Source organism: Streptomyces gossypii, assembly GCF_025165795.1.
GTDB lineage: Bacteria > Actinomycetota > Actinomycetes > Streptomycetales > Streptomycetaceae > Streptomyces > Streptomyces gossypii.
On the sequence record NZ_JAJAGO010000023.1, the window covers coordinates 1 to 52,023 of the forward strand.

The following is a 52,023-nucleotide window of genomic DNA, read 5'->3' on the forward strand; positions in this document are numbered from 1 at the left end:
ACCCGACGCGACAGACACCATCCCACCACCACCGGACAACGCCACCAACGCCCGGCTGCGCAGAGCCACCACCCTCGCCGCGTCCGCCAACGACAGCCCACCGGCCACACACACCGCAGCGATCTCACCCTGCGAATGACCGAACACCGCAGCAGGCTCCACACCATGAGCACGCCACAACTCAGCCAACGACACCATCACCGCAAACAGAACCGGCTGCACCACATCCACCCGATCCAGCCCAGGCGCACCGGCAACACCGTGCAGCACATCGAGCAGATCCCACTCCACAAACGGAGCAAGAGCATCCGCACACTCCCGCAACCGCCCGGCAAACACCGGCGACTCCTCAGCCAGACCGACCGCCATCCCCACCCACTGCGACCCCTGCCCCGGGAAGAGCAGGACTGGCTGCCCACTCAGGGCATGGCCGCTGACGACGTGGCCACCCGGTGTCCCGCGGGAGACCGCGAGCAGCCCTTCGAGGAACGTGTGCCGATCGCGGGCGAGGACGACGCCGCGGTGTTCCTGCGGGTTCAAGGTGGTGGCCAGCGACCAGCCCAGGTCGGCCGGACTCAGCTGGGGACGATCGGCCACCCACGCGTGCAGGCGCTCCGCACGGTCGCGCAGGGCCGGTTGGCTGCCTGCGGAGACGACCCACGGCAGCAGTCGGCCGCCGGTGCCGTCGCTCGCGTTCTGGTACCAGTAGGGACGGTGTTCCCAGGGGTAGATCGGCAGGCTGACCGGTGGCCGCGGCTGGGTCACGCCACCGACGGGCAGGCCGCCGCGGACGAACAGCTCAGCCGCGCTGAGCGCCAGGCGCCGCAGCGGGTCGTCAGCCTCGATCGGCACGCCGAACTGCTCGTTCAGCGGCTGCGGCAGCTCTCCGAGCGTTGCGTCCAGGACGGCGTCCATGCCGGCGTCGGCGACCCGGTCGGCGCAGGTCCGCAGCGCGTCCGACGTCGTGGAGTCGTCCGGTCGGGAAGCGATCCGGTCGGCGAGTTCGTGGCTGCTGTCGGCGGGAGCGGCATGGTCGACGGACAGCACCGGGATGTGTACGGGCCGCAGCTGGACGTTCTGGGGGCCGACGGTGAGCAGCTGCACCGCGTCGGCGATGGTCAGTTGCCCGGCTGCCCATGCGGCGGCGACCTGCCCGCCGCCTTGTCCGACGGCGCCGTGCGGGGTGATGCCGACGGCGCTCCACAGCATGGTCGCCGCGACTTGGTGGCAGAACAGGTACGCGTCGCGGAGGTCAGTGGGTGGCTCGGCGGCGAGGTCCGGTGTGCTTCCGGTGACGGTGGCCATTGCCTCGGCGCAGGTGGCCAGTGCGCGCGCGTAGTCGGGCACGGTGGCCAGCCGCTGCCGCAGCTCCACGCCCGGCAGCTCCGGGCCGTACCACAGCGCGACCGTCTGCGGCTGGTCGCTCGCGGCCTGGCCGGTACGCACCATGGGGGACTGCTGGTCGTCGGCAGCCTGCTCCAGTGCCGCGGCGAGGTCGCCGGCGTTCGCGCCGACTGCGGCCAGCCGGTGGTCGAGCCAGGACCGGCGGTGTGCCGCGGTGAAGACGATGTCGTCGAGTTCGTGCGACGCAGCCTTGAGCCGTGCGGCCATTCGGGCGGCGGCTTGCCGCAGGGCCCCGGGCGTAGCGGCGGTGACCGGCAGGACGTAAGGAGGCGTCCGGCGCGGGGGAATCGCGGTGGTGGCGGACCTCGGTGCCTGTTCGACGAGCACGTGGGCGTTGCTGCCACTGAACCCGAATGCGCTGACCCCCGCGCGTGCGGGACGGCCCCGGTCGGGCCAGTGCTGCCGGGTCGTCGCGACGGAGACGGGGAGGCGGTCCCAGTCGATGCGGGTCGACGGCTGGTCGAGCGGATGGGGCGGGATCTCGCCGCGGTGGAGGGAGAGAATGGTTTTGAGCAGCCCAGCCGCGCCGGCTGCGGCCTCCAGGTGACCGATGTTCGCTTTTGCCGAGCCGATCAGCACGGGAGAGGTCTGCGGCCTGTCCGGCCCGAGCGCCTCGGCCAGCGCGTGCACCTCGATCGGGTCACCGAGCGGCGTTCCCGTGCCATGTGCCTCGACGTAGTCGACGTCTTGGGGCGCCCAGCCTGCCCGTTCCAGAGCCTGCCGGACGACGGCCGTCTGGGCGGCGGCATTGGGCACGGTCATCCCGCCGCTGGCGCCGTCCTGGTTGACCGCGCTGCCGCGCACCACCGCGTAGACGCGGTCGCCGTCCCGGTTCGCCGCCGCCAGTGGCTTGAGGATGAGCGCCACCGCTCCTTCACCCCGCCCGTAGCCGTCGGCGGCGTCGTCGAAGGTCTTGCAGCGTCCGTCGGGCGCGAGACCTCCGGCGGCGGTCATCGACACCGATACGGTCGGGGCGGCGATGACGTTGGCGCCTCCGATCACCGCGACCTCGCAGTCACCGTTCTCAAGGCCCTGGCATGCGAGGTGGAGCGCGGTCAGCGAGGCCGAACACGCGGTGTCCACGGCGATGCTCGGTCCGCGCAGCCCCAGGAAGTACGAGAGCCGGCCCGCGGTGGCGGCGAACGAGGTGCCGGTTCCGTAGTAGTGGTCCACCTGCCGCATGTCGCGGGTCAGCAACTGCTGGTAGTCAGCGGTGTTCAGCCCGAGGTAGACGCCGACCGGCTGGCCTTCCAGGGCGCCCGCCGGATGACCGGAGTCCTCCAGTGCCTCCCAGGCCACCTCGAGCATCAGCCGCTGCTGGGGGTCCAGTGACCGTGCCTCACGCGGCGAGACCCGGAAGAAGGCCGCGTCGAAGCCGGCGACGTCAGGCAGGTACCCGCCGCGGGTGGGAACCTCCGGATCGGCCTCGGCCCAGATCTTGTCCTTCCGGCGGTCCGCCGGCGGCTCGCCGATGGCGTCGCGGCCCTCGCTGAGCAGCGTCCAGAACTCCTCCGGCGACTCCGCGCCCGGCAGCCGGCACGCTATCCCGACCACGGCGACGCCGCCCTCGGCGGCGCCCTGATCACTGCCGGGTTCGAGCCCTCCGGCCGGGTCGGCGACGGCGGTGACATCGCCGTCCGGGTGCCCGTGGCCGTCGGACGGGAGCAGCTCGGCCAGGTGCTTGCCGAGCGCGTCGATCGTCGGGTGCTCGAAGACGACGGTCGACGGCAGGGTCAGGTCGAACTCCGCTTCCAGGCGGGTGCGCAGTTCGACGGCGGTCAGCGAATCCATGCCTTGCTCGAACAGCCCACGCCGGCGAGGCAGCGGGCGTCCGGGACCGCCGCCGAGGACCGTACGGGTCACTGCTTCCACCCGGTCCATCACAGGCGTGATCGACGGACCGGCCGGCAGGCGCGGCGGGGTCGGTTCGGATGGGGCCGACGCCGCCGGTCCGGCCCGGCGTGCCGACGGTGCGGGACTCTCCGCGGTGGCCGGCGCCGAACCGTCGACCGGCTCGGCGAGCATCTCGGCGATGACGCGTCCGTCCGCGCTCAGCAGGCTCAGGCGGGCCTGCGCCGGCACGGCGGTCTCAGCGCCGGTCTGCTGACCGCGTTCCACCCCTGGCAGCCAGTACCGGTCACCGCCCCAGGACGGTGCCGGCAGGCGCCGGTAGCGCTGCGGAGTGCCGGTGGCCTTCTCCCAGTCGACGGGAACGCCGGCGACGTGGAGCTGGGCCAGGGTCTGGTGCAGCGCCATCGCCCCGCGCTCCTCGCGGCGCAGTGTGTGGAGCACCGGTCCGGGACGCTCGGCTTGCGCCATGCCGTCCGTGAGCGGTCGCGCCAGTACCGGGCGGGCTCCGATCTCGACCAGCGCCCAGTGGTCCTCGCCCAGCAGCCGGTTGACGGCCGGCCAGAGCTGCACCGGCTCAGTGACGTTGCGTTCCCAGTAGGACGCGTCGGGGTGAGTCACGTCGGTGTCCGGATCCACCGAGGACAGCATCCGCACCGACGGCTCGGCGGGCTCCAGTCCGGTCAGCACGCTGCTCAGCCGGGGGCCGCAATCCGCCACGAGGGGGCTGTGGAACGCGTAGTCCACGTCCAGCCGCCTGGAGCGCAGTCCGCGTGCGGCGAAAGCGGACTCGGCCGCGTCGAGGGCATGGTGCGGGCCGGCCACCACGACGGTGTCCGGGCCGTTCACGGCGGCCACCACGACCGAGCCGTCCAGGTCGCTCAGGGCCTCCGTGAGCGAAGGCGGGTCCGCCTTGACGGCGAGCATGCCGCCCGCGCCGGCGGTTTCGTGCAGGATCTGCCCGCGGTGCACCACCAGGTGGACGGCGTCGGTCAGCGACAGGCTCCCGGCCACGTGCGCGGCGGCGATTTCTCCGACGCTGTGTCCGACCACCGCGGCCGGACGTACGCCCCTCTCCGCCAGCCACCGCGTCACGGCGAGCTGGACGGCGAAGATCGCGGGCTGGGCGATGTCGGTCCGGCTCAGGCGGCTGTCGTCGGTACGGCGGAGTTCGTCGACCAGGGACCAGGAGGTGTGGTCGCGGACGAGCGCGTCGCACTCCTCCAGGGTCTCCCGGATGGTGGCATCGTCGTCATACAGGTCGGCGGCCATTCCGGGCCACTGGCTGCCCTGCCCGGAGTAGACGAACACCGGTGCCGGAGTTCCCCGTGGATCCACCACTCCCGCATACGCGCCGTCAGGCAGCTCCTGCGGATCGTCCAGTGCGGCGAGCAGCGCGTCCGGCCCGGCGGCCACTGCGGCGTACCGGTGCGTCTCATGGGTGCGGCGCGTCGCCGCGGACGCGATCAGGTCGCCCAGGTGCTGCTGCTCCTCGGCAGCGCGGCCACGCAGCAGCGACACCTGTTCGGCCAGTCCCTGCTCCCCTGACGCGGAGGCGAGCAGCACCAGCGGTTGCTCCGGTGTCGGCGGGGTGAGCGGGGCGTCGTCAGCGACCGCCTCCACTATGACGTGCACGTTGGTTCCGCTGAGCCCGAAGGAGCTCACTCCGGCCCGCACGGGCCGGTCCAGTTCGCTCAGGGGCGTTCCGGTGGTGGGTACCGCGATACCGCTCTTCTCCCAGTCCACCGCCCTTGACACCTCGTCGAGGGCGGGCTGCGCCGGGACATGTGCGGCGTTGGCGATCCAGACGGCCTTCAGCAGTCCGGTGATTCCGGCCGCGGCGTCGGTGTGCCCGTAGACGGCTTTGCTGGAGCCGATCAGCACCGGCTGGTCCACGCTCCGGGCCTTGTACGCGTCGGCCAGGGCCATCAGTTCCATCTGGTCGCCCAGCGGGGTGCCCGTGCCGTGCGCCTCGACGAAGTCGACGTCGTCAGGGCCGAGACCGGCGTGTCGCAGCGCCTCCCGGTGCAGGTCGATCTGGGCCATCGCGTTGGGCGCGGTGACGCCCAGGCTGCGACCGTCCTGGTTCACCGCCCAGCCGCGGATCGTCGCGTAGATCTGGTCGCGGTCGGCGACCGCGTCGGACAACCGCTTGAGCACCACGAAGCCGCAGCCCTCACCGCGGATGACGCCGTCGGCGGCCGCGTGGAACGGCCGGCACTGTCCCGTGGGCGAGATCGCGCCGACCCGGCTCATGAACACGCTGAGCTCGGGCGCGGTCATCAGGTTGACGCCACCGGCCAGGGCGACGTCGCACTCCCCCGACCTCAGGTTCTGGCACGCCATGTTGACGGCGTACAGCGATGACGAGCACGCGGTGTCCACCGCCGCTGCCGGGCCGCGCAGGTCGAAGGCGTGGGCCAGGCGGCCGGCGGCGAAGCTGAACTCGGTGCCCGGCGCGTAGTGCGGCCCGATCCCCGCCGTGCCCAGTGTCTTGCTGTGCAGCAGGGCGTAGTCATGGGCCAGGATTCCGGTGAACACTCCGGTGCGCGTCCCGTACCAGCCTTCGACGGGGCGGCCGGAGTCGCTCATCGCCTCCCAGGCGACCTCCATGATCAGCCGCTGCTGCGGGTCCAGGGAGCCCACCTCGCGGGCGGCGATCCCGAAGTGCGCCGGCTCGAACCGGTCGATGTCTTCGAGGAACATGCCCACGTGGCTGGAGGTGGTGCCCGGCCGGGTGCCCTCGGGGTCCCAGAATTCGGGACCCCACCGGTCGGACGGCACCTCCTTCACGATGCTCCTGCCGGACCCGAGCAGCGCGCCGAACGCGTCGAGGTCGCGGACACCACCGGGGTACCGGAGTCCCACGCCGACGATGGCGATGGGCTCGGCGGGTTGTTGCGCGTTGGTCGCGTCCGCGAACATGATCTTCGTCCCTCCTAGCGCCCGACGCGACGGCCAGGTCATGTATGTGCGCTTCACCAGGTGGTGCCGTGTGTTTCGGGTGGGTTCCAGCCGTCGCCGGGCCAGGCGGGCTGGGTCAGAACGCCGGTGCGGCCGCGGGGGCGCGCAGCGTTCCGAGGTAGGGGTGCCAAAGGTGCGTGGGATCGTTCTCCACGGTGGCCACGGTCTCCTTCATGACGCGCAGCACCTCCGGCTCCGCCTCGTCGTACAGTTCGCCCTGCAGCAGCCGGACCACGTCCAGCCGGTAGCGCGGGTCCTGCACGAACGTGGTGAACAGCACGTTCAGCCGGTAGTAGACGGAGATGAACTCGTACCAGTTGCGCACGCCGTTGCGCAGGGTCGTCTCGAAGGTCTGGAACCGCTCCTGGGAGAAGTCGCCGGCCTCATGGGCGGCGATGATGTCCCGGCTGGCGAGCCGGGCGCTGGTGAGGGCGACGCTGACGCCGCTGGAGAAGATCGGGTCGACGAACCGCGCCGCGTCGCCGATCATCACGAAGCGGTCGCCCTTGATCTGCTCCATGGCGTAGCTGTAGTCCCCCTCCACCTTGAAGGGGCGGACCTGCTCGGCCTTCCGCAGCTCTTCGGCCAGCTCCGGGCGGCTGTCGACGAAGTCCCAGAAGAACTTGTCGCGGTCGGTGTTGGCCTTGGTGAACTGGTGCTTCTGCGTGACCACGCCGACACTGGTGATGGTGTCGGTGATGGGGATCTGCCACACCCACGTGTCGCTGATCGGCAGGAAGTGGACGTAGATGTAGTCGATCTTCTCCGGGTTGGAGGTCATGGCCTTGCGGTCGAGGCCCTCGAACCAGCCGTGAATGGCGTACTGGTCGAAGATCGGGTCAGGCACCTTCACCTTCAGTTGCCGCCCCAGCATGGTCTGGCGGCCGGAGGCGTCGATGAGCATCTTGGCGGTGACGTCGAACTGACCGGAGTCATTGCGACAGGTGACGGTGACCTTGTCCGGGTCGTCGAAGTCGGCCCGCAGTACCCGTGTCCCCTGGGTGACCTTGGCACCGAGGCTCTCGGCGTGGTCGAGCAGGATGACGTCGAACTTCGCGCGGTCTACGTGGTACGTGTAGTCGCGGTCGATGCCGGGCTGGCTCCGCTCGTTGAACTGGATTTCGGCGGCTCCGAACTCGTGCGCCAACTTGCTGAAGTCGTTGGTCACGATGTTGCGGGTTTCTTTCGACGTCCAGGCGGCACCGTATTTGCGGGGGAAGCCGGCCTGGTCGACCTTCTCCATGGCGCCGGTCTCCATCATCACGCGGGTCGTGGCGGGCACCAGCGACTCGCCCACGTGCTCCCGGGGGAACTGTTCGCCCTCGAAGACGGCGACGGACAGGCCCGCCTTGGCCAGGTAGGCGGCGGCGGTCGAGCCTGCCGGGCCGCCACCGATGATCACGACGTCGTGGTCGGTGCTCATGCGGACTCCGTTCCGGCGGGGGTGGCCGCCTGCTGTTGGCGCGCGAGCTCATTCACCAGCGCGGTGATGCTCTTCACGTCCTGGAAGTTGCCTGCGTTGATTTTCATGGGCGGCACCGCAACATTGAGCTCGTCGCGAATGAACATGAGCAGCAGGGCCGTATTCATCGAGTTGAGTACGCCCCACTCCAGCAGCGGCGTGGTCTCCTCCAGCTCCTGCTGTTGGTCACCGCTCAGAAACCGTTCCCGGATATAGCCGGAGATGCGCTCGGATATCTCGTCATCGGACACGTGGTGTTCCCTCCATGGATGTGAACTGGAGATGCTTCCTTACGAGCCCCACCGCTCAAGAAACAAGCTGACTGCGGCGGTTCCTATAAGAGATCGGCAGTATCCGGGTGCCGGGCTGCCGCGGCGAGGGCGGCCCGGTCGGTTTTGCCGTTCTGGGTACGCGGCAGATCCGCAACGAAATGCAGATCTTCGATGAGCATGTAACGGGGGAGCCGCTCCGCGGTATGACGCCGGAGGGCGAGCACGCCAGGTTTCCGCCCCTTGCCCGGGAGTACGAAGGCGGCAAGCCGCGCGTCCATCCCACTGCCGACGACCACCACGACCGCCTCGGCCACGTCGGGGTGGGCGGCGAGCACCGCCTCGACCTCTCCGAGTTCCACGCGGTGGCCGCGCACCTTCACCATGTGGTCGCGCCGGTCGACGTACTCGAACCCGCCCTCCGGCAGCACCTGGACGATGTCACCGGTGGCATAGGGGCCGTGGTGCGGCGGTTGCCCCCAGTACCCGAGCATCACCGTCGGGCCGTCGACGAGCAGTTCTCCCTCTTCACCCGGCCCGGCCGCCGTCCCGTCGGGACGCTGTGCCCAGACCTGATCGCCGGATACCGCGCCGCCGATGGGCAGCGGCCGGTCCCGGTCCAGATCCGCCGGGACGACTTCGTGGAAAGTGCAGACGTTCGTCTCGGTCGGACCATAGAGGTTCAGCAGCCGCGCGCTCGTCCAGCCCGCCAGTTGGCGCACCCGTTCGATCGCGAAGGGTTCGCCCGCGAACAGCACTGCCCGGAGCCCGTGCGGAGGTGTGCGCTCAAGCAGGCCACCGTCGCGCATCATCAGAGAGAGCGCAGACGGCACCGAGTACCAGATGCTGATCTGGCTCTCGTGGACGAAGTCCACGAGCTGCGTCGGGGCATAGGCCAGTTCGGAAGGGATGAGGTGGACGGATGCTCCGGCCGCGAACGCCGCGTAGAGGTCCAGGACCGAGAGGTCGAATGTCAGCGGCGCATGGTTGGCGAACCGGTCCGAGGGGGTCGGCGCCAGCTCGGTCACCACCCAGTCCACGAAGGCCCACGCGTTGCGGTGGCTGATGCTCACGCCCTTCGGCGTCCCGGTCGAGCCCGACGTGTAGAGGATGTACGCGAGGTCGTCCGGGTCTGCCGACTCGTTGATCGGGGCCGATGCCGTGCCCAGGTCCTCCGCGAGATCCAGCGCGGGGACGTCGGCCGGCAGCCGGCCGGATATCCGCGGAAGAAGCCCTGGGGTGCTGAGAAGTGCGCGGGCTCCGCAGTCGCCGACCACATCGGCCACACGTGGCGCCGGGCTCGCACCGTCTGTGGGGACGTAGGCAGCTCCCAGCCGGAGCACAGCCTGCATCGCCATCACCACATCGGGGGACTTGTCGGCCCAGATCACTACCCGGTCCCCCTTGCCGACGCCCAGCTCCCGGAGGTGACGGGCGAGGGCGTTGGCGCGCTCATCCAGGACGCCGTAGGTCAACGCGCCGGTCGGGTCGGCCACGGCGAGGCGGTGGGGATCTTTGGCGGCGACGTCGATGACGCACTGATGGAGGTTCACAGGCCGAGCTCCCGGGCGATGATGTCCCGCTGGATCTCGTTGGTCCCGGAGAAGAGCGTGCTCGGCACGCTGTCCCGCAGCTGCTGCTCGACACCGGTGGGAGACAGGTAGCCCGCGCCGCCGAAGATCTGCACCGCATCGAGGCTGTTGGCGACGGCCGCCTCGGACACCGCTACCTTCGCCAGCGCCACCGCGCTGACATGGTCGCGCCCACGGTCCATCAGCCAGCATCCCCGGTACAGCAGCAGCCGGGCGCTCTCCAGACGCTGTTTCATCACTGCTATGCGGTGCGATACGGCCTGGAAGTCCCCGATGGCGCGTCCGAACTGCTTCCGGTGCCTGGCGTGACTGATGCAGCGTTCCAGCTGGCGCTCCATCAACCCCACGTAGGAAGCGAACAGGCACGCGCGCTCCCAGCCCATCGAGTGCTGGAAGATGAGACCGCCCTGCCCCTCGTCGCCCAGTCGGTACACAGCAGGGACGCGACATCCTCGGAAGCTCACACGCGCTGCCGGGCAGCTGGTCAGTCCCATCTTCTGGAAGGGCTCTCCGACGTGGACACCGGCGAGGTGACGAGGGATCGCAAACGCCGTCAGACCGAGAAATCCTGCCTTCTGGTTGGTGACTGCGTAGGTGACGATGAGATCTGCGACTGGAGCGTTGCTTGCGAACGACTTGTCACCGTCCAGGATGTACTCGCCGTTGTCGTATCGCGCGGTGACTGCCAGCTTGCCCACATCCGAGCCTGCGTCATCCTCGGTCATCGCGTTCGATGCGATGAGACTGCCGTCGGCCATTCCGGAGAGCCATGGATCGCGCACCTCGTCAGATGCGAAGTCCCGGATCGGCACGCCACATGCCAGCAGGTGAGCGGATACCGCGAACACGAGACCGGTGTCCGGGCAGCCGCGTTGGAACGCTTCCAGGGACAAGGCGGTATCCAGGGCGGATTGACCTCCGCCACCCTGATCTGCGGGCAGGCACAAACCAGTCAGCCCGAGGGCTGCGGCGGTCTTCCATCGCTGGCGTGTGAAATATCCATCTGGGCCGTTGCTTTCACGGCCGAGCTGATCGCTACTGGCGGACAGAATGGTGTCGTACCGCTGTTGCTGCACAGCAGTCAACTCGAACTCCAACACTCCCCCTTTGCGACGGAATTCCGTCGTGCCCCGGAGATCGCCCGCAGGGCGAGAACCCGAAGCCCTGAAAGCGCACGCGCTCCACGGCATCGGCCGCACGAATTGGTTCAGCCCTGTATGCGGTCGCCTGGAGTGACATCCGGCGTCACTGTCACCCTGAGCAAGCTCCCTGCCGATGGCATCGATTCAAGACGATGTTACTGGTGATCTCTGCTGACATCGGCCGACTTTAAGTGGCTCACTTTGGCCCGTCAAGGGGGCCCGACCTGCACACGTACCGCAAGGGCGCGATCACCGTGTGGTGTCCGGAGGCGGCCCCTCCCGAGCCCCCGTTACGGCCATCCACTGGAGTCATGCCTGGTCAGAAGGGGTCGGCACCCGGAGGTCGGCGCACTGGATGCAGTCAGGGCTAGATATCATCGGCAACCGTCGCTAGCATCACCAAAACCCGGCTACTCGATGGCCGGGGGTCTGAACACGATTCGGGGGTGACAGGCTGTGTGGCGAACTTAGGCCGACCGGGCCCCGGGGCGGTACCCAGAGCGCCCAGTCGCACATCACACAACAGCTGCCACGGCGGATAAGGGCCGATGCCCGTCCGACCACCCAGCGGACGCGTCGCGTCCGTACAGACTTCATGCGGCCAGTAAGAGCCCCTAACAGAATGGGCGGTCGATCAGCTTGCGGCGTCTGGTGCGTGCGCTCGCAAGGCGGAGGATCGTCCTCGTACTGGGCGTACATGGACGACTCCGACAACGCGGCGAGCGCGCGTGCCAGGCGTCGCAAGCCGACCACCCATTCTGCTAGGGGCTCTAAGACCGGGCTGCTGTCGTGGGATCACGGCTGAGGCTTGCGGACCTTCACCTATCCACTCGGGGGTCGAACTGTGCTCGCGTCCGCTCCAATTCCACCCCTGGCATCGCACCAGGTCTTGATCTTCCTGCTGCAACTCGCGCTTCTGCTGCTCCTCGCACTGTGCCTGGGGCGCCTGGCGAACCGGATCGGCCTGCCGGCAGTGGTCGGTGAGCTGCTCGCGGGAGTGCTGCTCGGGCCATCCCTGCTGGGGCTGCTCGCCCCTGGCTTCTCGGATTGGCTGCTGCCGACCGAGGCTGGACAGATGCACCTGCTCGACGCGGTCAGCCAGTTGGCAGTGCTCCTGCTCGTCGGCATCACCGGCGTCCAGCTCGATCTTCAAGTCCTGCGGCGTCGGCGAGGGACAGCGCTCCGAGTCAGCCTCGCCGGCCTGCTCATTCCCCTGGTGCTGGGGGTACTCACGGGCTACTTCCTGATCGGCTCGCTGATCCCCAGCGGAACCGACCGGTCCGTGTTCGCCCTGTTTCTCGGTGTCGCCCTGTCTGTCAGCGCCATCCCTGTCATCGCGAAGACACTCACTGACTTGGGCCTGCTCCACCGCGATGTCGGGCAGCTCACCTTGGCCGCGGGAACCGTGGACGATGCGGTCGGCTGGTTCCTGCTGTCGATCGTGTCGGCGATGGCCACCGCGGGGCTGCACGGAGGCACCGTTGCGCTCTCGGTCCTGCACCTGGTGGGCTTCGTCACGGTGGCGTGGTTCGCCGGCCGGCCCGTCGTCCGGTTCGTCCTGCGCCTTGCCGATCGATCGCCCGAATCAGGTGCGACCATCACCACCGCGGTCGTCATCATCCTGCTGGGCGGCGCGAGCACCCAGGCTCTCGGCATGGAAGCCGTCTTCGGCGCGTTCGTCGCCGGCGTCCTGGTCGGCGCGCGCGGCACCACCAGCCTGGCCCGGCTCGCGCCACTGCGCACCATGGTGCACTGGGTGCTGGCCCCCCTGTTCTTGGCCGGCGCCGGTCTGAGGATGGACCTCACCGCGCTGCGGCACGGGGATGTGCTCGCTGGCGCGATCGTGGTGCTGCTCATCGCTGTCCTCGGCAAGTTCGCCGGCGCATACGTCGGCGCTCGTGCCAGCCGGCTCACCAGATGGGAAGGGCTGGCGCTGGGGGCGGGAATGAACGCTCGTGGCGTCGTGCAGATGGTGGTCGCCGCAGTCGGTCTGCGCCTCGGCGTGCTCGATACCGCGACATACACCATCGTCCTGTTCGTCGCCATCACGACCTCGATGATGGCCCCTCCCATGCTGCGCATGGCCATGGCGCGGGTCGAATACAGCGCCGAAGAGCAACTGCGCAAGGCAGAGCACGACGAGGCCTGGTCGACGACGACAGCCACCGAGTCACCCGATCGATGACGCGACGCACCTGATGGACACCTGCCGCACACACCCCGCCTCAGGAGGCTTGACCGGGCGATGATTCACGCAACATTCATCGGCCGCACGACTGCGAGCCGCCAAATGAAACCCGAGGTGTCGGGACTGGAGCTGGTGTGGTCCGGACACGTCCCGTCGTACGCTGCCGAAGCGTCCCGCTACGAGCACTGGCTGGACGCGGGGGAGCGTCACCAGCTTGGCACACTGCGGCGGGCCGGCGACCGGGACCGCTACAGAGTCGGACATGTGGCGCTGCGGCAGCTTCTCGCAGAACACCTCAGCGGTGACCCCGCGGCAGTGACGATCCGGCGTCTGCCGTGTTTCGCCTGCGGGGGTCCACACGGACGGCCCATGATTCCCGATGACCCCGTGCACTTCTCACTTTCCCACGCCGAAGACCAGGTCCTCATCGCTCTCGCCACAGTGCCCGTGGGCATAGACGTCGAGCAGATACCCGGGCCCACCGTGGTGACGGAGATCTCCGGAGCCCTGCACCCGGCGGAGCGGGACGCGCTGGCGGGCATGCCCGGTGCACAGCGCCCGATGTCGTTCACCCGATGCTGGACGCGCAAGGAAGCCTTACTGAAGGCAACCGGGACCGGGCTGAATACCGACCTGTCCACCGTCTACTCGGGCGCAGGGCGTACCCCTGCACAGCCTGACGGATGGTCGGTCGCGGATCTGCCGGCGGCAGCCGGCTACGCAGCGGCGTGTGCGGTGCGTCGGCAATGATGTGCGCCTCAAGGCGCCGTTGACGACATGCGCGGCGTCGCACGCCACGCGCGGGCCTCCTACCCGGCGGTCGGAACCTCGGCGTCGTGTTTCGGGCACAACGGCACCGAGTTTCCGGTGGTGGCCAACAGCGTTTCCGCCGAGGCCAGCATGTCCAGCAACTCCGGGTGGGCTAGGGAGTAGAACATCTGCCGGCCTTCCGGACGCGCCACCACCAAGTTGCAGTCACGCAGGCACGCCAGATGCGCCGACACCGTGGACTGGGCCATGCCCAGCACGGTGGTCAGGTCGACAACCCGAGCCTCACCAGCGGCGAGCCGCTGCACTATCGACAGGCGGGTCGGATCCGACAGGCCGTGGAACAGCGTTGCTGCGGGGGTCAACTCACCCCGCGTCCGGGCCGCGAACTCACCAACCGTCACCATACGTCGATAGTAGCCCTCGCTGTCTTTTCGTCGGACCAAGCGGTGGTCACGACGCTCCCAAGGACCTCACCCGCGGTGCGCACCCCCCCTGTGGACCTCCTTCAGCGGCTCACCCGCCCCTGTCCTCGCGGGGTCAGTCCGACCGGGCCGCGCTGCCGCCCGAGGACTCCCAGCCCGCCACCGCGAGCGCCCGGTAGGCGGCGTACGCGGCGGCCGGATCCTCCTCGCCCGCCCACGGCTGCGCGCCGACATAGCCGTCCACCACCTGCAGGGCGTCCATCGCCTCGGCGTACCGTTCCGCGCGCACCAGGAAGCACACCAGCAGGTGCAGCACGTGCGGACGTACCGGATGGTCGTCGTCCACCTGGTCGACGGCGAACTCAGCGGCCTCGATTGCCGTTTCGATCTCCGCGCTCTGGTAGAGCCCGCGCACCACGTTCACCTCGGGCAGGTGGTCGAGGACCGCGAACAGCGGCAGCGCGGCGAGCAGTGTGCCCTCCGGCGCGTGCGCGGCGGCCGTACGGGCGAAGGCGTCGGCCTCCTCCTTGGAGCCGCTCCACTTCGCCGACCAGTACGGCAGCGCCGTCAGGTGCGCGCCCATGTGGTGCGGGGCGCGGCGGCTCACCTCGGACCACAGGGCCTCGAAGTCGGCCTTGCGGTAGCCCAGCGCGCGGGCGATGTGCAGCTCGGTGAGATAGGGGGTGGGGTCGGCCGGGACCAGGCCGGCCGCGTCGCGGCAGACGCCGCGTGCCTCCTCCAGGATGATGCGCCGGTCCTCCGAGCTGGGGTCGGCGAGCGCCTGCCAGACCAGGAACTGGGCGTAGACCTGGGCGCCGCCGGGGTCGCCGGGGCGCTCGGCGCGCCAGGCGCGCAGCCAGCGCGCGTCCGGGAGCGGGGCGCCGGAGCCCGGCTCCGGGGCGGCGGCCTTGCGGAACGAGATGCCGGAGGTGAAGGGCCCCTGGTCGGCGGCGCCCGCCGTGTCCGCCGGGACGGCGGGGTCGGCAGGGACCGCGGGGTCGGCCCCGGGGTCGGCCGGGTGGGCGCCGAACCGGCGCTTGCGTCCGCCCCGCTGCTCCTGCTCCTCCTGCCGCTCGCGCTGCTGCCGCCGTGCCTCCGCCAGCTCCAGGGCCGCCGCACCGGCGATCGACTGGACGCGCTGCCAGCGCAGCTCCCACTCGTCCCCGGTCAGCGCGAGCAGCCGGGCGACGGGCTCCCAGTCGCCGGAGCTCTGGGTCTCCTCCAGCGCGTCGACGAGCTGCTGATCGGGCCCGGGCAGCCGTACGTCGAGCTGGTCCACCGGCACGAATCCGTGGGCGGCGGCCGGCGAGGCCGCACGGATCATGCCGCCCTCCCCCTCCCTCCGCAGCCTCCGGCGGCGCAGCGCCGGGGCCACCAGGACGCCGAAGACGGCGGTGAGTGCGATCAGCAGGAGCAGAGCTTCCATGGCTTCGGGTCTCTCCGGGACGGGGTCGGCAGGCTGTGGGCCCGGCGGTGGTCAGACTTCAGGGGCGGGGCGCTCGGCGGGCTCTCGGGTGCGTGAAACGGCTGAATCAGCTGAGACAGCTGAAACCGCTGAGACGGATCGCTCGCGCACACCCCTCTCCACCGTACGGCCGATTACGGTGGCGGCATGAATGACCAGAACTTCGAGACCCTCGCGATTCACGCCGGGCAGGCGGCCGACCCCGCCACTGGGGCGGTTGTACCTCCGATCTACCAGGTGTCCACCTACAAGCAGGACGGCGTCGGCGCCTTGCGCGGCGGCTACGAGTACAGCCGCTCGGCGAACCCGACGCGCAGCGCGCTGGAGGAGAACCTCGCCGCGCTGGAGGGCGGCAGCCGCGGGCTGGCCTTCGCCTCCGGGCTGGCGGCGGAGGACTGCCTGCTGCGCACCCTGCTGCGGCCGGGCGACCACGTGGTGATCCCCAATGACGCCTACGGCGGCACCTTCCGGCTCTTCTCCAAGGTCGTGGAGCAGTGGGGGGTGGAATGGTCGGTGGCGGACACCTCCGACCCGGCTTCGGTGCGCGCCGCGCTGCGCGAGCGCACGAGGGCGATCTGGGTGGAGACCCCGTCCAATCCGCTGCTGGGCATCAGCGACATCGCCGTCCTCGCGGACGTCGCCCACACGGCCGGGGTGCGGCTGGTCGTCGACAACACCTTCGCCAGCCCGTACCTCCAGCAGCCGCTCGCACTGGGCGCCGACGTGGTGGTGCACTCCACCACCAAGTACATGGGCGGCCACTCGGACGTCATCGGCGGCGCTCTGGTGACCGCGGACACGGAGCTGGGAGACCAGCTGGCCTTCCACCAGAACGCGATGGGCGCCATCGCCGGTCCCTTCGACGCCTGGCTGGTCCAGCGCGGCATCAAGACCCTCGCCGTACGGATGGACCGGCACAGCGCGAACGCGGCCCGGATCGCGGAGCTGCTCACCGGGCACCCGGCGGTCACCCAGGTCTACTACCCGGGGCTGCCCGAGCACCCCGGGCACGAGACGGCGGCCAAGCAGATGCGGTCCTTCGGCGGGATGGTCTCCTTCCAGGTGGCGGGCGGCGAGGAGGCGGCGGTCCGGGTGTGCAACCGGGCTCAGCTGTTCACGCTCGGCGAGTCGCTGGGCGGCGTCGAGTCACTGATCGAGCACCCGGGCCGGATGACGCACGCCTCGGCGGCGGGCTCGGCCCTGGAGGTGCCGGCCGATCTGATCCGGCTCTCGGTCGGCATCGAATCCGTCGACGACCTGCTCACCGACCTCACCACCGCGCTGAGCTGACCCCGGCACAAGGGCCTGTCCGGTTCCTCCCGCATCCCGCGGCAGGGACCGGACGGCGGAGGGCTCACCACCCTTCGAGCGGTGGCGTGGTCGCGGGTGGGGCGATCCAGGGCTCCACCGCGACGGCCCAGGCGGCGAAGGCGACGGCGGCGAGGAACGCGAGCGTCCAGAGCACCGTACGCAGCGCGTGGCGGCGGCGCCGAAGGCGGCCGCCACGGAACGCCGCCCGGGTGCCGAGGTCCGGCGGGATGGGCACGGTGGCGGTGTCCAGCATCTTGCGGACTTCTTCCTGCTTGCGGTCCGGGAAGCTCATCGCACGCCCTCCGCACTCCGCGCGCCCGACGCGCCGCTGCCCGCCGTCTCACGCCTGCCCGGCACGCCGCCCGCACCGCCGCCGCCCGCACCGCCGCCCGACGCCACCGTGCCCGCCCGCTCGCCGCGGGGCGGCTGGGACCGCATCGTGGCGGCCGCGCGGACGCAGAGCGCCCGCACCCGCTCCACCGGCAGTCCCAGCGCCGCGGCCGTCTGCTCCTCGGCGACCCCTTCATAGAGCCGCAGCACCAGCACCAGCCGCTCCTGCGGCGGAAGGCGGTCCAGCAGGCCGCCGCGCGGGCGGCGGTAACGCCACCCGCTGTGGGCGAAGCAGGCGGCCAGATCCTGCCGGGTGCGGTCGTACGGATCCTCGCCGCGCAGCCGCTCCCAGGCCGCATACGTACGGGAGAGCGAGGCGACGAGCAGCCGCTCGGCGGCTGGTGCGGCGCCGAAGGGCTCGCCTGTCAGCAGCGTGGCGGCGTGCAGCAGCCGCCCGCCCGCGCCCGCGACGAACGCGTCGAACTCGCGGGCATGGCGCCGTTCCTGTGCTGCCTGCCGCTCTCCCACCGCACGCCTCCCTGCTCCATGGGACGGCAGGCGCGCTGATCAAATCAAGAGGCGGGTGTGATCCCGCCTGCGTTCTGCACGCCGTACAGCGCCACGTTGAAGCGCGTGAGCAGGGCGCAGAAGACGGTGCGCTCCTCCTCCGACCATCCGTCGGTGAGCATTTCCATCAGCTCGCGCCGCGAGGAGCGGACCTGTTCCAGCCGGGAGGCGCCGCGCGGAGAGAGCTGGAGGACGACCGCACGGCCGTCCTCGGGGTGTGAGGTGCGTTTGACCAGCCCCGAGTCCACCAGAGGTGCGACCTGCCGGGTGACGGTGGAGGAGTCGATCCCCATTCCGGCGGCGAGCGCCTTGACGCCCATCGGGCCTTCCAGGTCGAGTCTGTTGAGCAGCAGATACGCGGCGCGGTCCATGGAGTTCCGGGCCTGGCCGACGCCGCCGAGGCGGGTCTGCTCCGCACGCCGCGCGAAGACGGCTACCTGATGCTGCATCGCCTCCAGGACGGCGGGGCCGGTGACGTCCGCGGCGGGCACGGGAGGCTGGTTGGAGTGGAGATCGGAGTTGAGTTCTGTCGTCATGTCCGGGTGCGTGGGCATGGCCGGGATGCTCGCTTCTTTGGGAAGGTCCAACTACGTACGACCGAAGTGTGGTGGACAGGTTACGCGCCCCAGGCACGGCCGCGTACCGTCCTGCGGGAACCAGCCGTTCCCGGCACCGCCGCCGTGCCGCTTCGCGCAGCCGCTCCGTGCGCCGCCCGGCGCTCAGAGCCTCTCACGCGGCGGGCTGCGAGACTGGCGGCATGGCTGACCGTACTGCCGAGGACCGCACCCCCAACCTCCCCGTCTCTGTCGACGACATCCGCAGCGCCCAGAAGACGCTGTCCGGCGTTGCCCGGATGACCGCCCTGGAGGGGAGCCGCCACCTGACCGGTCTCATCGGCTCCCCCGTCCACTTCAAGTGCGAGAACCTGCAACGCACCGGTTCGTTCAAGCTGCGGGGCGCGTATGTGCGCATCGCGGGCCTCTCCCCCGAGGAACGCGCCCGGGGCGTGGTCGCGGCGAGCGCCGGGAACCACGCGCAGGGCGTCGCCCTGGCCGCCTCGCTGCTCGGCGTGCGCGCCACCGTGTTCATGCCGGTCGGAGCCCCGCTGCCGAAGGTCGCCGCGACCCGGCACTACGGCGCCGAGGTGCGGCTGCACGGCCAGGTCGTCGACGAGACGCTGGCCGCCGCGCAGACGTACGCGGACGAGACCGGAGCCGTCTTCATCCATCCCTTCGACCATGCGGATGTGGTGGCGGGGCAGGGCACGGTGGGGCTGGAGATCCTGGAGCAGTGTCCGGAGGTGCGGACGATCGTCGTCGGGATCGGCGGCGGAGGCCTGGCGGCCGGTATCGCCGTGGCGGTCAAGCAACTGCGGCCGGACGTACGGGTCGTCGGCGTCCAGGCCTCCGGTGCCGCCGCCTATCCGCCCTCACTGGCGGCGGGGCGGCCGGTCGCCCTGGATTCGGTGTCGACGATGGCCGACGGCATCAAGGTGGGCCGTCCCGGTGAGATCCCGTTCCGTATCGTCGGCGCACTGGTGGACGAGGTGCGGACGGTCTCCGAGGACGCGCTCTCCAGCGCGTTGCTGCTCTGCCTGGAACGGGCCAAAATGGTCGTGGAGCCTGCGGGTGCCAGCCCGGTGGCGGCGCTGCTGGCAGACCCCGGCGCCTTCGAGGGGCCGGTGGTGGCGGTGCTGTCGGGCGGGAACGTCGACCCGCTCGTACTCCAGCAGACCCTGCGGCACGGCATGTCGGCGGCGGGCCGCTATCTGTCCCTGCGGCTGCGGCTGACCGACCGGCCCGGCGCGCTGGCGGCCCTGCTGGGCGAGCTGTCCGCGGCCGACGCCAACGTCCTGGACGTGAGCCATGTACGGACCGACCCCCGGCTCGGACTGGACGAGGCAGAAGTGGAGCTGCACTTGGAGACGAAGGGGCCGGAGCACTGCGTCGAGGTCGCGGCGGGCCTGCGCTCGGCGGGCTACACGGTGACGGGCTGACCAAGCGGAACGGAAGCGCGGCGCGCGGCGCATCCCCCACGCGCCAGCCCCGCTCTGCATGACGCGATACATCGCATCATGCAGAGCGGGGCTGTCCGGCAACCCCGACGACATGCACAAGGGCGCCCTGATCGGTCTGGCCGTGCGCACGCCCGACGCAGCCACCTCCGGGGGCGTTCAACCGCCGGCGAGGGACGGCTGGTCGCTCATCACCTGCAGGCTTTCGTCCTGGACACCCGCTGCCACATCACGGGTCGGGCGGTAGGGAGCCAGCGCCGGGTTCTGCCGACCGCTGGTGATCTCTTCGGCGGCGAGCCGGCCGAGGACGGGGGCGAGGTTCACCCCGCTGTGTGTCACGACGGTGTACAGACCGGCGGTCTCGGGGCTCGTACCCACGAGAGGGAGCCCGTCGACCGGTACTGGGCGGACACCGAGGCGGGCCCCCGCCAGCCGCGCCGTACGGAGCGCCGGCAGGATCTCCTGTCCCCGGCGGTGCAGCTCGCCCTCAAGACCGAGGTCCCCGCCGGGTTCGGCGCCGGACGGCAGCATGGCGTCGACCGGCCAGGAAATCGAGCAGATGCGGGAGCCGGGCGCGGGGCGCAGGTCCACCCCGGGGGTGGCGAGGATCGCGTGCAGACCGGGTTCGGGTACCGGGGTGCTCTCCCCGACCAGTCCGGGGATCTCGGTCAGCGGCAGGGACGTGCCCGCGAGCCGGGCGATCCGGTCGGCGTCGGCCCCGGCACAGTTCACCACCCAGTCGGCCTCCCAGCGGCGGGCGCCCGTCTCGACGCCGACGACACGGTCGCCGCTGCGGATCAGGCCGGTCGCCTTGAGGCCGTAGCGGATGTCGGCGCCCAAGAGGGCGGCGTGATCGAGAAGGCGACGGACGAACTGCGGCGCGTCGTACCACGCCGAGCGGTCGTGTACGACCAACTCCTCGGCGGCACAGGCACCCGGGTCCGCGGTCGGTGCAAGCTCGGCCAGGTCGGTGGGATCGGCGAAGCGGCAGGGGTGCCCCCAGGACTGGAGCCGGACCGCCCGCTCCCGGATCGCCCGCTGCTCCAGCTCGGTGTGGCCCCACTGGACCAAGGGCATCGGGTGCCGCCAGGTGGGCCCTCCCAGCTCCTCGCCGAGCGCGATGTGCTCGTTGGCGCTGCGCCGGTTCAACTCGTAATAGGAGTGCGGGGTCTTCAGATGGGTGACGTCGATGGAGAAGGTCGCGCTGGACGTACCGGCAGCCGGGCCGCCGGCCTCGATCACGGTGACCCCGGCCCCCGCGACGGCCAGATGGTAGGCGACGGAGGCGCCCAGCACGCCGGCACCGAGAACAATTACACGGGACATGTTGACTGGCTCCTAGGGGTACGCAGGGCGACGGCGCGGTCGGGCGCGGGTCACAGGACTTTGCTGAGGAACGCCTGGGTGCGCTCGTGCCGAGGTGCGGCCAGTACGGCGCGGGGGTCCCCCGACTCGACGACGACTCCGCCGTCCATGAAGACGAACGAGTCGCCGACCTCTCGGGCGAAGCCCATCTCGTGGGTGACGACGATCATCGTCATACCGGCCTCGGCGAGCCCGCGCATGACGTCGAGCACCTCGCCTACGAGTTCCGGGTCGAGGGCCGAGGTGGGTTCGTCGAAGAGCATGAGCTCGGGCTGCATGGCCAGGGCGCGCGCGATCGCGACTCGCTGCTGCTGTCCCCCGGACAGCTGGGAGGGGTAGCTGTCCGCCTTGTCCGCCAGCCCCACCCGGTCGAGCAACTGCCGGGCCTGTTCGCGGACTTCCCCCTTGGGCCGCTTCTTGACCTGAACCGGGGCCTCCATGACGTTCTGCAAGGCCGTCATGTGCGGAAAGAGGTTGAAACGCTGGAAGACCATGCCGATGCCGCGGCGCTGCCGGGCGATCTCCTTGTCCCTCATCTCGTGGATCCTGCCGCCGCGTTCCGCGTAGCCGATCAGCTGGTCCCCTACGTACAGCCGGCCCGCGTTGATGGTCTCCAAGTGGTTGATGCACCGCAGAAAGGTCGACTTGCCCGAGCCCGAGGGGCCGACCAGGCACATCACTTCGCCCGGCGCGACCGTGAGGTCGATGCCTTTGAGCACCTCGACGTGTCCGTAGCTCTTGTGCACGCCCTCGGCCCTGACGACCGACTCGGCTGTCTTCATGACGGTCGCTCCTGCTCTACGGCTTTCTCAGCTTTCGCGGGGATGGCTTTCCGTAGCCGCTGCAGCATGGTGGGCGGCAGGTTGCGGCTGGTACCGCGCTCGAACCTGCGCTCGAGGTAGTACTGGCCCACGTTCAGCACCGAGGTCGCCACGAGGTACCAGACGCAGGCGACGGTGAGCAGGGGGACCTGCTGGAAATTGCGGGAGTAGATGCCCTGGATGGAGGTGAGCAGCTCGGGAACGGCGATTGCGAAGACCAGCGAGGTGGTCTTGAGCATCGAGATCACCTGGTTGCCCGTCGGCGGGATGATCATGCGCAGGGCCTGCGGGAGCACGATCCGCCGCAGTGTCTGACGCCGGGTCATCCCCAGTGCCTGTGCCGCTTCGGGCTGTCCCTCGTCCACGGAGGTGATGCCGGCTCGGACGATCTCGGCCATGTACGCGGCCTCGTGCAGTCCGAGGCCGAGAACCGCGGCGGTCAGCTGGGTGATCAGCGCGTTGGTCTCGAACTCGACGAACGTGGGCCCCCAGGGTATCCCCAGCCCGATCGTCGGGATCACGGCCGAGAGGAAGTACCAGAACAGCAGTTGGACCAGGAGCGGGGTCCCGCGGAACACCCAGATGTACAGCGCGCCGAGGCGAGACAGCAGCGGGTTGGGCGACATCCGCATGATGGCCAGTACGATCCCGCCCACAATGCCGACGCTCATGGCGAGCGCTGTGAGCAGCAGTGTGGTGCGCAACCCTTCCAGGACCGCCGGGGCGAAGAGATACTCCCCGACCGTCTCCCACTGCATACGCGGGTTGGCCGCCCAGCCCTGGATCAGGAAGACCAGCAGGAAGACGAGGACCGCGGAGGCGCACCAGCGGCCGGGGCGGCGCAGCGGCACGGCCTGGATCTGCTCGGGGGCCGGGCCCGTCCTCCCCGGCTTGTGGACTCCCGGTCCGCGGGTGGCCAGTGAGGACTCCCCGGTCATCCCTTGCCGCCGTTCACCGCGGCCCGGTCGAGCGCGCCGGACTCGATCTTCCACTTCTTGAGGATCTTCCCGTACGCTCCGTTGTCGATCAGCTGCTGCACGGCCTGCTGTACGGCCTTGACCAGGGGCTTGTCCTTGTCCTCCTTGCTGACCAGGATCCCGTACGGAAGGAAGCGGTAGGGCTTGCCGACCTGCTTCATCTGCCCATTCGACTTCTCGCTCTGGTAGGCGACGGTGGGCGTGCCGCCGACGAAGGCGTCGGCCCGGCCGGTGGACAGGGCCTGGAAGCACCCCACCGAATTGGGGAACACCAGCACCTTCACAGCGGGTTTGCCCGCATCAGCGCACTTCTTGTCCTGCTGCTCGACGTCGTCCACCTGAGCGGTGCCCTTCTCGACGGCCACCGACCTGCCGCACAGGTCGCCCAACGAGTCCACCTTCTTGGCATACTTCTGATCGACGAGGATCGAGCTGCTCGTCCTGAAGTAGTCGACGAAGGTGACGTGCTCCTGGCGCTCGGGCTTGTCCAGCATCGCCTGGATGGCCAGGTCGTAACGGCGCGACTGCACGCCTCCGATGATGCTGTCGAAGCTGGCCTTGGAGAACTTCACCTTGACGCCCAGCACCTGGCCGATGGCCTTCATCAGCTCGGGCTCCATGCCGACCAGCTTCTTGTTGTCGGAGCCGAGGAACACCAGGGGCGGATAGTCGCTTCCCGCGGCCACCTTCAGACTGCCGGACTTTTTGATCTTCTCCGGCAGCAGGTCATGCAGTTTCTGGTCCTTCTGCTGCGCCGGGGCGGCCGCCTCGGCGGTGTCCTCGGTGGTCTCCGCACCGCTGCCGCAGGCCGCCACGAGGGGAAAGAGCGCTGCCAGGGCGAGTCCGGTGACCGCGCTGCGTGTCGCTCTGCGGGCGCGTGGCACCGGGTTGCGTATGTCCATGGTAGGGATCCGTTCCGGGTCGGTCCGTCGTGTCCTGGTCGCTCAATCTGCGGCAGCGGTGAGGTCTGCACAAGATGAGAAAGAGTGAGCGTTGCCACACATTCTGTTCAGATGAGCTGAACAGGAGGATCGCGCCGCACCATGTGTTTCCTGCGGTACAGCGCGTAGTGTCGTCGTCCGCAAGGCTCCGGCCGAGGCGGACCAGAACGCCCTCTGGTGGCCATGAAGCACGGGGTGTTAAGTTCTGTTGATGCTCACTCCGACCCAGTTGCGAGCGATACGCGACGTCGTGGCGACCGGCTCGCTCAGAACCGCCGCCAAACGGCTGGGTTACACCCCGTCCGCCGTCTCGCAGCAGATCTCCTCCGTGGAGCGTGCGCTCGGCGTGCAACTCTTCGAGCGAGCCCCGCGCAGCGTGCGGCCCACCGCGGCCGGTGTCCAACTGGCCCGTCGGGCAGCGCGGTTGCTGGCGGAGCTGGAGGCCGCGGAGGACGAGATGCGCGCATTCGCCGCCGCGGAACGCGGCCGACTGCATCTGGGCAGCTTCTGGTCCGCGGGCTTCCGGCTGGTGCCGGCGGTGCTGGCCGAGTTCCTGCGTGACCGTCCGCAGTTGGACGTCCGGTATGAAGAGGGGGATCCGCACGTCACCGTGCCGGCGGTCACCGAAGGCCGCCTCGACTTGACTGTGGTGTTCGAGTACGGGGTGGTACCGCACAGTTGGCCGGATGATCTGGACATGGCGCTGATCCTGGAGGAGCCGCTGTACGTCCTGATCCCCACCGGACACCGGCTGTCCCGGAGAAAGCACATCCAGATCGGCGATCTGTCCGACGAGCGGTGGATCTCCTACCGAGAGGACACCGACGCGGCCCGCTCGCTCATCCACATCTGTGCCGAAGGCGGGTTCCGCCCCGAAGTGCTGTTCCGCACGAACGACTACAACCTGCCGTTCGAACTCGTCCGCAAGGGCCTGGGGGTCGCGATCCTCCCCCAGCTGGCGATGATCGAGTCGCATGACGTGCACGTCATCCGGCTCGCGAATCCGGCCCATGTCCGACGGGTCTTCGCCGTCCGCCGGGCAGCCGACACCAATCCCTTCCTGGATCACGCGATTGCCATGCTGCGGACCGCCGCGGATTCCATTGATCAACAGTCGCGGTCCGAACTGCCGACGGCTATCTGAGACACCATTGCCCGGCGGCCCTCGCCCCTGACCCCATGCGCGGAGATCGCGGAGATCACGCCCCGGTGCGGAGGGATTGCTCAGCGGACACCCGATGGGCGGGTGGGCGCCCGAAAGGGGCCGGGCGCGTCTCGCGCCCGGCCCCTCCGAAGTACTGCCGTCGACTGCCGTGAGCCCGCGCCCCAAGGCGCGAGGGCTCAGCTCCGGTAGGGCTTGGTCTCCAGGACCCTCACCGATGCCATCTTGCCGTTCGGCAGCTCGTACTGGGCGTCGGCGCCGACCTTCTTGCCGTTCAGCGCGCTGCCCAGTGGCGACTGCGGCGAATATGTCTCGATGTCCGCGCTGGCGTACTCACGGGATGCGAGGAGGAAGGTCAGCGTGTCGTCCTCGTCGCCGTCGAAGGCGATCTTGACGACCATCCCCGGCTCCACGATGCCGTCGTCCGCCGGGGCTTCGCCCACCTTGGCGGTTTCGAGCAGCTGCGTCAGCTGGCGGACGCGCAGCTCCTGCTTGCCCTGCTCCTCCTTGGCCGCGTGGTACCCGCCGTTCTCCCGGAGGTCGCCCTCCTCCCGAGCCGCCTCGATCTTCTTGGCGATCTCGGTGCGTGCAGGACCCGACAGGTACTCCAGCTCGGCCTTGAGCTGGTCGTACGCCTCCTGAGTAAGCCAGGTGACGTTGTCGCTGGTCTGGGTCACAGGTCGCTCCTCGTCGGTGCTGGGATATAAAGCAACGCCCTACCCATCAGGCTGCGCCAGGATGGGCGGGCGGAAACTACGAGCCTAACAATTACGGCGGAAAAGGGAAGAAGGAACAACAGGCAGTTGCCCGCTGATCGCTTTCCGTCACTCGCGTCACTCGGTGCGGCGCAGGCGCGCCACCTGCGGGGGCGCCCTCTCCCGGGCGGGAGCCGGTGCTCAGCTCTCCGCGCCCTCGCAGCTCACCAGTTCGGCGGTGACCGCGCGCGCCGTGGTCCGTACGGTGACCACCGTGTCCACCCGGCTCTCGGCGCCGTCGATGCGGACGGCCTTGCGGCCGACCTCCCTGCCGTTCTCCTCCATGGCGCGCAAGGTGCAGACACCGTCCGCGTCCTGGTCCTTCCGGACCTCCACATGCGCCTCGACGGCCTCGTCCGAGACCACCTTGAACTTGATCAGCTCACCGCTGACGTCCGTCCCGCTGATGTAGGAGACGCCGAACCAGCCGATGATCCCGAGGAGCCCGGTGCCCAGAACCGCACCCACGATCTTCAGCCGACGGTCCGCGACCGCGTCGGCGGAGCGGCCGTAGCGGCCCGCTGGGGGCTCCTGCTGCACGAAAACCTGCCCTTTTGCTGTGGACGGAGGAGAAGAGGGGCGGGAAGGGGAATAGACGGCATGCTGCTTCGGTCACTATAGAAGCCGTCTGAAGTGACGAGATGACGAGGACCGGGTTTTGACAGTCATGACTGAACAGCTGCGACTGATGGCCGTGCACGCGCACCCCGACGACGAGTCGAGCAAGGGCGCCGCGACCATGGCGAAGTACGTGTCCGAGGGGGTGGATGTGCTGGTCGCGACCTGCACGGGTGGCGAGCGAGGCTCCATCCTCAACCCCAGACTCCAGGGCGACGCCTATATCGAGGAGCACATCCACGAAGTCCGCAAGAAGGAGATGGACGAGGCCCGCGAGATCCTGGGCGTCAAGCAGGCGTGGCTCGGCTTCGTCGACTCCGGCCTGCCGGAGGGCGACCCGCTGCCCCCGCTGCCGGAGGGCTGCTTCGCGCTCCAGGACGTCGAGGCGGCCGCCGAGCCGCTGGTGAAGCTGATCCGCGAGTTCAAGCCGCAGGTCATCACGACCTACGACGAGAACGGCGGCTATCCGCACCCCGACCACATCATGACGTACAAGATCTCGGTGGTCGCCTTCGAGGCCGCAGGCGACCCGGAGCGCTACCCGGACGCCGGGCCCGCCTGGCAGCCGCAGAAGCTCTACTACAACCAGGGCTTCAACCGGCCGCGCACGCTCGCGCTGCACGAGGGACTGCTGGAGCGGGGCATGGACTCCCCGTACGGCGAGTGGCTGGAGCGCTGGGCATCCTTCCAGAAGCACGAGCGCACGCTCACCACGTACGTACCCTGCGGTGAGTTCTTCGAGATCCGGGACAAGGCGCTGGTCGCCCACGCCACCCAGATCGACCCGGACGGGGGCTGGTTCCGGGTCCCGCTCGAGGTCCAGCGGGAGATCTGGCCGACCGAGGAGTACGAGCTGGCGAAGTCCCTCGTGGACACTTCCCTCCCCGAGGACGACCTCTTCGCGGGCATCCGCGAGAATTAACCCATGAGCCCGACACAGAACATGATCCACCTCCTTCCGCTCGCGGCGAAGGAAGTGGATGACAACAAGGTGACGCCGGGGGTCCTGGGGTTCCTCGTCTTCGCTGTCATGGGTCTCGCGGTGTGGATGCTGCTGAAGTCCATGAACACGCAGATGAAGAAGATCGACTTCGAGGAGGAGGGGGGCCCGCCTACCGGGCGCGCCTCCAGGGGCGCCCGCATCCCGGCGCCCACCGGCCCGGTCGAGGGCCCGCCCCCGGCCGGGCGGGACGGCTGACGGTCTTCGTCGGTCGATGCCTCGACCGCCCTCCGGGGCGGGAGGCTCCCCTTCCGTCGACGGATTCGTCCGTTCGGCCGGGAGGGGAATTCGGGGGTGGGGCGGCGCGTTCTGGGGTGTAACGCTCCAGGACCGCATGCGACCCCGCCCCTGACACCGCTCTGCCCTGAGCGTGCCCGCCCCTGAGCGTGTCCTGCCCCTGACCCTGCGCCTGAACCAGGAGCCCCGATGCTGTTCGGCCGCCAAGAGACCCGCCTCCCCACCCCCGACGAGGCCCTCAAGGGCCGCCCCGAGCGCGCGTACCCGGTGCCCGCCGAGCACACGGTGCTGGGCACCCCGCTGCTCGGCCCCTATCCGGAGGGCATGGAGACCGCCGACTTCGGCCTCGGCTGCTTCTGGGGAGCCGAGCGCAAGTTCTGGGAGACCGAAGGCGTCTGGACGACGCTGGCCGGATACCAGGGCGGCCACACCGAGCACCCCACCTACGAGGAGGTCTGCTCCGGCCACACGGGCCACACCGAGGCGGTGCGTGTCGTGTTCGACCCGTCGAAGGTGTCGTACGAGGCGCTGCTGAAGCTGTTCTGGGAGTCCCACAACCCCACCCAGGGCTTCCGCCAGGGAAACGACGTCGGCACGCAGTACCGCTCGGCGATCTACACCCACACCCCGGCCCAGGCCGAGGCCGCCGCGGCCTCCCGCGTCGCCTACCAGAAGGCGCTCTCCGCCGCGGGCCACGGCGACATCACCACCGAGCTGCTTCCGGCCACGGACCGACCCTTCTACCCGGCCGAGGCCTACCACCAGCAGTACCTCGACAAGCAGCCCGGCGGCTACTGCGGCATCGGCGGCACGGGCGTCTCCTGCCCCACGGGCATCGCCCCGGCGGACGGCTGAGGTCACAGACAGGGACATAACGGCGCTGGGCGGGGCTTCGCGCGCAAGTTAATCAAGCTCTCATGAACGGCCGTTGTGACTCGCGGGGACGGAATTTAGGGTTGCCGTCCATGAGGATCGCACGGAAGTTGAACAAAAAACTCGGGTCCGCGACGGGGTTCGAGGTCCGCCGGGCCGGCAGTGGACGGGTTCCGGCTCCGGCGCTCCCGAAGAAGCGGCCCGCCGAGAGTGGAGCGGCCCCCGGCAAGGGGAAGCCGCCCCAGGTCGACTTCCGCCCACCCACCGATCTCTCGGTCGACCGGCTGCTGAGGCGTCCGGTCTTCATCATGTCTCCGGTCCGCTCCGGGTCGACGCTGCTGCGGCTGCTCCTCAACGCGCACTCGGAGCTGCACTCCCCCCATGAGCTCCACTTCCGCCGCCTGGAGGTCCGCAGCGGCACCAAGCTCGCCGAGCGCTCCATGGAGCAGCTCGACCTCCACCGCGGAGACCTCGAACACCTGCTGTGGGACAGGGTGATGCACCGCGAGCTGGTCAAGTCCGGCAAGTCGTTCCTCGTGGAGAAGACGCCCAGCAACGCCTTCGCGTACCAGCGTCTCGCCGCCGCCTGGCCCGATGCCCGCTTCCTCTTCCTGCTGCGGCACCCCGCCTCCATCGCCAAGTCCTGGCACGAGGGCGACCCGGAGAAGCGCACCCCGCAGGAGGCGGAGCTCGACGCGCTCCGGTACATGCGGGCGACGGAACGGGCCCGCGAGGGCCTCACCGGGCACACCGTCCGGTACGAGGAGCTGACCGAGGACCCGGAAGCCGAACTGCGGAAGATCTGCGAGTTCCTCGGCCTCGACTTCGAGCCGCACATGCTGGACTACGGCGCCAAGAGCAGCGGTGACCTGCAGAAGGGCCTCGGTGACTGGAAGGAGAAGATCCGCAGCGGTCGCGTCCAGCCCGGCCGGGAGCTGCCACGGGCCCACGAGATCCCCGAGCCGCTGCGTGCGATCAGCGCCGCCTGGGGCTACACACGTGACGAGGGCACGGCCGAGGTCACGGCCGGCGGCGGCCCGAAGGCCCATGCGGAGATCTCCCAGGTCTGGCCGCGCGACGGCCGGATTCGGCTGGTCGGCGACCTGCACGGCGTGCCCGCCGAGCCGGGCGCGAAGCGGTGGCGGCTGCTGCTGAGCCCGCGCGGAAGGGAGGACGAGCCGCTCAGCTATGACGTGGCGCTGGACGGGTCGAGCTTCGACGTGTCGGTCCCGGTTATTGACCTGGTGCCCCAGTGGCTCCCCGTCCCCGCGCAGTGGGACATCCACCTCGCGGCTGCCACGGCGGACGGCGACGGCGGTGAGGCGCGGCTGCGCGCCGGCCGGCATCTGGACGGCGTCAAGGGCAAGAAGAACACGATGGTCTTCCCCTCCCAGGACGCCTCCGGCGAGGACGGCGCGCTCCAGGTACGGCCGTACTACACGGTCAAGGACAACCTCTCGATCGAGTGCACCGCCGGGCGCGGCGGGACGCGGTCCGCCTCATGAGAATCCGCTATCTGCTGCTGCACGCCTACGGCCGCGGCGGCACCATCCGTACGGTCTTCAACCAGGCCAACCACATGGCGGCGGCCGGCCATGACGTCGAGATCGTCAGTGTGGAGAGGCGACGGGAGGAACCGCAGTTCGGCCTCGACGACCGGGTGCGGATCACCACCCTCATCGACCTGCGCCAGGGGGCCGCCCCCGAGACCGGGCGCGGCCCCCTGGCCCGCTACCGCGCCTCGCGGCGTGCCGTGGACGTCGAGGAAGGGCCGCGCCACATACCGCCGGGTGAGTTCCTCAACGACCGGTTCAACCGGCACGTGGAGAAGACGGTCATCGGCTATCTGCGCACGGTGCGCGGCGGAGTGCTCGTCTCGACCCGGCCGGGGCTCAACATCCTCGTCTCGCTCCACGCACCTCGGGGTGTGGTCCTCGTCGCGCAGGACCACATGAACCTGGGGGTGTACACGAAGGACGTCCAGCGGGCCATCCGCAGCCACTACCGCCGTTTCCACGCGGTGGCGGTGCTCACCCACGCCGACCGCGAGGACTACGAGGCGCTTCTGCCCGGTACCCGGATCGTCCGCATACCCAACGCCGTCCACTCGATGGAGCAGCAGCCTGCGGACTACGGGAGCCGCGTCGCCGTGGCGGCGGGCAGGCTGTTCCCGCAGAAGGCGTTCGACAAACTGGTCCTCGCCTTCGCCCAGGTGGTGGAGCGGCACCCGGACTGGCAACTGCGCATCTTCGGCACCGGCGAACTCAAGGACGAACTGCGGGCGCTGATCGAGGAGCACCATCTCTACAACCACGTCTTCCTGATGGGCCACACCTCCGAGTTGGACGACGAACTGGCCAGGGGCTCCCTGTACGTGCTCAGTTCGCGCTTCGAGGGGCTGCCGATGGTCATGATCGAGGCGATGACGCACGGGCTACCCGTGGTGAGCTTCGACTGCCCCACCGGTCCGGCGGAGGTCATCACCGACGGCAAGGAGGGGCTGCTCGTCCCCCCGCGCCAGGTGGAGGGCCTCGCCGACGCGATGGCACAGCTCATGGACGACGAGGGCCTGCGGGCCGACATGGGGGCGGCGGCTCTGGCGACCTCGCACTCGTACGCGCCCGAGGTGGTCCACCCGCAGTGGGAGGCGCTCTTCGAGGAGCTGCTCACGGGCGACGCCGGCTGAAGGAGCAGGGGCGGGGCACCCGGCCCGTCGGAAACGGCGGTTTGCGATCATGGGCCGTCAGCCAGCGACGCGAGAAAGCCGACCGTGATGCCTCCTCTTCCCTCTGCTTCCCCTCTGCCCGGTGTCCCCGCCGATCCGACCGTGCTGCGTCCGATGCCCGAACAGCCCCGGGTGGTGCTGCTCAAGCCGCTGGTCACGTCGCCGCTGATCGAGGTGGGCGAGTTCTCCTACTACGACGATCCGGACGACCCGACCGCGTTCGAGACCCGCAACGTGCTGTATCACTACGGTCCCGAGCGGCTGGTCATCGGGAAGTTCTGCGCGCTGGGCCAGGGCGTGCGGTTCCTCATGAACGGCGCCAACCACCGTGCCGACGGCCCCTCGACGTTCCCCTTCCCGATCATGGGCGGCTCGTGGTCCGAGCACTTCGACCTGTTCGCGGACCTGCCCAACCGGGGTGACACCGTGGTCGGCAACGACGTGTGGTTCGGGTACCAGTCCGTGGTGATGCCCGGTGTCCGCATCGGACACGGGGCGATCATCGCCTCCCGCTCCGTGGTCATCGACGACGTCCCCGACTACGGCATCGTCGGCGGCAATCCGGCCCGCCTCATCCGTCATCGCCACAGCGCCGAGGACGTCACCCGCCTCCTGGCCCTCGCCTGGTGGGACTGGCCCCTAGAGCACCTCACCGAGCATGTCCGCACGATCATGTCCGGCACCGTCGACGCCCTGGAGGCCGCGGCCCCCACCCCACGCGGGGCCTGACGACCTGCTCCACTGGCCATCGCGCACCAGGTCGTGAGGGCTGTCCCCTAAGAGCCCCTGACAGAATGGGCGGTCGGCTTGCGACGCCTGGCACGCGCGCTCGCCGCGTTGTCGGAGTCGTCCATGTACGCCCAGTACGAGGACGATCCTCCGCCTTGCGAGCGCACGCACCAGACGCCGCAAGCTGATCGACCGCCCATTGTGTTAGGGGCTCTAAGCCCTTGGGGCGTACGGGCAAAGGGCCGGGGCGAATGGGAGGGCAGCGCTCCGGACAACCCTTTGCCGGGACCGGGTGTCCCACAGGTGTCATATCTCCTTCGGAGGGAATTCACCTGATGTTTCGTCGCACACGGCACCGCCGCGTCGTGGTCCTGGCTCCACTGCTCACCACGCTCGTCGGCGGCAGCCTGCTCGCCTCCTCTGCCGAGGCGGACGAACCGGACGGCTCGGGCGCGGGAGAACAGCCCGTGATCACCGTTTCGGTCAGCCATGACGACCTGGGCCTGCCCGTACCGAGTTCGTCACCCGGCCCCACGCATCTGAGCTGGGGAATGCAGAAGACCGGTGAGGCCACCGCACGGGACGTCGTCATCACGATGGACCTCACCGGCATCGCCGATTTCGCGACGACGGAACGCGACTGCCCGGGAGACGTGTGCACCTTCAGCCCCGGTGACGTCTCCGACCCGGACAACGCGGGAGGCATTCTCCCGCTGGAGGTCAAGCCCGGTGCCGAGCTGGGAACCTCCGGTGAACTGGCCATATCGGGCAGCTCCTCGAACGGGACGGTGCTGGACCGCACCGTGCGGGTCACCGCAGGCAGGGCCGACCTCGTGGTCAACGAGCCGGAGGACGAGAAGGGCGTCCGGCCCGGAACCACCCTCCACGACCCGGTCACCGTCGGCAACATCGGCAGTCTGGCGGCCGACGGGGTGAGTCTGCGGCTGCGCTCGACCGCCGGGCTGGAGTACGCGCAGCGCTACTCCAACTGCGTCTACGGCACGGGCGACGACGACGTGAGCTACCACCTCGTCAACGAAGCCGTCTGCCGCTTCGACACGAAGGTGGAGCCGGGTAAGCAGTACCGGCTGTCGGAACCGGTCGGCCTCGATGTCACAAACCGGGCGCTCAACGAGCTGTTCGACTACCGGGCCACACCGGCCAACGGCAGTGCGGCTCGGGCCGGCGGCAGCGAGGGCACGGGGCCGGAGCTGACCCTCGTCCCCGACGGTGCGGCCCCCGCGCAGGGTGAAGACCAGGCGATGCAGGTGATCGACGTGGACAACACCGCCGATCTGAAGGCCGGCGGCGACCGGGCAACGGGCAAGCCGGGTCAGCTGGTGAACCTCACCGCGTCACTGCGCAGCAGGGGCCCCGCCACCGTCGACGTCAACCAGGACGACAACCAGCTCGGTGTCATGGTCGACATCCCGAAGGGCACCAAGGCGGTGGGCATCCCGGAGGACTGCAGCCCCTGGTCGGAGGACGGTCCCGGCCAGCCTGCTCCGGGCAAGCCCGTTTACATCTGCTATGTGCACTCCCCGTTCGCGAAGGGGGACGTCGAGCACCTGACCTTCGGGCTGAAGATCAAGGCGGGCGCCACCGGTGTCTCCAAGGGTGAGGTGCGGGCCACCACCGTCTACGACCTGGGCCTGCCGTTCGACCACAACCCGTCGAACAACACCGCCCGGTTGAAGGTCAAGGTGAAGGGCGCGGGCTCAGCCGCACGCTGATGCGGGGCCGAGCCGGGGTTGAGGGGAACATCCCGGCCCGGCCCGCACTGCCGTACGCGCCGCCCGCCGCCGCTCATCGCAGCCGCTACGAGTCGGCCTTCGCGGCGGTCACCACCTCCAACGGCAGGTGGCAGGCCGCCGCGTGGTGCCCGCCGCCCGGCGCGGGCTCCACCTCGGGCACCACCTCGCCGCAGACCGCCTCGGCCTTCCAGCAGCGGGGATGGAAGCGGCAGCCGGCGGGCGGGTCGACCGGCGACGGCACCTCGCCGGAGAGCACGATCCGCTGCCGCCGGTCCTGCTCCCGGGTGACCTCCAGACTGGGCGCGGCGGAGAGCAGCGAGGCGGTGTACGGGTGGCGCGGTGCGGTGAAGACCTCCTCCGCCGTTCCGGACTCCACGACTCGTCCGAGGTACATCACCGCGACCCGGTCGGCCACATGCCGTACGACCGACAGGTCGTGGGAGATGAACAGGTAGGCGACGCCCAGCTCGGCCTGCAGTTCGGTGAGCAGGTTGAGTACCTGTGCCTGCACCGAGAGGTCCAGCGCGGAGACCGGTTCGTCGCACACGATCAGGTCCGGGTTGAGCGCCAGTGCCCTGGCGATGCCGATGCGCTGGCGCTGGCCGCCGGAGAACTCCTGCGGGTAGCGGCCCGCGTCGCCCGCCCGCAGGCCGACCATCTCCAGCAGCTCCGCCACCCGCTTCGCGCGTTCCCGCCGGGGCACCACGTCGCGGTGCGAGAGCCATGGCTCGCTGATCAGCTCCTCGGCGGTGAGCCGGGGGTTGAGCGAGGCGAAGGGGTCCTGGAAGACCATCTGCACCCGGCGCCGCCAGGCGGGCAGCTCCTTGCCGCGCAGGGCGAACGGGTCCACCCCGTCGAAGCGCACGGTGCCCGAGTCCGGGCGTTCCAGCATCAGCAGCACCCGGGCCAGGGTGGATTTACCGCAGCCGGACTCGCCGACCAGGCCGAGCGTCTCGCCGCGCCGTACGGTGATGTCGACTCCGCCCAGGGCGTGCAGCCGGGTGCTGCCGGAGGCGCTGCGCGGTACCCGGAAGGTCTTCTTCAGATCGCGCGCCTCCAGCAGCGGCGTCGGCTCCTCCGCCGTGTCCTCAGGCATCGGCCAGCTCCTTCCAGTAGTGGCAGGCCGAGGCTCGCCCCGGCCCGGTGGTGGTGAGCGGCGGCGGGTCGGTGGCGCAGCGTTCCCGCGCCATCGGACAGCGGGTGCGGAAGGCGCATCCCGACGGTATGGCGGCGGGCCGGGGCGGGGTGCCCTCGATGGACCGCAGCCGGGTACCCCGGGCGTGGCCGGCGGGCACCGAGTCCAGCAGGCCGCGGGTGTACGGGTGCCGTGGCGCGCCGAACACCTCGGCGATGGGGCCGGATTCGACGATGGAGCCCGCGTACATCACCGCGACCTGGTCGGCCTGTTCGGCGACGACGGCGAGGTCGTGGGTGATGAGCACCAGAGCCATCCGGGTCTCCCGGCGCAACTCGGCGAGCAGTTCCATGATCTGGGCCTGCACGGTGACGTCCAGCGCCGTCGTCGGCTCGTCGGCGATCAGTACGGACGGCTCGAGCGCGACAGCCATGGCGATCAGCAGCCGCTGCCGCAGACCGCCGGAGAACTGGTGCGGATAGGACTTCGCCCGGGCGCGGGGCTCCGGTATCCCCACCCGCTCCATCAGTTCGACGGCCTTCTCGCGGGCGGCACGGCGGGAGAGACGCTGGTGGATGCGGAAGGGTTCGGCCAGCTGCGACCCCACCGTGTACACCGGGTTGAGTGCGGTCATGGCGTCCTGGAAGACGACGGCCAGGCCGGGTCCGGCGAGCCGCCGGCGCTCTCGTGAACCGAGGCGCAGCACGTCCTGTCCGTCCAGCAGCACCTCTCCTCCGACGACTTCGGCGACGGGGTCCAGCAGCCCGGTGACGGCCTGGGCCGTCATGCTCTTGCCGCAGCCGGACTCGCCGAGGAGGGCGAGCGTCTGCCCGGAGCTGGCGGAGAAGCTGACCTCCCGCACCACCGGTACGGGACCGTCCGCGGCCCTTACCTCGACGGAGAGTCCCCTCACCTCCATCGCCACGGTGGCGGCGGTGCCGCCGCCGGGCTTGTTCAGGACGGCGTTCATCAGAATCTCCTTGCTGAGGCCGGGGGAGGAAAGGCTTCTCGCCGTGCCGGTCTGCCCGGGGTGCGCGGAGGGAGGGAGGTCATGCCTGCTCCTTTCCGCCACGGCGCCCGAGCCGCCCGCGCTTGGGCGCGGTGAGCCGCCAGCGCTGGGCCGGGTCGCCCGCGATCCTGGCCCACGCGGCGAGCAGCGTCGCGGAGACGGTGGTGAGGATGATCGCCAGGCCGGGGAAGACCGCTATCCACCAGGCGGTCTGCAGTTCCTGTCGGCCCTGGGCGACCATCAGGCCCCAGGACATGTCCGGCGGCTGGATGCCGATTCCGAGGAAGCTGAGCGAGGACTCGGTCAGCATCACGAAACAGAAGTCCACCGCGGCCACCGTGAGCAGGGTGGGCAGCACGATCGGTGCGACATGGCGCCGGATCGTCGCCCAGTCGCGGGTGCCGAACGTCCGTGCCGCGTCGACGAAGAGCCTGCTGCGCAGCTCCGCCGACTCGGCCCGCGCCGTCCGCAGGTAGATGGGAATCCGGGCGACGGCCAGCACCGCGACGATGTTGGCGACACTGGGGTCGAACACGTAGAGCACCACCACGGCCAGCAGCAGCGAGGGGAAGCTGAGGATCACGTCGGCGATCCGCATCGACACGCTCTCGCGCCAGCCCCGGTGGAAGCCCGCCCACATGCCCCACACCGAACCGATCACCAGGGACAGCAGCACCGCCGGTACGGCCACCGACATCGTCGTGCCCGCCGCGACCGCCAGCCGCGCGAGGACGCTGCGGCCCAGCGAGTCGCTGCCGAGGACGAACTCCCAGCCGTCGTCGATGCTGAACGGCCGCAGGTTCACCGCCCGCAGGTTCTGGTCCCGTGCGAGGTCGCCGAGCAGGGGCGGCGCCAGCAGGGCGCAGAGGCCGACCAGCAGCAGCACCAGGGCCGCCGCGGAGGCCATCCGGTCCTTGCGGAGGAGGGCGAGCATGCTGGTCCGGCCGGTCTTCCCGGCCGCTTCCGGCTTGGTTTGTTCGGTGGTCATGCCATCGCCCCCTGCCGGACCCGCGCGTCCAGCAGCGCGTATCCGATGTCGATGAGGATGTTCAGCGCGAAGATCGTCAGTGCGGTCAGCAGCACGGCCGCCTGGAGCACCGCGAAGTCGCGCTGGAGGATGGAGTCGATCATCAGCTTGCCGATGCCCGGCCAGCCGAAGATGGTCTCCACCACGACGGCGCCGTTGATGAGGCCGACCGTGAGGTCACCCGCGACGGTGAGTGCCGGTGCCCCGGCGTTGCGCAGCGCGTGCTTGAAGATCACCCGCTGCTCGCTCGCCCCGGTGCTGCGCGCCACTTTGATGTACGGAGCGGAGAGCGCGGAGACCATCGCGCCGCGCACCACCTGCACCAGCACGCCGAACGGCCTGATCAGCAGGGTCGCGACGGGAAGCACCCAGGCTGCGGCACCGGCGGTCCCGGAGGTCGGCAGCCAGTCCAGCTGCACCGCGAAGATCAGCACGCCCATGATCGCGAACCAGAAGTCCGGGGTGCTCGCGGCGGTCGAGGACAGGAAGCTGGCGATCCGGTCTGCCGGGGAGTTCGGCCGGTAGGCGGCGAGGCTGCCCACCACCACCGCGCCGATGACGGCCAGCAGCATGGTGAACCCGGCAAGTTGCAGCGTGGCGGGGAAGGCCCGCAGCACCGCCTCGGAGGCGGGCTGGGCGGTGCGCAGCGATTCGCCGAAGTCGAAGCGGGCGAGTTCGGCCAGGTAGTCGCCGAACTGTGCGGTCAGCGACTGGTCGAAGCCGTGCTGGGCGGAGAACGACTCCCGCATCTCCGGTGTCGCGCTGAGCGGGAGGTAGAGATTCGCCGGGTCTCCGGTGAGGCGTGCGAGGAAGAACACGCCGAGGATCACGACGAGCAGGGGTATGGCGCTGGAGACGATGCGCCGTCTCAGGAAGGTCAGCATCACCGCCTCACCCCGCCGGGTGCATCTCGGCGAGATGCATTTCGTCGTTGGAGGCCGAGTTCGGCGTGTACTCGACGTTCGGCGCCAGGGCGATGATGCCGGTCATGTGGGCCAGCACGGCGTCCCGTACGACCTTGTCGCTCTGGTGGGCGAGGGCCTCGGCGAAGGCGGTCTGCCGCTCCGGGCCGGAGGCCAGCTCGCCCCGCTGGATGAGCTTGTCCAGGGCGGCGGTGCCGTAGCTGCTCTGGGCGCCCTTGGTGCCGTAGATCTGATCCATCGTGAAGGCGGCGTCACCCGCCTGGTTGCCGTGCTGTGCCTGGAGCATCGTCGGGCCGATGTCGTCGGGGAAGGGCCGGAGCAGGTACTCCATCCAGGCGTTCACGTCCAGCATCTTGATTTTCACCTTGAGGCCCGCCTCCAGCAGTGAGTTCTGCACAACCTCCAGGGCTTCCGCGGCCTTGGGGTAGATGCCGTTGCGGCCGATGAGCGTGATCGTCTTGTCCACTGGTACGCCGTCGGCCTTGGCCTCCTCGACCAGCGACTTCGCGCGTTCCATGTCATAGGGCCAGGCCTTGACGTCCGGGTTGTAGCCGGTGACCCCGGTCGGGACGACCTGGCCGGCTGGTTCGCCGAGCCCCGCGAAGACGGAGGCGACCAGCCCTTTCTTGTCGATCGCGTAGTTGACGGCCTCGCGCACCCGGAGGTCGTCCAGCGGCTTCTGGGTGGCGTCCATCCGCAGATAGGTCGTCTCGTTGTTCGGGAACTCCACGGCGTGGTCGCCCGCGCCGTCGGCCGGGGCGAGGCCCACCGCGACGTCGGCCTCACCGCTGGAGACCATCGCCGCGCGGATGCTGCCCTCGGCGCGCCAGGAGTAGAGCGCCGCCTTGTACTCCGGGGCCTTGCCCCAGTAGCCGTCGAACCTCTCCAGCCGCAGGTTGATGCCCTGGTTCCACTTGTCGATGCGGTACGGGCCGGTGCCGACCGGTTCGCGGACCTTGCCCTTCGCGTCGGTGGTGGTCGGCACGACTTCCACGAAGGAGAGCCGCAGCGGGAGGATGGGGTCCGGTTCGGCCGTGGTGACCTTGAGCGTGGTGTCGTTCACGGCCGTCGCGCTGATCTTGGTGCCGCCGAACACATAGCCGTTGACGTTGCACTCGATGCCGGAGTTGACCGTCCGGTCGATGGAGTACGCGGCGGCCTCGGCGTCGAACGCCGTGCCGTCGTGGAAGGTGACGCCCTCGCGGAGAGTGAACTCCCAGGTCTTCGGCGCCTTCTGATCCCATTCGGTGGCGAGCTTGGGCTCCAGCTCGCCGGTCTTGGGCACGCGCTCGGTCAGCGGCTCGGTGATGTTCGAGCGGGTGACCCGGCCGGTGGCGGTCAGCGAGGCGTCGCACGGCTCCAGCGTGGGCGGCTCCTCGGGCAGCACGATCCGTACCGTGTCAGCGCCCGCGGCGGCCCCGGAGTTGGCGACCGTGCACCCGCTCGCCAGCAGTATCGCCCCCACGACGGCGAACACCGTGGCGAACACCGGAGCCTTCCGGCCCGGCGGGCCGGTGCCTTTCGGTGGGCGGAGAGGGGACTGCATCGTTCCTCCTTGCTGACGTGCGTACACGGTGGTTGCGCCGCGGACGGGCGGTCCGCGAGCGGCTGTTCAGGGCTGCGCGGGGGAACTTTCGTCCAGGGCGGCGTAGCCGCGGTCGAGGACCCGGCCCAGCTCCGCCCGGTGTTCCGGGGTGACGTCCGCCAGCGGGGGGCGGACGGAGCCCGCCGACCGGCCCTGGAGGTCGAGTCCGGCCTTGACCAGCGAGACCGCGTAGCCGTCGGTGGTGTTCCGCAGTCGCGTCAGCGGCACATAGAACTCCCGCAGCAGCGTGCGCTGGGTGTCGTCGTCGCCGCTCTCGACGGCGTCGAAGAAGGCACGGGCGATCCTCGGCGCGAAGGCGAGCGTGGCCGAGGAGTAGGCGCGGGCCCCGACCGCCGCGTAGGCGCGTGCGAAGGTCTCCGCCGTCGGCATGCCGTTGAGCAGCGGCAGGTCGCCGCCGGTCGCGGTCTGGATGCGCTGGAGCAGCTCGATGTCGCCGTGCCCGTCCTTGAAGGCCACGATCTGTTCGAGTTCGGCGAGTTCGGCCACCGCCTCGGGGGTGAAGATCGCGGTCGAGCGCTGGTACGGGACCAGCGGCAGCTCGGTGGCCGCCGCTATCTGCCGGTAGTGCGCGACCAGGCCGGCGGGCGGGCCGACTTGGAGATAGGGCGGCAGTACGAGCGCGCCGTCGGCTCCGGCGCTCTCGGCGGAGCGGGCGAACTCGACCGCGACCCTCGTGCCACCGCCGATTCCGGCGAAGACGCGGACCTGGCCCGCCACGTGGGAGACGGCGGCGCCGACGACCTCGCGGTGCTCGGCAAGGGTCAGCGAGGCGAACTCGCCCGTCCCGCAGGCGACGAACACGGCCGTCGGCTGGACTTCCAGCATCTCGGTCAGATGGCGCCGGAAGCGTGGCAGGTCCAGCTCTCCGTCCTCGCCGAAGGGAGTCACGGGGAAGCCGAGCAGTCCGTTGAGAGAGTCCGTCGGCCTGGGTTGTGCGAGCACCGGAAAGCCCCTTGTCTATGTATGAAGACGACGTCTAACGTGGTAGACGGGAGTAAAGTCTCGTCCAGCCGATGCGTCAAGAGATGTTTCAAGAGACGTTTAGAGACGGGGCACGTGATGGGGAGGAAAAACGGGTGACGGAGACGGGCACACCCCAGGAGGCGGGGCGGGTACGCAGTGTGAAGTCCGCAGAGCGGACCATCGCGCTGCTGGAGTATCTGAGCGCGGCGGAATCCGCCCGCTCACTACGGGACGTCACCAGTGACATGGCCATCCCGCGGGCGAGTGCGTACGCACTGCTGATGACGCTCGTCCGGACGGGCTGGGTGGAGCCCGACGAGACCGGATCCGGTTTCCGACTGGGCATCAGAGCGCTGCGGGCGGGGGCCTCTTACGTCGAGCACGACGACGTGGTGCGGCGCGCGCAGCCGGTGATGAACGACTTGTCCGACAAGCTCGGTGAGACGATCCACCTGGCCCGCCTCGACGGCCACGAGATCGTCTACCTCGCGACGTGCCCCTCCCGGCACTCACTGGCTGTAGTCTCCAAACCAGGCCGCAGACTGCCCTGCTGGGCCACCGGTCTCGGCAAGGCGATACTCGCGCAACGCCCTTGGCCGGAGGTCGACGCGCTGCTGCCGGAAACCCTCGCGGCGCGCACCGAAAGGACAATCACCGACCGGGCGCGGCTCAAGGAGGAGCTGGTCGAGGTCGCCCAGCGGGGGAACGCGGTCGACGAGCAGGAATCCACCCTCGGTCTGCGCTGCTTCGCCCTCCCGCTGCGCTTCGGCAGCGCGGGCACGGTGAGCGAGGCGCTGAGCTGCTCGATCCCCCTCGTCCGCCTCGACCCGGCCCGGGAGCAGATGATCCTCGACGCGCTACGGCACGCCCGCGACCGCATCGTCGGCTGACGGCGAGCGGCGGCCCGCACCGTCCCTCCCGGCCGCCGCGCGGCCGGGAGGGACGGTGCAGAGCCGCATACGCGTCGCGTCAGCGCGTCGGTGGCCCCGTGGAGTCGGGCTCCATGCCCAGCGGGGCAAGACGACCGCTTCGCAGTTCGCGGAAGCCCGGCACTGCGGCCAGCGTCAGCAGCCCGTCCCAGAGCCGCCCGGCCGCCTCCCCCACCGGGGCCGGAGAGACGACCGGCCCGAAGAAGGCCGCCCGGCCGCCCGCCAACCGGCCTGCCGGGCCGTCGAAGGCGATCACAGGAGTGCCCAGGCCGGGCCCGACCAGCGCGACGGCTTCCGCATGCGAAGCCCGCATCGCGTCGTCGTACGCCTCGTCACCCCAAAACTCCGCCAACGCGGGCGGCATCCCCAGCACATCCAACGCATCCTGCACGGCGGTCCACTGGCCGCGCTCGTGCATCCTCACGCCCAGCTCGGTGAAGAACCGGCCCAGCATGTCCACGCCGTACTGCTCCGCAACCGCCGTGCACACCCGCACCGGGCCCCACAGATACTCCGTCCACTCCCCCTCCGGGTCCTCCGGGTTCACCTCCAGCCCCTCATTGAGCACCTGAAGACTCATCACCCGCCAGCGCACCGACACCGGACGCACCCGGGTCACCTCCACCAGCCACCGCGAGGTGATCCAGGTGTAGGGACAGACCGGGTCGAACCAGAAGTCCGCACTGGTCGTCTCCGTCGAGCTCAACTCGGCCGCTCCGCGATTGCCAGGAAACGGCGGGACATCAGCGGGATCTGGTGCTCCAGCTGCTGCCGGAGCGAGGCGACCACCGCGTCGGCGGCCTCCGGTCCCTCCTCCTCGGCCAGTTCGTCGCGCCGCGCGATCAGGCCCCGGCTGATCGCCTCGATGCGCTCCCGCCAGTCCCGCGTCTCCTCGTAGGCGTGCACGACGAAGCCCGCCTGCTCCAGCAGGGGCCGGTGGTCGGGGACCTGCGGCGGGCGGTCCTCGGGGGTGCGGTGGTAGTCCCAGCTGGTGAAGACGAACCGGCCGCCCGGCGCCAGGGTACGGAAGATCTCTTCGCACGCCTGCTGCTTGTCGAGGGCGAAGGTGAAGGCGTCCACGCTCATCACGGCGCCGGCCGCGCCGTCGGGCAGCCCGGTGTCGGCGAACTCCCCGCGCCGGAAGACCGCCCGGCCGCTGTCCGCGGCGCCGCCACCGTCCGCCTCGCCCTCCGGGCCATCCCCCGCCGGGCCATCCCCCGCCGGGATGCGCGCGGCAGCCCGGCGGGCCTCCTCCAGCGCCACCTCGGAGATGTCCAGCCCCAGCAGCCGCGCGCCCGTACGGACCGCGAGGACCAGCCCGGGACCGCCACGCCCGCAGCCGAGATCCAGCAGCAGCTCACCCGGGCCGACCCTCAGCTCCGCCGCGAAACGGGCGAGTTCGGTCTCGGAGACGTAGCTGTACGGGTCGGCCTGCCCGGCGTGGTCCTCGCCGAAAACCTCCCGCCACACCTGCCTGCGGGTCTCGCGCCGGGCCTGCTTGGTGTAGCTGCTGTCGAAGACGGTGGGCCAGTCGATCTGCGTCATGGCGTCTGCTCCGTTCCAGGGGAGACGTCATTGTGTCCCCCTCGGACGGTGTGACCGCAGGGGGGTACACGTGCCGGGCCTGCCGTGGAGGCCGGGCGCCGCCTCCCAGGCAGGCCCCCCGCCCGGCCCGTCTCACAGGCTGCTGCGGCTGTCCTCCCGCTCCCCTGCGCGGGCCTGAGCCGCGAGCGCGGCCACGGCTGCCGGCGTGACGCCGACCCCGGCCCCTATACCGGCTGCGGCCCCGGCCACGCCGCCGGCGCGGCGTACGGCGGCGAGTTCACGTACGACGTCCATATCGCTGAAGGGGATCAGCTCCTCGCCGATCACCTGGTGCGGTTCGCTGCCCTTCCCCGCGATCAGCACCAAGTCCCCCGGGCGTGCGGCACCCAACGCGCGGCGGATCGCCGTACGCCGGTCCGCCAGCCGCTCGTACGGTGTGCCCGTCGCCGTGAGACCGGGCACGATCTGGTCCAGGATCGCCTCCGGATCCTCGTGGCGCGGGTTGTCGGAGGTGAGCACGCACAGGTCGGAGAGTTCACCGGCGATCCTGCCCATCGTGGCGCGCTTGGTGTCGTCGCGGTCGCCGCCGCAGCCGAAGACCGTGATGACCCGGCCGGAGGCGAAGCCGCGGATGGCGGTGAGGACCTTCTCCAGCGAGTCCGGCGAGTGCGCGTAGTCGACGACGACGGAGGTGCCGTCGGGCGTCTCGTAGGTCTCGAACCGGCCGGGGACGGTCGCCACCCGGTCGAGCGCGCCGACCAGCGTCGCCAGGTCATGGCCCAGGACATGGCAGGCGGCGACGGCGGCGAGGGCGTTCGAGACCGAGTACCGGCCCGGGGAGGGGATCGCCACCGGATACCTGCGCCCGCCGTGGCACAGGGTGAAGCGGCTTCCAGCGGCGTCGAAGACGAGGTCCGTCGCCGTGTAGTCGGCCTCCCTGTCGAGCGCGTAGGTGGCGACCGCGCCCGGCATGAGGGCCTGGACCTCCCGGCCCACCGGGTCGTCGGCGTTGGTCACGGCGCGGCGGCAGAGTCCCTGGAAGAGCAGCAGCTTGGCGTTCTTGTAGTTCTCCATCGTGCCGTGGTCGTCCAGGTGGTCCTGGGTGAGGTTGGTGAACACGCCGACGTCCAGGAAGGTCCGGTCCACCCGGTGCGTCAGCAGCCCGACCGAGGTGGCCTCCAGCACCACGCTGTCCGCACCGCCGTCACGCATCAGCCCCAGCACGTACTGGAGGTCGGGCGGCTCCGGGGTGGACAGGCCGGTGAAGGGCATCGGGATCAGCTCGCTGCCGATCCGGCTCCCCGAGGTGCCGATGACACCCACCCGCGCACCCTCGGTGAGCGCGAGCAGCGACTCGACGAGGAACGACACGGACGTCTTGCCGTTCGTCCCGGTGACGGCGACCATGTCCATCGCCCGGCCCGGCTCACCGTAGTAGCGCGAGGTCACGACGGGGGCGGCCGTACGGGTGTCGCCCACCTGCACCACGCACACCGCGGCGTCCGCCTCCTCCCCGTCCGCGTCCGCACGCTCGCACAGCACCGCCACCGCACCGCGCCGCAGCGCCTCCGCCACACCCTCGGGGCCGCCCCCGCCATGCCCCGGCACCGCGATGTACAGCGCTCCGGGTGTCACCTGGAGGGCGTCGAAGCTCGTCCCCGCCGTGATCTCGGTCTTGTCCGGATCGCCCTGGAGCACCTGGTGCTCATGCCCGTCCAGCAGTTCACTCAGTCGCACAACAGTCCCCTCGAAGGCGGCTCCGGGGCAGCATGGACCGGCCGCCGTCGTACGGCAGTGCGGTGCACAGGTGCCGGACACCGCGGTGGTGGCCATGGCCTGGTCTGTCCGGTACCGCGCTCACGGGTACCCGAACGTCGGGAATGTCGCTGTGTGCCGGACGGTGTCCGGCAGGTGGGACCGCGCCGCACGACAGGCGGGGCCCACGAACAGATCGCTGTGCGAGCCCCCACGGCCAGCCAGGCGCGGGGTGCTACCTCAGAGTGACGCGGCGCGGTCCGGTCTGCGTCCGGACCGGCATTGGACCGGGCCACGCAGACGCCCGGAACAGCGTTCAGTCGCTTGTCTCAGGCCGTCGAGCGCGGAAGGTACACCCTCACCACGCTCCTTGGAGCATACATTCCGTTGGCCCTTCCCTCGATCCCCTGCAAAACCTCCCCAATTCGCACCTTCGCCCGAACATCCGCATGGCAGGGGCCGCCCGCGTCACGGTTTCCAGTCGCGGGCGAGCAGGGACCAGACGGCGATGTCGTGGCGGGTGCCGAGGTAGGGGAAGGCCTCGCGGAGGGTGCCCTCGCGGGTCATGCCGAGCCGCTCCGCCGTTGCCGCGCTGCGTGTGTTCGTGGTGAAGGCGCGCCACTCGACGCGGTGCATGCCGCGCGTCTCGAACGCCCAGCGGATGAAGTGCCGGGCGGCACGGTGGACCAGGCCGCGCCCCTGGGCCTCCGGTGCGATCCAGACGCCGATCTCGCAGACGCCGGCGGGTGCGGCGAAGACACGGAAGAGGATGCCGCCCACCAGCGTGCCGTCCAGCCAGATGCCGCAGATGCGGCCGTCGTCGGCGGCCTGCCGGTCCGCGTAGGTCCGCAGCCACGCACGGGCACCCTCCTCGTCGGTTATCGAGGTGGCCCAGGGCAGCCAGGGGGCGAGATGGTCGCGCGTGCGGGCGATGAAGTCGGCGAAATCCCTGGCCTGCCAGGGCTCCAGCGGGCGGAGCTCGGCGGTGTCGGTCAGCGGGTGTGCGAACACGGAGTCCCCGATCACAGAGTGAGTACCAAACGTTCGTTACGTACCCTAGGCTACCGACCACCGCACGCACACCGACGGCACCCCGAGGGAGCCCGCATGCCACCTGCCCGTGGAGACCATGAGGCCAGACGCGCCGATGTGTCCGAGGCGGTCTGGCGGGTCCTCGCCGCGAAGGGGCTCGGCGGGCTGACGCTGCGCGCCGTCGCGGCCGAGATGGACGCCTCCACCGGGCTGCTCACCCACTACTTCCCCACCAAGCGGGCCCTCGTACGGCACGCCCTCGTCGTCGCCGAGGAGCGCACCTCGGCCTTCGCCCGGCGCACGCCGGAGGCGGAAGGACTGGCCTCACTGCGCGCCGCGCTCCTCGACGTGCTGCCGCTCACGCCCGGGGGCGCCGCGATGAACCGGGTCTGGGTCAGCTCCTGGGACGCCTCGCTCGCCGATCCGGAACTGCGGGCCAACGAGCTGGCCCGGCTGGAGCGTTGGCGCGGCAGACTGCGTGCCCATGTGGTGTCCGCGCGGGAGCGCGGTGAGCTGCCGGAGGAGACGGACGCCGACGAGGTGACGGCTTCCGCCGCCGCGTTCACCCACGGGCTCGTCGTCCACGCGCTGTTCGACCCGGATCGCTTCCCGCCGGAGCGGCAGACCGCGCTTCTGGACGGCTTCCTGCGCGGGATCACGGGCTAGCAGGCGGCTGAACCGGCTGCCGTCCGGCCCTTGTCCGGCCCCAGGCCGTGCCGTCTACTGTCGTGCCATGGACGCACAGGCCGGCAGACGTACGGAAAGCAGGCAGCGGACTGCCTACTGGTGGTCGGCGTTGCGGGCGCCGGGCGGCGCGGAACCGCCGCCGAGCGTCGTCGAGCGGCTCTCCTGGTACGAGCGGCAGAAGTCCCGGGCCCGCGCGGGCTTCTACGTGTCGGAGGTGGTGATCGTGCTGCTCTCCGCCTCCGTCCCGGCGGCCGTGGCGATGGACGCGCCCGGCGCCGTCACCGGGAGCCTGGGGGCCGGGGTGGCGGCAGCCGTGGGGCTGCGGCAGCTGTTCCGGTGGGGCGAGAACTGGATCCGTACGAGCGCCTCGATGGTGGCGCTCCAGCAGCATGTGATCGCCTGGAGCCTGGGCAGCGCGCCGTACGACGGGCCGGGCGCCCAGCAGTTGCTGGCAGGCCGGGTGGAGGAGCTGGTCCTCGCGGACACCGCGACCTGGTCGGCGATGCGCAGCCCCGTGCCCGTCGCGCCGGAGCCGGGGGCGCCGACGGGGGCGCCGACGGGCGCCGCGCCGCCGCCGGGCAGCTGAACGCGCGCCGCCCTCATTCGTCCGCGTCGAGGGTGAAGTCCCCGTATACCGGGCGGCCGGCGGGCTGGTAGGTGTGGATGGCGACTCCGGAGCTGGTGGTCCTGGAGTCGGCCAGCTTCAGGGCGGTGGGGACCGCGCCCTCGGCGAAGAGCCGCTTGCCCTCCCCCAGTACGACCGGATAGGTGAACAGCCGGTACTCGTCGATCAGACCGGCCGCCATCAGGGACTGCGCGAGCATGCCGCTGCCGTGGATCTGGAGTTCCCTGCCGGGCCTGGCCTTGAGCTCGGCGACCTCCTCCGCGGCCTTCCGGCCCAGCAGCGTGGAGTTGTGCCAGTCCAGCTGCTCCAGGGTGGTGGAGGCGACGTACTTGGGGAGGCTGTTCAGGCGGCTGGCGACCAGGTTCTGCTCGTCTGTGACGCGGGGCCAGTAGGCGGCGAAGATCTCGTACGTCCGGCGGCCGAGCAGGAAGCCGTCGGCCGCGGCGAACCACTCGTCGATGCACCTGCCCATCTCCTCGTCGACGTACGGCACCACCCAGCCGCCCTTGTCGAAGCCGCCGGTGCGGTCCTCATCGGGGCCGCCGGGGCCCTGCATCACGCCGTCCAGGGACAGGAAGGTCTGCAGCGTTACCTTGGCCATGATCGGGTCCTTTCTCGCATCCGGACTGTCTGCCCAGATGGACCCCTGGCGGACCCGGAGATCATCGGCCCGGGTCCGCGGGGACGGCCACTTCCGTGCAGCCGGGGTGCGACTGCCGGTGTCAGGGGACGTAGTTGCAGAAGGGGATGCGGTCGAGGGCGCGGATGTAGCGGGCGTTCACCCAGCCGGTGCGCTTGGCCAGCTTGTACCAGGTGTTGAGCCCGGGGGCCATCTCCCCGCGGATCATGCACTTGATCGCGATGACCGAGTCCCGGGGGATCACGCCGATGACCGGAGCGGTCGTGCTGGGCCGCAGATGGACCCTGACACTCCGCGTCACGTAGCCATGACGGACCTTGCCGCCGCCCTGCTGCTGGGCGAGTTGGGACTGGGCGGCGCGCTGTTCGGGTGCGACCGGGGCCGGAGCCGGGGCCGGCTCGGCGACGGCGTTCGCGGTGCCCGCGAGGGACATGGCGGCGACGGCACCGCTGGTGGCGCAGAGGGCGACCTTGCTGAGTCTGGAGTGGAGCATGTCGTCTCCTGTGGGAGGGGACCCCCGGGAGGGGCCCCGGGGAGGCCCGAGGGCTGCCGTGCTTGCACGGGAACGGTGGGGCGTACGGGTGCGGCAGCCTCACGGGAACGGACACACGATCACGATTCGTGTCAAAGCGGTCACGATATGCGTTCTCACGCTAAGGAGGATGCGCCCTGCCCGCAACTCGTCGCCGGTGCCGTCCACGCACCGCCCACCGGCCGCCCACCGGCTCTCGCGGGTACGATCCCCCGGTGGAGCTCACCGTTCTGGGCGGCTGCGGAGCCTGGCCGACCGCCGATCAGGCATGCAGCGGCTACGTCGTGGAGAGCGACGGATTCCGGCTGCTGATCGACCCGGGCTACGCGACACTGCCCCGGCTGCTGGCGGAGTTCACCGCCGCACAGGTCGACGCGGTGCTCGTCAGCCACGGCCACCCGGACCACTGCGCCGACCTCAACCCCCTGCTGCGGGCGCGTGCGTTGGCGGACACTCCCGCCCCCGCGCTTCCGCTGTACGCCCTGCCGGGCGCGCTTGACGCGGTGCTCGCCCTGGACCGGCCGGGCATGCTGGCGGGGGCTTACGAGTTGCGGGAGTTCGAGGCCGGTACGGGCCGCCGCTTCGGCATCGGGCCGTTCACTGTCGACACCCGGCTGCTGCCGCACTTCGTCCCCAACGCCGGTGTCCGGCTCACCGCCTCGGACGGCACGGCACTCGTCTACACCGGCGACACCGGGCCCAGCCCGGAGATCGCCGCCCTCGCGCGCGACGCCGAGCTGCTGCTGTCGGAGGCCACCTATCCCGAGCAGGTCCCGGCGGCGGACGCCGCGTTCCTGCTGAGCGCCCGCCTCGCGGGCGGATACGCGACGGCTGCGGGAGCCGGACGGCTGGTCCTCACCCATCTGTGGCCCGACTCGGACGCAGGCGAGGCGGTGACGGCGGCGGCCGCCGCGTACGACGGGCCGGTGAGCGTGGCATCCCCGGGCGCCCGGTTCACCACCGGCCCGTAGGCCACGGCACCGCGCACGCCGACGGCCGCGCACCGTCAGGGGGTCGCCGCGGCGGCCAGCGTCGACGTGTCGATGACGAAGCGGTAGCGCACGTCCCCCGCGACGACCCGCTCGTACGCGTCATTGATCCCGTCCGCGCTGATCACCTCGATGTCCGCGCCGATCCCGTGCAGTGCGCAGAAGTCCAGCATCTCCTGGGTCTCCCGGATGCCGCCGATGGCGGAGCCCGCGAGGTGCTTGCGGCCGAACATCAGGGAGAACATGTTCACCGGCACGGGGTTCTCCGGGGCGCCGACGTTCACCAGCGTGCCGCCCGTCCGCAGCAGCCCGAGGTACGCGTCCATGTCCAGGTTCGCCGAGACGGTGTTGACGATCAGGTCGAAGCTGCCCGCCAGCCGCTCGAAGGTGGCCGGGTCGCCGGTGGCGTGGAAGTGGGCGGCGCCGAACCGGAGCCCGTCCTCCTGCTTGCGCAGGCTCTGGCTCAGCACGGTGACCTCGGCACCCATCGCATGCGCGATCTTGACGCCCATGTGGCCGAGACCGCCCATGCCGACGATGGCGACGCGCGTTCCGGGGCCGGTCTTCCAGTGCGCGAGCGGCGAGTAGAGGGTGATCCCCGCGCACAGCAGCGGCGCGGCCTCGTCCAGGGTGATGCCCTCGGGGATGCGCACGGAGTAGTTCTCGTCGACGACGATGTGCGTGCTGTATCCGCCGTACGTGGGCTCGCCGTCGCTGCCGGTCGCGTTGTACGTCATCAGCATGCCGCTGCCGGTGCAGTACTGCTCCAGTCCGGCGCGGCAGTTGTCGCAGTCGCGGCAGGAGTCGACGAAGCAGCCGACTCCGGCCCGGTCGCCGACCGCATGCCGGGTGACGCCGCTGCCGACCTCGGTGATGACACCCGCGATCTCGTGACCGGGGACCATCGGGAAGATCGCCTCGCCCCAGTCCTCCCGTATCTGGTGGATGTCGGAGTGGCAGATTCCGGCGTACCTGATCTCGATCAGGACGTCGTGCTCGCCGAGCGCGCGGCGCGGGATGGTGGTGTGCTCCAGGGGTGCCTTCGGCGCCGGGGCGGCGAAGGCGTGAACGGTGGCCACGGACATCAGGGGCTCCTCATCGCGGTGCGGTGCCGTCTTCGGCACCCTGTGCCGTGAGCGTGCGGGAATCCGGGCGGCCTACCCAGCCCTCCGTTGTACGTATGTCCGCGGTGCCTACCACTGACGGGGACAGGATGGGACGACCGCGGACGCCCCGTCGCGGCCATACTGGATGCATGGAGCAGCCAGATCTCATGGATCCGCGTACCGAGCTGAGCGAGTTCCTGCGTACCCGGCGCGCCCGGCTGCAGCCGGTGGACGTCGGGCTGGCGCACTACGGCGGGCGGCGCCGGGTGCCCGGACTGCGGCGCGAGGAGCTGGCGCAGGTCGCCGGGGTGAGCGTCGCCTACTACACGCGGCTGGAGCAGGGGCACAGCCATAACGTGTCCACCGGTGTACTCGACGCGATCGCCGGTGCGCTGCGGCTCACCCGCGCCGAGCGCGACCACCTGACGCATCTGACGAAGCCGAAGCGGCACACCCGCCGGGTCTCGACGCGCCCGCAGCGCGTACGGCCGCTGCTTCAGCAGATGATCGACGCGATGGAGGGCGTGCCCGCCTACGTGGTCGGACGGCGGCTGGACGTCATCGGCTGGAATCCGCTGGCCAACGTGCTGCTGGGCGGTCTGTCCGCCCGGCCGCGCCACGAGCTGAACATGGCGTGGCTGGTCTTCCTCGACCCGGGCACGCGAGCGCTGTACGCGGACTGGGCGCAGAAGGCGTCCGATGTCGTCGCCTGGCTGCGGCTGGACGCCGGCTGTCATACGGACGATCCGCAGCTCAACGCGCTGATCGGAGAGCTGTCCGTCAAGTCTCCGGACTTCCGGCGGCTGTGGGCCAAGCACAACGTGCAGGAGAAGTCGTACGGGACGAAGGAGCTGCGCCATCCGCTGGTCGGGCGGCTCGAACTCTCCTTCGAGGTGCTGAAGCTGCCCGGCGACCAGTCGCAGGAGCTGGTCGCCTACCACGCGGCGCCCGGCTCGGCCTCGAGCGAGGCGCTGCGGCTGCTGGCCAGCTGGGCGGCGGAGATGCCCGCGCCGGACGGCGGGGACGGGCCGGAGCCGGAGGCGCCGGCTGCGGACGGACAGGGCGCGGACGGGTCCGGCGCGGAAGCGGCAACACGGCACGCATGATCCGTGCCGTACCGGTCACCCGAAGAGCAGAGACCCGTACGGGACCGGCGCTGCCCACGGCATCCGGCCCTGCGGGTTATGACGCCGAGAGGAGTGATCAACGTGCAGGCTGCCTTTCTCGTTGCCCCGGCAGGGGTTGAGCAGATGGAGCTGACCGACCCGTGGCGGGCCGTGCGGGACGCCGGTGGCACACCCCGGCTGCTCTCCACGGTGGGCGGACGCGTCCAGGCGTTCCACCATCTGGACAAGGCCGACAGCTTCGCGGTGGACCAGACGGTCGGCGAAGCCTCGGTGTCGGATTACGACGGCCTGGTGCTGCCCGGCGGCGTGGCGAATCCCGACGCGCTGCGGATGGACCGGGAAGCCGTACGGTTCGTCCGCGCCTTCTTCGACACGGGCAGGCCGGTGGCGGCGATCTGCCACGCGCCCTGGACACTGATCGAGGCGGGGGTGCTGCCCGGCCGGACGCTCACCTCGTGGCCGAGCCTGGCCACCGACATCCGCAACGCGGGCGCCACCTGGGTGGACGAGCCGGTGTTCATCTGCCGCAACGGGGGAAACACGCTCATCACCAGCCGGAAGCCGGATGACCTCAGGGCGTTCGACGAGGCGTTCCTCGCCGAGTTCACCAAGGCCGCCGCGGCTCCCGCAGGGGGCTGACGCCCGACGCGCACCAGGGCGGGGCACGGGAGATGACTCCCGTGCCCC

At 70.3% G+C, this 52,023-nt stretch carries 47 protein-coding genes; 18 read left to right on the forward strand and 29 right to left on the reverse strand.

Annotation, left to right across the window (positions count from 1 at the left end; genetic code table 11):
- From LHJ74_RS32635 to LHJ74_RS32655, 5 genes are all read right to left on the reverse strand, one after another.
- A partial coding sequence (locus tag LHJ74_RS32635) for a type I polyketide synthase (protein ID WP_260221934.1) occupies window positions 1–6,177 on the reverse strand: 6,177 nt, incomplete at its 3' end.
- Between the two features lie 115 nt (window positions 6,178–6,292).
- Complete coding sequence (locus LHJ74_RS32640) at window positions 6,293–7,639, reverse strand: NAD(P)/FAD-dependent oxidoreductase (protein WP_260221935.1); 1,347 nt, start codon at window positions 7,637–7,639, stop codon at window positions 6,293–6,295.
- A complete protein-coding gene (locus LHJ74_RS32645; protein ID WP_260221936.1) occupies window positions 7,636–7,929 on the reverse strand; it encodes an acyl carrier protein in 294 nt (97 codons plus the stop codon). Before LHJ74_RS32645 ends, LHJ74_RS32640 begins: the two co-directional genes overlap by 4 nt.
- Before the next feature lie 83 nt (window positions 7,930–8,012).
- Window positions 8,013–9,500, reverse strand: a complete 1,488-nt coding sequence (locus LHJ74_RS32650; RefSeq protein ID WP_260221937.1) for an amino acid adenylation domain-containing protein — start codon at window positions 9,498–9,500, stop codon at window positions 8,013–8,015.
- The gene (locus LHJ74_RS32655) at window positions 9,497–10,636 is read right to left on the reverse strand and encodes an acyl-CoA dehydrogenase family protein (protein ID WP_260221938.1); all 1,140 of its coding nucleotides are present in this window, start codon (window positions 10,634–10,636) and stop codon (window positions 9,497–9,499) included. Before LHJ74_RS32655 ends, LHJ74_RS32650 begins: the two co-directional genes overlap by 4 nt.
- Window positions 10,637–11,570: 934 nt before the next feature.
- On the opposite strand from LHJ74_RS32655, the gene LHJ74_RS32660 reads away from it, so the two are divergent.
- Window positions 11,571–12,866 (forward strand): cation:proton antiporter, encoded by a 1,296-nt coding sequence (locus LHJ74_RS32660; RefSeq protein WP_260221939.1) that lies wholly within the window; start codon window positions 11,571–11,573, stop codon window positions 12,864–12,866.
- A 372-nt stretch (window positions 12,867–13,238) separates the two neighbouring features.
- Window positions 13,239–13,619 (forward strand): 4'-phosphopantetheinyl transferase family protein, encoded by a 381-nt coding sequence (locus LHJ74_RS32665; protein WP_260221940.1) that lies wholly within the window; start codon window positions 13,239–13,241, stop codon window positions 13,617–13,619.
- A gap of 59 nt (window positions 13,620–13,678) precedes the next feature.
- Here LHJ74_RS32665 and LHJ74_RS32670 read toward each other — a convergent pair whose 3' ends face one another.
- Together LHJ74_RS32670 and LHJ74_RS32675 are read right to left on the reverse strand one after the other, a co-directional pair.
- The gene (locus tag LHJ74_RS32670; RefSeq protein ID WP_260221941.1) at window positions 13,679–14,044 is read right to left on the reverse strand and encodes an ArsR/SmtB family transcription factor; all 366 of its coding nucleotides are present in this window, start codon (window positions 14,042–14,044) and stop codon (window positions 13,679–13,681) included.
- A gap of 133 nt (window positions 14,045–14,177) precedes the next feature.
- Window positions 14,178–15,488, reverse strand: coding sequence for a hypothetical protein (locus tag LHJ74_RS32675; protein ID WP_260221942.1), 1,311 nt, complete (start codon window positions 15,486–15,488; stop codon window positions 14,178–14,180).
- A gap of 186 nt (window positions 15,489–15,674) precedes the next feature.
- On the opposite strand from LHJ74_RS32675, the gene LHJ74_RS32680 reads away from it, so the two are divergent.
- Window positions 15,675–16,817 (forward strand): cystathionine gamma-synthase, encoded by a 1,143-nt coding sequence (locus tag LHJ74_RS32680; protein WP_260221944.1) that lies wholly within the window; start codon window positions 15,675–15,677, stop codon window positions 16,815–16,817.
- Window positions 16,818–16,881: 64 nt separating this feature from the next.
- Here the strand turns inward: LHJ74_RS32680 and LHJ74_RS32685 are convergent, their stop codons facing one another.
- The 3 genes from LHJ74_RS32685 to LHJ74_RS32695 are packed head-to-tail and all read right to left on the reverse strand — an operon-like array spanning window position 16,882 to window position 18,289.
- On the reverse strand, window positions 16,882–17,130 hold the full coding sequence (locus LHJ74_RS32685; protein ID WP_260221945.1) for a hypothetical protein: 249 nt from the start codon (window positions 17,128–17,130) through the stop codon (window positions 16,882–16,884).
- Entirely contained in the window at window positions 17,127–17,696 is a 570-nt protein-coding gene (locus LHJ74_RS32690) for a sigma factor-like helix-turn-helix DNA-binding protein (RefSeq protein ID WP_260221946.1), read from the reverse strand. Before LHJ74_RS32690 ends, LHJ74_RS32685 begins: the two co-directional genes overlap by 4 nt.
- A 44-nt stretch (window positions 17,697–17,740) precedes the next feature.
- Window positions 17,741–18,289: a MarR family winged helix-turn-helix transcriptional regulator gene (locus LHJ74_RS32695; protein WP_260221947.1), complete on the reverse strand. Its 549-nt coding sequence runs from the start codon at window positions 18,287–18,289 to the stop codon at window positions 17,741–17,743.
- Window positions 18,290–18,492: 203 nt separating this feature from the next.
- Between LHJ74_RS32695 and ilvA the strand changes: the two genes are divergently transcribed.
- Window positions 18,493–19,731 (forward strand): threonine ammonia-lyase, encoded by a 1,239-nt coding sequence (gene ilvA / locus LHJ74_RS32700; protein WP_260221948.1) that lies wholly within the window; start codon window positions 18,493–18,495, stop codon window positions 19,729–19,731.
- Window positions 19,732–19,908: 177 nt separating this feature from the next.
- Here ilvA and LHJ74_RS32705 read toward each other — a convergent pair whose 3' ends face one another.
- The 4 genes from LHJ74_RS32705 to LHJ74_RS32720 are packed head-to-tail and all read right to left on the reverse strand — an operon-like array spanning window position 19,909 to window position 23,814.
- Window positions 19,909–21,075: an NAD(P)/FAD-dependent oxidoreductase gene (locus tag LHJ74_RS32705; protein WP_260221949.1), complete on the reverse strand. Its 1,167-nt coding sequence runs from the start codon at window positions 21,073–21,075 to the stop codon at window positions 19,909–19,911.
- A gap of 50 nt (window positions 21,076–21,125) precedes the next feature.
- The gene (locus LHJ74_RS32710) at window positions 21,126–21,896 is read right to left on the reverse strand and encodes an amino acid ABC transporter ATP-binding protein (protein ID WP_260221950.1); all 771 of its coding nucleotides are present in this window, start codon (window positions 21,894–21,896) and stop codon (window positions 21,126–21,128) included.
- Entirely contained in the window at window positions 21,893–22,873 is a 981-nt protein-coding gene (locus tag LHJ74_RS32715; protein ID WP_260221951.1) for an amino acid ABC transporter permease, read from the reverse strand. Before LHJ74_RS32715 ends, LHJ74_RS32710 begins: the two co-directional genes overlap by 4 nt.
- Complete coding sequence (locus LHJ74_RS32720) at window positions 22,870–23,814, reverse strand: ABC transporter substrate-binding protein (RefSeq protein WP_260221953.1); 945 nt, start codon at window positions 23,812–23,814, stop codon at window positions 22,870–22,872. Before LHJ74_RS32720 ends, LHJ74_RS32715 begins: the two co-directional genes overlap by 4 nt.
- 250 nt (window positions 23,815–24,064) lie before the next feature.
- On the opposite strand from LHJ74_RS32720, the gene LHJ74_RS32725 reads away from it, so the two are divergent.
- Window positions 24,065–24,997 (forward strand): LysR family transcriptional regulator, encoded by a 933-nt coding sequence (locus tag LHJ74_RS32725; RefSeq protein WP_260221954.1) that lies wholly within the window; start codon window positions 24,065–24,067, stop codon window positions 24,995–24,997.
- 197 nt (window positions 24,998–25,194) lie between these two features.
- Here LHJ74_RS32725 and greA read toward each other — a convergent pair whose 3' ends face one another.
- Window positions 25,195–25,692, reverse strand: coding sequence for a transcription elongation factor GreA (greA, locus tag LHJ74_RS32730; RefSeq protein ID WP_260221955.1), 498 nt, complete (start codon window positions 25,690–25,692; stop codon window positions 25,195–25,197).
- A 219-nt stretch (window positions 25,693–25,911) separates the two neighbouring features.
- The gene (locus tag LHJ74_RS32735; RefSeq protein WP_260221956.1) at window positions 25,912–26,310 is read right to left on the reverse strand and encodes a DUF4307 domain-containing protein; all 399 of its coding nucleotides are present in this window, start codon (window positions 26,308–26,310) and stop codon (window positions 25,912–25,914) included.
- Window positions 26,311–26,437: 127 nt separating this feature from the next.
- On the opposite strand from LHJ74_RS32735, the gene mca reads away from it, so the two are divergent.
- The 7 genes from mca (at window position 26,438) to LHJ74_RS32770 (ending at window position 33,685) form a co-directional block, all read left to right on the forward strand.
- Window positions 26,438–27,310 carry a mycothiol conjugate amidase Mca gene (gene mca, locus LHJ74_RS32740; protein ID WP_260221957.1) on the forward strand — a complete coding sequence of 291 codons (873 nt, stop codon included), beginning with the start codon at window positions 26,438–26,440 and terminating at the stop codon, window positions 27,308–27,310.
- A gap of 3 nt (window positions 27,311–27,313) precedes the next feature.
- Window positions 27,314–27,586, forward strand: coding sequence for a hypothetical protein (locus LHJ74_RS32745; RefSeq protein ID WP_260221958.1), 273 nt, complete (start codon window positions 27,314–27,316; stop codon window positions 27,584–27,586).
- A 228-nt stretch (window positions 27,587–27,814) separates the two neighbouring features.
- Window positions 27,815–28,480: a peptide-methionine (S)-S-oxide reductase MsrA gene (msrA, locus tag LHJ74_RS32750; protein ID WP_260221959.1), complete on the forward strand. Its 666-nt coding sequence runs from the start codon at window positions 27,815–27,817 to the stop codon at window positions 28,478–28,480.
- A gap of 110 nt (window positions 28,481–28,590) precedes the next feature.
- Window positions 28,591–30,003: a sulfotransferase family protein gene (locus LHJ74_RS32755; protein ID WP_260221960.1), complete on the forward strand. Its 1,413-nt coding sequence runs from the start codon at window positions 28,591–28,593 to the stop codon at window positions 30,001–30,003.
- Window positions 30,000–31,184: a glycosyltransferase family 4 protein gene (locus tag LHJ74_RS32760; RefSeq protein WP_260221961.1), complete on the forward strand. Its 1,185-nt coding sequence runs from the start codon at window positions 30,000–30,002 to the stop codon at window positions 31,182–31,184. Before LHJ74_RS32755 ends, LHJ74_RS32760 begins: the two co-directional genes overlap by 4 nt.
- 87 nt (window positions 31,185–31,271) lie before the next feature.
- On the forward strand, window positions 31,272–31,952 hold the full coding sequence (locus LHJ74_RS32765; protein WP_375546889.1) for a CatB-related O-acetyltransferase: 681 nt from the start codon (window positions 31,272–31,274) through the stop codon (window positions 31,950–31,952).
- Window positions 31,953–32,287: 335 nt separating this feature from the next.
- Window positions 32,288–33,685 carry a COG1361 family protein gene (locus LHJ74_RS32770; protein WP_260221962.1) on the forward strand — a complete coding sequence of 466 codons (1,398 nt, stop codon included), beginning with the start codon at window positions 32,288–32,290 and terminating at the stop codon, window positions 33,683–33,685.
- Window positions 33,686–33,770: 85 nt separating this feature from the next.
- Here LHJ74_RS32770 and LHJ74_RS32775 read toward each other — a convergent pair whose 3' ends face one another.
- From LHJ74_RS32775 to LHJ74_RS32800, 6 genes are all read right to left on the reverse strand, one after another.
- Window positions 33,771–34,802, reverse strand: a complete 1,032-nt coding sequence (locus LHJ74_RS32775) for an ABC transporter ATP-binding protein (protein WP_260221964.1) — start codon at window positions 34,800–34,802, stop codon at window positions 33,771–33,773.
- Window positions 34,795–35,811: an ABC transporter ATP-binding protein gene (locus tag LHJ74_RS32780; protein WP_260221965.1), complete on the reverse strand. Its 1,017-nt coding sequence runs from the start codon at window positions 35,809–35,811 to the stop codon at window positions 34,795–34,797. The genes LHJ74_RS32775 and LHJ74_RS32780 overlap by 8 nt, the downstream gene beginning before the upstream one ends.
- Window positions 35,812–35,890: 79 nt before the next feature.
- Window positions 35,891–36,838 (reverse strand): ABC transporter permease, encoded by a 948-nt coding sequence (locus LHJ74_RS32785; protein WP_260221967.1) that lies wholly within the window; start codon window positions 36,836–36,838, stop codon window positions 35,891–35,893.
- On the reverse strand, window positions 36,835–37,761 hold the full coding sequence (locus LHJ74_RS32790) for an ABC transporter permease (protein ID WP_260221968.1): 927 nt from the start codon (window positions 37,759–37,761) through the stop codon (window positions 36,835–36,837). Before LHJ74_RS32790 ends, LHJ74_RS32785 begins: the two co-directional genes overlap by 4 nt.
- 7 nt (window positions 37,762–37,768) lie before the next feature.
- Window positions 37,769–39,346, reverse strand: coding sequence for an ABC transporter substrate-binding protein (locus tag LHJ74_RS32795; RefSeq protein ID WP_260221969.1), 1,578 nt, complete (start codon window positions 39,344–39,346; stop codon window positions 37,769–37,771).
- A 66-nt stretch (window positions 39,347–39,412) separates the two neighbouring features.
- Complete coding sequence (locus tag LHJ74_RS32800; RefSeq protein WP_260221970.1) at window positions 39,413–40,348, reverse strand: 5-dehydro-4-deoxyglucarate dehydratase; 936 nt, start codon at window positions 40,346–40,348, stop codon at window positions 39,413–39,415.
- 134 nt (window positions 40,349–40,482) lie between these two features.
- On the opposite strand from LHJ74_RS32800, the gene LHJ74_RS32805 reads away from it, so the two are divergent.
- Entirely contained in the window at window positions 40,483–41,259 is a 777-nt protein-coding gene (locus LHJ74_RS32805) for an IclR family transcriptional regulator (RefSeq protein WP_260221971.1), read from the forward strand.
- Window positions 41,260–41,338: 79 nt separating this feature from the next.
- On the opposite strand, the gene LHJ74_RS32810 is transcribed toward LHJ74_RS32805, so the two are convergent.
- The 4 genes from LHJ74_RS32810 to LHJ74_RS32825 form a co-directional block, all read right to left on the reverse strand.
- On the reverse strand, window positions 41,339–42,004 hold the full coding sequence (locus LHJ74_RS32810; protein ID WP_260221972.1) for a mycothiol-dependent nitroreductase Rv2466c family protein: 666 nt from the start codon (window positions 42,002–42,004) through the stop codon (window positions 41,339–41,341).
- A complete protein-coding gene (locus LHJ74_RS32815; RefSeq protein ID WP_260221973.1) occupies window positions 42,001–42,843 on the reverse strand; it encodes a class I SAM-dependent methyltransferase in 843 nt (280 codons plus the stop codon). Before LHJ74_RS32815 ends, LHJ74_RS32810 begins: the two co-directional genes overlap by 4 nt.
- 132 nt (window positions 42,844–42,975) lie before the next feature.
- On the reverse strand, window positions 42,976–44,580 hold the full coding sequence (locus LHJ74_RS32820) for a UDP-N-acetylmuramoyl-L-alanyl-D-glutamate--2,6-diaminopimelate ligase (RefSeq protein ID WP_260221984.1): 1,605 nt from the start codon (window positions 44,578–44,580) through the stop codon (window positions 42,976–42,978).
- Between the two features lie 486 nt (window positions 44,581–45,066).
- Window positions 45,067–45,609, reverse strand: a complete 543-nt coding sequence (locus LHJ74_RS32825; RefSeq protein ID WP_260221985.1) for a GNAT family N-acetyltransferase — start codon at window positions 45,607–45,609, stop codon at window positions 45,067–45,069.
- A 96-nt stretch (window positions 45,610–45,705) separates the two neighbouring features.
- Between LHJ74_RS32825 and LHJ74_RS32830 the strand changes: the two genes are divergently transcribed.
- The gene (locus LHJ74_RS32830; protein ID WP_260221974.1) at window positions 45,706–46,296 is read left to right on the forward strand and encodes a TetR/AcrR family transcriptional regulator; all 591 of its coding nucleotides are present in this window, start codon (window positions 45,706–45,708) and stop codon (window positions 46,294–46,296) included.
- Window positions 46,297–46,363: 67 nt separating this feature from the next.
- Window positions 46,364–46,903 carry a DUF4231 domain-containing protein gene (locus LHJ74_RS32835; RefSeq protein ID WP_260221975.1) on the forward strand — a complete coding sequence of 180 codons (540 nt, stop codon included), beginning with the start codon at window positions 46,364–46,366 and terminating at the stop codon, window positions 46,901–46,903.
- A 13-nt stretch (window positions 46,904–46,916) separates the two neighbouring features.
- On the opposite strand, the gene LHJ74_RS32840 is transcribed toward LHJ74_RS32835, so the two are convergent.
- Both LHJ74_RS32840 and LHJ74_RS32845 read right to left on the reverse strand, forming a co-directional pair.
- A complete protein-coding gene (locus LHJ74_RS32840) occupies window positions 46,917–47,543 on the reverse strand; it encodes a dihydrofolate reductase family protein (protein ID WP_260221977.1) in 627 nt (208 codons plus the stop codon).
- 121 nt (window positions 47,544–47,664) lie between these two features.
- Window positions 47,665–48,075 carry an SH3 domain-containing protein gene (locus tag LHJ74_RS32845; protein WP_260221978.1) on the reverse strand — a complete coding sequence of 137 codons (411 nt, stop codon included), beginning with the start codon at window positions 48,073–48,075 and terminating at the stop codon, window positions 47,665–47,667.
- Window positions 48,076–48,329: 254 nt separating this feature from the next.
- Between LHJ74_RS32845 and LHJ74_RS32850 the strand changes: the two genes are divergently transcribed.
- Window positions 48,330–49,085 (forward strand): MBL fold metallo-hydrolase, encoded by a 756-nt coding sequence (locus LHJ74_RS32850; protein WP_260221979.1) that lies wholly within the window; start codon window positions 48,330–48,332, stop codon window positions 49,083–49,085.
- A 35-nt stretch (window positions 49,086–49,120) separates the two neighbouring features.
- Here the strand turns inward: LHJ74_RS32850 and LHJ74_RS32855 are convergent, their stop codons facing one another.
- Complete coding sequence (locus LHJ74_RS32855; RefSeq protein WP_260221980.1) at window positions 49,121–50,188, reverse strand: NAD(P)-dependent alcohol dehydrogenase; 1,068 nt, start codon at window positions 50,186–50,188, stop codon at window positions 49,121–49,123.
- A 170-nt stretch (window positions 50,189–50,358) separates the two neighbouring features.
- Here LHJ74_RS32855 and LHJ74_RS32860 point away from each other — a divergent pair, with 170 nt between their 5' ends.
- Both LHJ74_RS32860 and LHJ74_RS32865 read left to right on the forward strand, forming a co-directional pair.
- Complete coding sequence (locus tag LHJ74_RS32860) at window positions 50,359–51,315, forward strand: helix-turn-helix transcriptional regulator (protein ID WP_260221981.1); 957 nt, start codon at window positions 50,359–50,361, stop codon at window positions 51,313–51,315.
- Between the two features lie 102 nt (window positions 51,316–51,417).
- Window positions 51,418–51,975 (forward strand): type 1 glutamine amidotransferase domain-containing protein, encoded by a 558-nt coding sequence (locus LHJ74_RS32865; protein WP_260221982.1) that lies wholly within the window; start codon window positions 51,418–51,420, stop codon window positions 51,973–51,975.
- Window positions 51,976–52,023 lie beyond the last annotated feature (48 nt).

What these genes read in the sequence shown, in the direction of transcription:
- LHJ74_RS32680 (WP_260221944.1), top strand. Translation starts at nt 15,675, where the DNA reads ATGAATGACCAGAACTTCGAGACCCTCGCGATTCACGCCGGGCAGGCG.
- LHJ74_RS32785 (WP_260221967.1), bottom strand. Translation starts at nt 36,838, where the DNA reads ATGACCACCGAACAAACCAAGCCGGAAGCGGCCGGGAAGACCGGCCGG.
- LHJ74_RS32665 (WP_260221940.1), top strand. Translation starts at nt 13,239, where the DNA reads ATGATTCCCGATGACCCCGTGCACTTCTCACTTTCCCACGCCGAAGAC.
- LHJ74_RS32705 (WP_260221949.1), bottom strand. Translation starts at nt 21,075, where the DNA reads ATGTCCCGTGTAATTGTTCTCGGTGCCGGCGTGCTGGGCGCCTCCGTC.
- LHJ74_RS32695 (WP_260221947.1), bottom strand. Translation starts at nt 18,289, where the DNA reads ATGCCCACGCACCCGGACATGACGACAGAACTCAACTCCGATCTCCAC.
- LHJ74_RS32845 (WP_260221978.1), bottom strand. Translation starts at nt 48,075, where the DNA reads ATGCTCCACTCCAGACTCAGCAAGGTCGCCCTCTGCGCCACCAGCGGT.
- LHJ74_RS32855 (WP_260221980.1), bottom strand. Translation starts at nt 50,188, where the DNA reads ATGTCCGTGGCCACCGTTCACGCCTTCGCCGCCCCGGCGCCGAAGGCA.
- LHJ74_RS32715 (WP_260221951.1), bottom strand. Translation starts at nt 22,873, where the DNA reads ATGACCGGGGAGTCCTCACTGGCCACCCGCGGACCGGGAGTCCACAAG.
- LHJ74_RS32710 (WP_260221950.1), bottom strand. Translation starts at nt 21,896, where the DNA reads ATGAAGACAGCCGAGTCGGTCGTCAGGGCCGAGGGCGTGCACAAGAGC.
- LHJ74_RS32720 (WP_260221953.1), bottom strand. Translation starts at nt 23,814, where the DNA reads ATGGACATACGCAACCCGGTGCCACGCGCCCGCAGAGCGACACGCAGC.
- LHJ74_RS32745 (WP_260221958.1), top strand. Translation starts at nt 27,314, where the DNA reads ATGAGCCCGACACAGAACATGATCCACCTCCTTCCGCTCGCGGCGAAG.
- LHJ74_RS32770 (WP_260221962.1), top strand. Translation starts at nt 32,288, where the DNA reads ATGTTTCGTCGCACACGGCACCGCCGCGTCGTGGTCCTGGCTCCACTG.
- LHJ74_RS32790 (WP_260221968.1), bottom strand. Translation starts at nt 37,761, where the DNA reads ATGCTGACCTTCCTGAGACGGCGCATCGTCTCCAGCGCCATACCCCTG.
- LHJ74_RS32830 (WP_260221974.1), top strand. Translation starts at nt 45,706, where the DNA reads ATGCCACCTGCCCGTGGAGACCATGAGGCCAGACGCGCCGATGTGTCC.
- msrA (WP_260221959.1), top strand. Translation starts at nt 27,815, where the DNA reads ATGCTGTTCGGCCGCCAAGAGACCCGCCTCCCCACCCCCGACGAGGCC.
- LHJ74_RS32795 (WP_260221969.1), bottom strand. Translation starts at nt 39,346, where the DNA reads ATGCAGTCCCCTCTCCGCCCACCGAAAGGCACCGGCCCGCCGGGCCGG.
- LHJ74_RS32725 (WP_260221954.1), top strand. Translation starts at nt 24,065, where the DNA reads ATGCTCACTCCGACCCAGTTGCGAGCGATACGCGACGTCGTGGCGACC.
- LHJ74_RS32685 (WP_260221945.1), bottom strand. Translation starts at nt 17,130, where the DNA reads ATGAGCTTCCCGGACCGCAAGCAGGAAGAAGTCCGCAAGATGCTGGAC.
- LHJ74_RS32840 (WP_260221977.1), bottom strand. Translation starts at nt 47,543, where the DNA reads ATGGCCAAGGTAACGCTGCAGACCTTCCTGTCCCTGGACGGCGTGATG.
- LHJ74_RS32760 (WP_260221961.1), top strand. Translation starts at nt 30,000, where the DNA reads ATGAGAATCCGCTATCTGCTGCTGCACGCCTACGGCCGCGGCGGCACC.
- LHJ74_RS32765 (WP_375546889.1), top strand. Translation starts at nt 31,272, where the DNA reads ATGCCTCCTCTTCCCTCTGCTTCCCCTCTGCCCGGTGTCCCCGCCGAT.
- mca (WP_260221957.1), top strand. Translation starts at nt 26,438, where the DNA reads ATGACTGAACAGCTGCGACTGATGGCCGTGCACGCGCACCCCGACGAC.
- LHJ74_RS32640 (WP_260221935.1), bottom strand. Translation starts at nt 7,639, where the DNA reads ATGAGCACCGACCACGACGTCGTGATCATCGGTGGCGGCCCGGCAGGC.
- LHJ74_RS32775 (WP_260221964.1), bottom strand. Translation starts at nt 34,802, where the DNA reads ATGCCTGAGGACACGGCGGAGGAGCCGACGCCGCTGCTGGAGGCGCGC.
- LHJ74_RS32675 (WP_260221942.1), bottom strand. Translation starts at nt 15,488, where the DNA reads ATGGAAGCTCTGCTCCTGCTGATCGCACTCACCGCCGTCTTCGGCGTC.
- LHJ74_RS32860 (WP_260221981.1), top strand. Translation starts at nt 50,359, where the DNA reads ATGGAGCAGCCAGATCTCATGGATCCGCGTACCGAGCTGAGCGAGTTC.
- ilvA (WP_260221948.1), top strand. Translation starts at nt 18,493, where the DNA reads ATGGCTGACCGTACTGCCGAGGACCGCACCCCCAACCTCCCCGTCTCT.
- LHJ74_RS32780 (WP_260221965.1), bottom strand. Translation starts at nt 35,811, where the DNA reads ATGAACGCCGTCCTGAACAAGCCCGGCGGCGGCACCGCCGCCACCGTG.
- LHJ74_RS32835 (WP_260221975.1), top strand. Translation starts at nt 46,364, where the DNA reads ATGGACGCACAGGCCGGCAGACGTACGGAAAGCAGGCAGCGGACTGCC.
- LHJ74_RS32670 (WP_260221941.1), bottom strand. Translation starts at nt 14,044, where the DNA reads ATGGTGACGGTTGGTGAGTTCGCGGCCCGGACGCGGGGTGAGTTGACC.
- LHJ74_RS32755 (WP_260221960.1), top strand. Translation starts at nt 28,591, where the DNA reads ATGAGGATCGCACGGAAGTTGAACAAAAAACTCGGGTCCGCGACGGGG.
- LHJ74_RS32815 (WP_260221973.1), bottom strand. Translation starts at nt 42,843, where the DNA reads ATGACGCAGATCGACTGGCCCACCGTCTTCGACAGCAGCTACACCAAG.